53 protein-coding genes, 1 tRNA gene and 1 pseudogene (2 of these 55 cut by a window edge) are annotated in these 55,578 nt (G+C 71.7%); 19 read left to right on the top strand and 36 right to left on the bottom strand.

The features are described 5' to 3' along the window. A protein-coding gene (locus AB0J21_RS06055; protein ID WP_363144593.1) for an FtsX-like permease family protein crosses the window boundary here: on the bottom strand, positions 1-1,841 show its 5' portion. Its footprint begins 625 nt before the window's first position; 1,841 of the gene's 2,466 nt are visible here — the first part of the coding sequence; its start codon is at positions 1,839-1,841; its stop codon lies off the left edge, out of view. Next, on the bottom strand, positions 1,835-2,590 hold the full coding sequence (locus AB0J21_RS06050) for an ABC transporter ATP-binding protein (RefSeq protein ID WP_363144592.1): 756 nt from the start codon (positions 2,588-2,590) through the stop codon (positions 1,835-1,837). The genes AB0J21_RS06055 and AB0J21_RS06050 overlap by 7 nt, the downstream gene beginning before the upstream one ends. A gap of 207 nt (positions 2,591-2,797) precedes the next feature. Between AB0J21_RS06050 and AB0J21_RS06045 the strand changes: the two genes are divergently transcribed. Both AB0J21_RS06045 and AB0J21_RS06040 read left to right on the top strand, forming a co-directional pair. After that, positions 2,798-4,087: a sensor domain-containing protein gene (locus tag AB0J21_RS06045; RefSeq protein WP_363144591.1), complete on the top strand. Its 1,290-nt coding sequence runs from the start codon at positions 2,798-2,800 to the stop codon at positions 4,085-4,087. Next, complete coding sequence (locus AB0J21_RS06040; protein WP_363144716.1) at positions 4,087-4,719, top strand: response regulator transcription factor; 633 nt, start codon at positions 4,087-4,089, stop codon at positions 4,717-4,719. Before AB0J21_RS06045 ends, AB0J21_RS06040 begins: the two co-directional genes overlap by 1 nt. A 15-nt stretch (positions 4,720-4,734) precedes the next feature. Here the strand turns inward: AB0J21_RS06040 and AB0J21_RS06035 are convergent, their stop codons facing one another. Then, complete coding sequence (locus AB0J21_RS06035; protein ID WP_363144590.1) at positions 4,735-5,529, bottom strand: hypothetical protein; 795 nt, start codon at positions 5,527-5,529, stop codon at positions 4,735-4,737. Between the two features lie 199 nt (positions 5,530-5,728). Here AB0J21_RS06035 and AB0J21_RS06030 point away from each other — a divergent pair, with 199 nt between their 5' ends. Beyond that, a complete protein-coding gene (locus tag AB0J21_RS06030; protein WP_363144589.1) occupies positions 5,729-6,184 on the top strand; it encodes a hypothetical protein in 456 nt (151 codons plus the stop codon). Between the two features lie 502 nt (positions 6,185-6,686). Here AB0J21_RS06030 and AB0J21_RS06025 read toward each other — a convergent pair. Next, positions 6,687-8,075 carry a cystathionine beta-synthase gene (locus tag AB0J21_RS06025; protein WP_363144588.1) on the bottom strand — a complete coding sequence of 463 codons (1,389 nt, stop codon included), beginning with the start codon at positions 8,073-8,075 and terminating at the stop codon, positions 6,687-6,689. A 125-nt stretch (positions 8,076-8,200) separates the two neighbouring features. Here AB0J21_RS06025 and AB0J21_RS06020 point away from each other — a divergent pair, with 125 nt between their 5' ends. Continuing rightward, positions 8,201-9,316 (top strand): SGNH/GDSL hydrolase family protein, encoded by a 1,116-nt coding sequence (locus AB0J21_RS06020; RefSeq protein WP_363144587.1) that lies wholly within the window; start codon positions 8,201-8,203, stop codon positions 9,314-9,316. A gap of 104 nt (positions 9,317-9,420) precedes the next feature. Here the strand turns inward: AB0J21_RS06020 and AB0J21_RS06015 are convergent, their stop codons facing one another. Further along, positions 9,421-9,678: a hypothetical protein gene (locus tag AB0J21_RS06015; protein WP_363144586.1), complete on the bottom strand. Its 258-nt coding sequence runs from the start codon at positions 9,676-9,678 to the stop codon at positions 9,421-9,423. 73 nt (positions 9,679-9,751) lie between these two features. Further along, positions 9,752-14,011: a hypothetical protein gene (locus AB0J21_RS06010; protein ID WP_363144585.1), complete on the bottom strand. Its 4,260-nt coding sequence runs from the start codon at positions 14,009-14,011 to the stop codon at positions 9,752-9,754. Positions 14,012-15,667: 1,656 nt separating this feature from the next. Here AB0J21_RS06010 and AB0J21_RS06005 point away from each other — a divergent pair. Both AB0J21_RS06005 and AB0J21_RS06000 read left to right on the top strand, forming a co-directional pair. Then, a complete protein-coding gene (locus AB0J21_RS06005; protein ID WP_363144584.1) occupies positions 15,668-16,888 on the top strand; it encodes an acetyl-CoA C-acetyltransferase in 1,221 nt (406 codons plus the stop codon). Positions 16,889-17,173: 285 nt separating this feature from the next. Further along, a complete protein-coding gene (locus tag AB0J21_RS06000; protein WP_363144583.1) occupies positions 17,174-18,022 on the top strand; it encodes a hypothetical protein in 849 nt (282 codons plus the stop codon). Between the two features lie 54 nt (positions 18,023-18,076). Here AB0J21_RS06000 and AB0J21_RS05995 read toward each other — a convergent pair whose 3' ends face one another. The 12 genes from AB0J21_RS05995 to AB0J21_RS05940 form a co-directional block, all read right to left on the bottom strand. Further along, positions 18,077-18,994 carry a CoA ester lyase gene (locus AB0J21_RS05995; protein WP_363144715.1) on the bottom strand — a complete coding sequence of 306 codons (918 nt, stop codon included), beginning with the start codon at positions 18,992-18,994 and terminating at the stop codon, positions 18,077-18,079. Between the two features lie 41 nt (positions 18,995-19,035). After that, positions 19,036-20,310 (bottom strand): CoA transferase, encoded by a 1,275-nt coding sequence (locus tag AB0J21_RS05990; RefSeq protein WP_363144582.1) that lies wholly within the window; start codon positions 20,308-20,310, stop codon positions 19,036-19,038. Positions 20,311-20,372: 62 nt separating this feature from the next. After that, positions 20,373-21,320 (bottom strand): ribokinase, encoded by a 948-nt coding sequence (rbsK, locus tag AB0J21_RS05985; RefSeq protein WP_363144581.1) that lies wholly within the window; start codon positions 21,318-21,320, stop codon positions 20,373-20,375. Beyond that, positions 21,317-22,846: an ADP-ribosylglycohydrolase family protein gene (locus tag AB0J21_RS05980; protein WP_363144580.1), complete on the bottom strand. Its 1,530-nt coding sequence runs from the start codon at positions 22,844-22,846 to the stop codon at positions 21,317-21,319. Before AB0J21_RS05980 ends, rbsK begins: the two co-directional genes overlap by 4 nt. Next, on the bottom strand, positions 22,843-23,988 hold the full coding sequence (locus AB0J21_RS05975; RefSeq protein ID WP_363144579.1) for an ADP-ribosylglycohydrolase family protein: 1,146 nt from the start codon (positions 23,986-23,988) through the stop codon (positions 22,843-22,845). The genes AB0J21_RS05980 and AB0J21_RS05975 overlap by 4 nt, the downstream gene beginning before the upstream one ends. After that, positions 23,985-25,505 (bottom strand): ADP-ribosylglycohydrolase family protein, encoded by a 1,521-nt coding sequence (locus tag AB0J21_RS05970; RefSeq protein ID WP_363144578.1) that lies wholly within the window; start codon positions 25,503-25,505, stop codon positions 23,985-23,987. The genes AB0J21_RS05975 and AB0J21_RS05970 overlap by 4 nt, the downstream gene beginning before the upstream one ends. Continuing rightward, on the bottom strand, positions 25,502-26,728 hold the full coding sequence (locus tag AB0J21_RS05965) for an ADP-ribosylglycohydrolase family protein (RefSeq protein WP_363144577.1): 1,227 nt from the start codon (positions 26,726-26,728) through the stop codon (positions 25,502-25,504). Before AB0J21_RS05965 ends, AB0J21_RS05970 begins: the two co-directional genes overlap by 4 nt. 91 nt (positions 26,729-26,819) lie before the next feature. Then, entirely contained in the window at positions 26,820-28,130 is a 1,311-nt protein-coding gene (locus tag AB0J21_RS05960; protein WP_363144576.1) for a sugar ABC transporter substrate-binding protein, read from the bottom strand. Further along, the gene (locus AB0J21_RS05955; protein WP_363144714.1) at positions 28,130-28,927 is read right to left on the bottom strand and encodes a carbohydrate ABC transporter permease; all 798 of its coding nucleotides are present in this window, start codon (positions 28,925-28,927) and stop codon (positions 28,130-28,132) included. The genes AB0J21_RS05960 and AB0J21_RS05955 overlap by 1 nt, the downstream gene beginning before the upstream one ends. Positions 28,928-29,016: 89 nt before the next feature. Then, positions 29,017-29,982, bottom strand: coding sequence for a sugar ABC transporter permease (locus tag AB0J21_RS05950; RefSeq protein ID WP_363144575.1), 966 nt, complete (start codon positions 29,980-29,982; stop codon positions 29,017-29,019). Further along, complete coding sequence (locus AB0J21_RS05945; protein WP_363144574.1) at positions 29,979-31,019, bottom strand: LacI family DNA-binding transcriptional regulator; 1,041 nt, start codon at positions 31,017-31,019, stop codon at positions 29,979-29,981. The genes AB0J21_RS05950 and AB0J21_RS05945 overlap by 4 nt, the downstream gene beginning before the upstream one ends. A gap of 363 nt (positions 31,020-31,382) precedes the next feature. Continuing rightward, the gene (locus AB0J21_RS05940; protein WP_363144573.1) at positions 31,383-31,694 is read right to left on the bottom strand and encodes a hypothetical protein; all 312 of its coding nucleotides are present in this window, start codon (positions 31,692-31,694) and stop codon (positions 31,383-31,385) included. Positions 31,695-31,793: 99 nt separating this feature from the next. Here AB0J21_RS05940 and AB0J21_RS05935 point away from each other — a divergent pair, with 99 nt between their 5' ends. Then, on the top strand, positions 31,794-32,024 hold the full coding sequence (locus AB0J21_RS05935; RefSeq protein WP_363144572.1) for a DUF4287 domain-containing protein: 231 nt from the start codon (positions 31,794-31,796) through the stop codon (positions 32,022-32,024). A 126-nt stretch (positions 32,025-32,150) separates the two neighbouring features. Here the strand turns inward: AB0J21_RS05935 and AB0J21_RS05930 are convergent, their stop codons facing one another. Then, the gene (locus tag AB0J21_RS05930; RefSeq protein ID WP_363144571.1) at positions 32,151-33,059 is read right to left on the bottom strand and encodes a Bax inhibitor-1/YccA family protein; all 909 of its coding nucleotides are present in this window, start codon (positions 33,057-33,059) and stop codon (positions 32,151-32,153) included. Positions 33,060-33,344: 285 nt separating this feature from the next. Further along, positions 33,345-34,421 carry an amidohydrolase family protein gene (locus AB0J21_RS05925; protein WP_363144570.1) on the bottom strand — a complete coding sequence of 359 codons (1,077 nt, stop codon included), beginning with the start codon at positions 34,419-34,421 and terminating at the stop codon, positions 33,345-33,347. A 146-nt stretch (positions 34,422-34,567) separates the two neighbouring features. Here AB0J21_RS05925 and AB0J21_RS05920 point away from each other — a divergent pair, with 146 nt between their 5' ends. Continuing rightward, positions 34,568-35,272 (top strand): TetR/AcrR family transcriptional regulator, encoded by a 705-nt coding sequence (locus AB0J21_RS05920; protein WP_363144569.1) that lies wholly within the window; start codon positions 34,568-34,570, stop codon positions 35,270-35,272. Positions 35,273-35,877: 605 nt separating this feature from the next. Here the strand turns inward: AB0J21_RS05920 and AB0J21_RS05915 are convergent. After that, complete coding sequence (locus AB0J21_RS05915) at positions 35,878-36,114, bottom strand: hypothetical protein (RefSeq protein WP_363144568.1); 237 nt, start codon at positions 36,112-36,114, stop codon at positions 35,878-35,880. A gap of 298 nt (positions 36,115-36,412) precedes the next feature. Here AB0J21_RS05915 and AB0J21_RS05910 point away from each other — a divergent pair, with 298 nt between their 5' ends. Both AB0J21_RS05910 and AB0J21_RS05905 read left to right on the top strand, forming a co-directional pair. Further along, complete coding sequence (locus AB0J21_RS05910; protein ID WP_363144713.1) at positions 36,413-37,003, top strand: DUF6875 domain-containing protein; 591 nt, start codon at positions 36,413-36,415, stop codon at positions 37,001-37,003. After that, on the top strand, positions 36,919-37,797 hold the full coding sequence (locus tag AB0J21_RS05905) for a hypothetical protein (RefSeq protein ID WP_363144567.1): 879 nt from the start codon (positions 36,919-36,921) through the stop codon (positions 37,795-37,797). The genes AB0J21_RS05910 and AB0J21_RS05905 overlap by 85 nt, the downstream gene beginning before the upstream one ends. 300 nt (positions 37,798-38,097) lie before the next feature. On the opposite strand, the gene AB0J21_RS05900 is transcribed toward AB0J21_RS05905, so the two are convergent. From AB0J21_RS05900 to AB0J21_RS05865, 8 genes are all read right to left on the bottom strand, one after another. Continuing rightward, a complete protein-coding gene (locus AB0J21_RS05900) occupies positions 38,098-39,159 on the bottom strand; it encodes a hypothetical protein (RefSeq protein WP_363144566.1) in 1,062 nt (353 codons plus the stop codon). A 224-nt stretch (positions 39,160-39,383) separates the two neighbouring features. Further along, complete coding sequence (locus AB0J21_RS05895) at positions 39,384-39,707, bottom strand: DUF6087 family protein (protein ID WP_363144565.1); 324 nt, start codon at positions 39,705-39,707, stop codon at positions 39,384-39,386. Beyond that, on the bottom strand, positions 39,691-40,860 hold the full coding sequence (locus tag AB0J21_RS05890) for a methyltransferase domain-containing protein (protein ID WP_363144564.1): 1,170 nt from the start codon (positions 40,858-40,860) through the stop codon (positions 39,691-39,693). Before AB0J21_RS05890 ends, AB0J21_RS05895 begins: the two co-directional genes overlap by 17 nt. Next, positions 40,857-41,828 (bottom strand): ATP-grasp ribosomal peptide maturase, encoded by a 972-nt coding sequence (gene tgmB, locus AB0J21_RS05885; RefSeq protein WP_363144563.1) that lies wholly within the window; start codon positions 41,826-41,828, stop codon positions 40,857-40,859. The genes AB0J21_RS05890 and tgmB overlap by 4 nt, the downstream gene beginning before the upstream one ends. Next, positions 41,828-42,196 (bottom strand): putative ATP-grasp-modified RiPP, encoded by a 369-nt coding sequence (gene tgmA, locus AB0J21_RS05880; RefSeq protein ID WP_363144562.1) that lies wholly within the window; start codon positions 42,194-42,196, stop codon positions 41,828-41,830. Before tgmA ends, tgmB begins: the two co-directional genes overlap by 1 nt. Continuing rightward, positions 42,193-42,375 (bottom strand): hypothetical protein, encoded by a 183-nt coding sequence (locus AB0J21_RS05875; protein WP_363144561.1) that lies wholly within the window; start codon positions 42,373-42,375, stop codon positions 42,193-42,195. The genes tgmA and AB0J21_RS05875 overlap by 4 nt, the downstream gene beginning before the upstream one ends. Before the next feature lie 443 nt (positions 42,376-42,818). Next, positions 42,819-43,211: an ATP-binding protein gene (locus AB0J21_RS05870; protein WP_363144712.1), complete on the bottom strand. Its 393-nt coding sequence runs from the start codon at positions 43,209-43,211 to the stop codon at positions 42,819-42,821. A gap of 558 nt (positions 43,212-43,769) precedes the next feature. After that, on the bottom strand, positions 43,770-44,429 hold the full coding sequence (locus tag AB0J21_RS05865) for a transcriptional regulator (protein ID WP_363144560.1): 660 nt from the start codon (positions 44,427-44,429) through the stop codon (positions 43,770-43,772). A 541-nt stretch (positions 44,430-44,970) separates the two neighbouring features. Here AB0J21_RS05865 and AB0J21_RS05860 point away from each other — a divergent pair. Beyond that, positions 44,971-45,642: an HAD family hydrolase gene (locus tag AB0J21_RS05860; protein ID WP_363144559.1), complete on the top strand. Its 672-nt coding sequence runs from the start codon at positions 44,971-44,973 to the stop codon at positions 45,640-45,642. Between the two features lie 64 nt (positions 45,643-45,706). On the opposite strand, the gene AB0J21_RS05855 is transcribed toward AB0J21_RS05860, so the two are convergent. The 3 genes from AB0J21_RS05855 to AB0J21_RS05845 form a co-directional block, all read right to left on the bottom strand. Next, a tRNA-Leu gene (locus AB0J21_RS05855) sits at positions 45,707-45,789 on the bottom strand. 374 nt (positions 45,790-46,163) lie between these two features. Continuing rightward, entirely contained in the window at positions 46,164-47,462 is a 1,299-nt protein-coding gene (locus tag AB0J21_RS05850) for a cyclopropane-fatty-acyl-phospholipid synthase family protein (RefSeq protein ID WP_363144558.1), read from the bottom strand. Positions 47,463-47,870: 408 nt separating this feature from the next. Then, the gene (locus AB0J21_RS05845) at positions 47,871-49,304 is read right to left on the bottom strand and encodes an NAD(P)/FAD-dependent oxidoreductase (RefSeq protein ID WP_363144557.1); all 1,434 of its coding nucleotides are present in this window, start codon (positions 49,302-49,304) and stop codon (positions 47,871-47,873) included. Between the two features lie 436 nt (positions 49,305-49,740). Between AB0J21_RS05845 and cutA the strand changes: the two genes are divergently transcribed. Next, positions 49,741-50,061, top strand: a complete 321-nt coding sequence (gene cutA, locus AB0J21_RS05840) for a divalent-cation tolerance protein CutA (RefSeq protein WP_363144556.1) — start codon at positions 49,741-49,743, stop codon at positions 50,059-50,061. Positions 50,062-50,090: 29 nt separating this feature from the next. On the opposite strand, the gene AB0J21_RS05835 is transcribed toward cutA, so the two are convergent. Next, entirely contained in the window at positions 50,091-50,741 is a 651-nt protein-coding gene (locus AB0J21_RS05835; RefSeq protein WP_363144555.1) for a 2'-5' RNA ligase family protein, read from the bottom strand. 271 nt (positions 50,742-51,012) lie between these two features. Further along, entirely contained in the window at positions 51,013-51,213 is a 201-nt protein-coding gene (locus AB0J21_RS05830) for a DUF397 domain-containing protein (protein WP_363144554.1), read from the bottom strand. A 298-nt stretch (positions 51,214-51,511) separates the two neighbouring features. On the opposite strand from AB0J21_RS05830, the gene AB0J21_RS05825 reads away from it, so the two are divergent. The 5 genes from AB0J21_RS05825 (at position 51,512) to AB0J21_RS05805 (ending at position 54,678) form a co-directional block, all read left to right on the top strand. Beyond that, positions 51,512-52,741, top strand: a complete 1,230-nt coding sequence (locus AB0J21_RS05825; protein ID WP_363144553.1) for a helix-turn-helix transcriptional regulator — start codon at positions 51,512-51,514, stop codon at positions 52,739-52,741. Between the two features lie 169 nt (positions 52,742-52,910). Further along, positions 52,911-53,237, top strand: coding sequence for a hypothetical protein (locus AB0J21_RS05820; RefSeq protein WP_363144552.1), 327 nt, complete (start codon positions 52,911-52,913; stop codon positions 53,235-53,237). Continuing rightward, the gene (locus AB0J21_RS05815) at positions 53,234-53,572 is read left to right on the top strand and encodes a hypothetical protein (protein ID WP_363144551.1); all 339 of its coding nucleotides are present in this window, start codon (positions 53,234-53,236) and stop codon (positions 53,570-53,572) included. Before AB0J21_RS05820 ends, AB0J21_RS05815 begins: the two co-directional genes overlap by 4 nt. Then, positions 53,569-54,006: an ATP-binding protein gene (locus AB0J21_RS05810; protein ID WP_363144550.1), complete on the top strand. Its 438-nt coding sequence runs from the start codon at positions 53,569-53,571 to the stop codon at positions 54,004-54,006. The genes AB0J21_RS05815 and AB0J21_RS05810 overlap by 4 nt, the downstream gene beginning before the upstream one ends. Before the next feature lie 84 nt (positions 54,007-54,090). Then, positions 54,091-54,678: a hypothetical protein gene (locus AB0J21_RS05805; RefSeq protein WP_363144549.1), complete on the top strand. Its 588-nt coding sequence runs from the start codon at positions 54,091-54,093 to the stop codon at positions 54,676-54,678. On the opposite strand, the pseudogene AB0J21_RS05800 reads toward AB0J21_RS05805, so the two are convergent. Next, positions 54,659-54,820, bottom strand: a pseudogene (locus tag AB0J21_RS05800) (NADP oxidoreductase); the annotation flags it as partial. The gene AB0J21_RS05805 and the pseudogene AB0J21_RS05800 overlap by 20 nt on opposite strands. A gap of 56 nt (positions 54,821-54,876) precedes the next feature. On the opposite strand from AB0J21_RS05800, the gene AB0J21_RS05795 reads away from it, so the two are divergent. Both AB0J21_RS05795 and AB0J21_RS05790 read left to right on the top strand, forming a co-directional pair. After that, entirely contained in the window at positions 54,877-55,149 is a 273-nt protein-coding gene (locus tag AB0J21_RS05795) for a type II toxin-antitoxin system Phd/YefM family antitoxin (protein WP_200692811.1), read from the top strand. Further along, positions 55,146-55,415 carry a type II toxin-antitoxin system RelE/ParE family toxin gene (locus AB0J21_RS05790; RefSeq protein WP_363144548.1) on the top strand — a complete coding sequence of 90 codons (270 nt, stop codon included), beginning with the start codon at positions 55,146-55,148 and terminating at the stop codon, positions 55,413-55,415. The genes AB0J21_RS05795 and AB0J21_RS05790 overlap by 4 nt, the downstream gene beginning before the upstream one ends. Positions 55,416-55,465: 50 nt before the next feature. On the opposite strand, the gene AB0J21_RS05785 is transcribed toward AB0J21_RS05790, so the two are convergent. Then, a protein-coding gene (locus AB0J21_RS05785) for a Ppx/GppA phosphatase family protein (RefSeq protein WP_363144547.1) crosses the window boundary here: on the bottom strand, positions 55,466-55,578 show its final stretch. Its footprint extends 850 nt past the window's final position; 113 of the gene's 963 nt are visible here — the last part of the coding sequence; its start codon lies off the right edge, out of view; the stop codon is at positions 55,466-55,468.

Raw genomic sequence — 55,578 nt, 5'->3', positions numbered from 1 at the left:
CTGCGGGTCCCGTCGCCGAGCCACACCCGTACCCGCTGTCCGACGGTGTGCCGTCGCCACTCCTCGTTGACGACGATCGAGTCGTCGTCGAGGTCCTCGGCCCGTCCGGCGGCGAGCGGCAGCCGGGCGGTGGCGGCGAGCGGCCCGGGGGTGGCTGCCCGGGCCCCGGACTTCACGAGGGCGACGCCGTCCTCCAGGGCGTACACGGCGGTCGTCGCGCTCGCGGACACGCGGGCCACCCCCGTGACGGCGCGCAGTGTGCGGGCGACGTCCGCTTCGAGAGCCGCGCCGGGTGCTGCCGGTACGACGACGAGTGCGGCGCCGGTCCGGGCGCGGATCTCCTCGGTGCGGGCCGAGGCGAGCGTCGCGGTGGCGCCGAGGAGGGAGCCGGCGAGGGCGACGGTGACGAGGACGGGGGCGGCGGTCGCGGCGGTCCGCCGTACCGCTGCGGCGGCGCTCTCGCGCACCAGCACGCCGGTCGCCCCGGGGAGCCGGGACGGGAGCCAGGTGAGCAGCCGGGTCGCGGGGCGGACCAGGGCGGGGGTGAGCAGGGCGGCCGCGCAGATCAGCGGCATCGGCCGGGTCACGTACGACTTGCGGTGCAGCAGGCCGCCCGGGTCGTCCACGAGGGCGAGGGCGAGCAGAGTGCCGGCGGTCAGCAGGAGGGCGGCGCCGCACAGCAGCCGCCCCCGGGTCAGCGGGCTGCCCCGGTCGGCGGACGCCTCGCGCAGCACCTGCACGGGACCGGTGCGTCCGGCGCGCCACGAGGCGGCGAGCGCCCCGCACAGTGCGACGAGCAGGCCCGTCCAGAACGCCACGTGGCCGGGCCAGGCGTGGGGGTGCGTCGTGAACCAGCGGGGGGCGAGCCCGAGGGCGACGACGCGGGCGGTGAGCGGGGCCGCCCCGTACGCGCCGAGGACGCAGCCCGCGGCGGAGGCGAGGACCCCGACGAGGGCGGCCTCGGTGAGGACGAGGCGCCGTACCTGTCCCGGGGTGGCCCCGGCGGTGCGCAGCAGCCCGAACTCGCGGCGCCGCTGGGCGACGGTGAACGCGAAGGCCGAGGCGACGACGAACACCGACACGAAGGCGGTGACGCCGCCCGCGGTGCCGAACAGGGCAGTGAGCGCCGTCAGTTGCTCGGCCTCGCGGTCCGGGTCGGCATCGGCGAGACGGCGCGCGTTCCCGGTCAGGACGTGGACACCTACCGCGCCGGGAACGGAGCGCACCGCCGCGCGGACCGCCGAAGGGGCCGCGTCCACGACGAGTTGCGTGCTGGACGGGGCGAGGGCGGCTGCCTGCCGGTCGGTGAAGAACACGGCGTGTTCGAAGGGGTGCGCGGCGACGGTGCCGACGACGCGGACGGCGCCGTGCCCGGTGCGCAGCCGGGTCCCGGCGGGGGCCCAGTCGCCGCTGACGACGACCTCGTACGCGGTTTCCGGGGAGTGGCCGCTCGTCAGGGTGTACGGCGCGAAGCGGGCGGTGGACCAGGGGTGGCCGACGAGGTCGCCGGGCCCGCCGTCCGCCCGTACGGGGAAGGCCCGGTCCTCGGTGACGGTGCCGAGTGCGCGCAGCTTCGCGAGGGCGGCGGCGGGCACCGGGCGGGGGTGCGCGAGGCGCTGTTCCCGGTCGCCGATCGGGGTGCGCACCCGCAGGGTGTCGGCGCCCCGCACGAGGACCGGTGCGGCGGCGAACCGTTCGGGCCCCCGTGGCGGGGCGTCGAGCGAGGAGGCGAGGGCCAGTCCGGTGATGTGGAGCAGGGCGACGCCCAGGGCGAGCGCGACGAAGCTTCCGGCGAAGGAGACCCGGCGGGCGCGCAGAGTGTGCAGGGCGAGGTTCAGCACGGCGCGGCCTCCAGGCCGGTCATGCGGGCGGCGATGCGGTCGGCGCTCGCGGCGGTCAGTTCCTCGTGGACGCGGCCGTCGACGAGGAGGACGACGCGGTCGGCGTACGAGGCGGCCACCGGGTCGTGCGTGACCATGACGACGGTGGTGCCCTCGTGGTCGGTCATGTCCCGCAGCAGGGTGAGCACTTCGCGTGCGGTGCGGGTGTCGAGCGCCCCGGTCGGTTCGTCGGCGAAGAGGACCTCGGGGCGGGTGACGAGGGCGCGGGCGAGCGCGACACGCTGCTGCTGACCGCCGGACAACTGGCCGGGGCGGTGCCGGGCACGGCCGGCGAGCCCGACCCGGTCGAGCACCTCGCGGACCCGGGCCCGGGACGGCCGTCGTCCCGCGAGCCGCAGCGGCAGGCCGACGTTCTGCTCGGCGCTCAGTGCGGGCAGCAGGTTGAAGGACTGGAAGACGAAGCCGACGCGGTCCCGCCGCAGCCGGGTCAGCGCCCCTTCGCCGAGCCGGGTCAGCTCGGTGTCGCCGAGGGTCACGGAGCCCGAGGTGGGGCGGTCGAGTCCGGCGGCGCACTGGAGCAGCGTCGACTTCCCCGAGCCGGAGGGCCCCATGACGGCGGTGAAGCTGCCGCCCGGGAAGCCGAGCGACACCTCGTCCAGCGCTATGAAGGCGGTGTCCGGGGCTCCGCGCCGTGTGCTGACGCGGTACTCCTTGCTGACCTGGTGCAGTCGGACGGCGTCGACGGCCATGCGGGTCCCACCCGTTCGGTGTCGGGGCGGCCACTTCCGGGCGGGCCGCCGAGGTGCTCCAGACAACCGGCCGGGGGTGGCCGGGCGCACGGCGCCAGGACCGAGTTCCGGGGTAGGGCCAGGCATACCCCTGACCGGCCCACTGGGCCGATGGCGGCGAGCAGTTGACCGCTTCTACGGTGGCCGCATGACTCCTACGGTGACCGTATGACCGCCCGGAACGTGTGGCAGGCCCTGGCGCGGCCCGGTTACCTGCGCTCGTGGTGGCCGTGGCGGGCGGTCTGCCACCTGGCCGGGGGCGCCCTCGCCGGAGCGCTGTGCCTCGTCGTACTCCTCGTGACGGCGGCGGCCGGCCTGGCGCTCACGCCGGTCCTGGTGGGGCTGCCGCTGCTGCTCGCCCTGGCCCTCGCCGGGCTGCCGGTGGCGTGGCTGGAGCGGCACCGGCTGCGCCTGGTGGCGCCGGGTCTGCTGCCCGGACAGCACGTGGTGCCCGCGACGGGCGGGCTACGGGTATGGCTGCGGACCCGGCTGACGGAGCGGGCGACGTGGCGCGAACTCGGGTACACGGTGCTGTTCGCGCTGGTGCTGTGGCCGCTCGACGCGCTCGTCCTCACTCTCACGCTGCTGCTCCCGCTGTCGCTGCTCGCGGCCCCCCTGCTGTTCGCCACGGTCGGCGGCGGCCGGGAGACGAAGGTGCTCAAGCAGTGGACGCTCACCACGTGGCCCGCGGCGGGCGGGGTGGCGGTGCTCGGTCTTCTCCTGCTGGCCGCGGGCGGCTACGCGCTGGGCGCGGCGGCCGGGGCGCGGGCGGGCCTGACCCGCGCCCTGATCGCCCCGCGCGAGGCGGACCTCGGCGTACGGGTCGTCGAACTGGCCCGCTCCCGACTGCGGCTGGTCGACGCCTTCGAGGCGGAACGGCGGCGCATCGAACGCGATCTGCACGACGGCGCCCAGCAACGCCTGGTCGCCCTGACGATGACGCTCGGACTGGCCCGGCTCGACGCGCCGCCCGGACCGCTCGCGGAGCAGCTCGCCCAAGCCCACGAGGAGGCGGGCCACGCCCTCGCGGAACTGCGGGAACTCGTCCACGGCATCCATCCGAAGGTCCTCACGGACTACGGGCTCGCGGCGGCCGTCGCCGACGCCGCCGACCGCTCCCCCGTCCCCGTGGACGTCGAACTGGACCTGGCGGGGAGGCTGCCGCAGACCGTGGAGAGCGCCGCGTACTTCGTGGTCGGCGAGGCCCTCACCAACGTCGCCAGGCACAGCGGCGCGCACCGGGCCCAGGTCAGCGGCGGGCATGCGGCAGGCCGGCTGTGGATCGAGGTACGGGACGAGGGGCGGGGCGGCGCGCGGGCCGGGGCGGGCAGCGGACTGACCGGGCTCGGGGACCGCGTGGCGGCCCTCGATGGCAGACTCTCGCTGTCCAGCCCGCCGGGCGGACCGACCCTGCTGCGAGTGGAGTTCCCTTGCGAGTCGACCGTTCCCTGCGCGTAGTGCTCGCCGAGGACAGCGTGCTGCTGCGCGAGGGGCTCGTAAGTCTGCTCGCGCGCTGCGGCCACGAGGTGGTCGCCGCCGTCGGGGACGCGCCCGCGCTCCTGACCGCCGTCGAGGAGCACGCCCCCGACATCGTCGTGACCGACGTGCGGATGCCCCCGGACTTCCAGGACGAGGGCCTGCGCGCGGCGGTACGGCTGCGCGAGCACCGCCCCGGGCTGCCGGTCCTCGTCCTGAGCCAGTACGTGCAGCGCGCCTACGCCGGCGAACTGCTGGACTCCGGGGACGGCACCGGCGTCGGCTATCTCCTGAAGGACCGGGTCGGCCGGATCGAGGAGTTCGTGGACGCGCTCGGCTCCGTCGCGGACGGCGGCACCGTCGTCGACCAGGAGGTGGTACGGCAGCTGCTGCGCCGCCGCCGTGATCCGCTGGAACGGCTCAGTCCGCGCGAACGGCAGGTGCTGGCGCTGGTCGCCGAGGGCAGGTCGAACGGGGCCGTCGCCCGCGAACTCGTCGTGTCCGAGGCGGCCGTGGGCAAGCACATCGGCAACATCCTCACCAAACTGGACCTCCCCCCGGCCGCCGCGACCCACCGCCGCGTCCTCGCGGTCCTCGCCTACCTGCGCGCCTGACCGGTCGGGGGACGGTCACGGGCGCGGCGGGTTGACGGTGTCGGCGTCCAGGGTGGTGAGGTCCCCCGGCGAGGCGGGCCAGGCCTCCAGGCGCTCGTGTCCCAGCAGGGCCCGGGCCAGTCGCGCGGAGCCGCCCACGTACGTCGAGCTGAAGTCGATCTCGGAGGCCACGCACCACGCGCGGTCGGCGGGCCACCACAGGTTCGGGCCGCGACGGAACAGGCCGCCCCCGGTGGCGAGCCGGCTCGCTCGCTCGGCCTCCGTGACGGGTCCACGGAGGAACAGGTAGTCGCGGCCGGGTGTCGCGAGGGCGGGGAGCGCGGCGAACCGCCGGTTCCGCTCGCGCTCCTCGCGCCGGCGCCGGGCCACCCACAGGCGCGCACGGAGACCGGTGCGGTCCGTGAGATACGCCGTCCGCCCGCCGAAGTACCCGTCCCACACGCCGAACAGACAGTCCTCCGGGGTCGCGGTGTGCGCGGCGAGCACGGGAACGAGCGCGGCCAGGGTGCGCGCGTCCAACTCACCTTCCGGCGGGTCGTGTTCGCCCCGGTCGAGTGCGATCCGCTCCCACTGCGCGAGGGGGTGCGCGACCGTGCTGTTACGGACGGCGGCGGCCGCCCACGTCCCGTCTGCGTCTCCCCCGTCCCCTTCCGGGCCCTCGTCCACCGGGTGCGGGAGCCGCACGTACGCCTCGTAGCCGCCCGGCAGCACGCCACCGGCCACGGTGTCGCCGCCCTCGGCGAGCGCGTCCGCGACCCAGGCACAGGGCGTCAGGTCAGTGACGGGTGCGAGGCCGGGGGGCAGGGCCACGGTGGACTCCGGGACGGTCGTCGGGGCGGCGGGAACGGCTGCCCGGGCAGCGGGAGAGGGAGAACGTCCCGCCGACTGTAAGGCGGCGCCGTGCCGCGTCCCCTAAGGGACACGGCCGTCGGACCCTGAGAGAAGCGGGGGTTCGAAAGGGGGGTTAGCCCCCGTGTGCGAAAAAGCCCCGCTGCGTAGCGTTTCTGGCATGGAAGCCCATGACCAGGAGCTCAAGAAAGAGCTGAACGCGACTCTCCAGGCGCGCCGCGAGCTGGGCGAGGACTACGACTCCGCGCTCGTGGAATCGTTCCTGGAGAAGGTGGACCAGCGGATCGACGGGACCGTCGACCGGCGGGTGCGCAGGCAGCTGGCCGAACAGCAGATGGTCGTCGCGCGGGGCAGCACGCCCCGGCCGACGGGCCTGCCGGCGGGTGGCTGGTTCCACCGCTACGGTTTCGGCGCCGCCTCGCTCGTCCTGGCGATCCCGCTGTCCGCGATCGGTGCGGGCACCGCACACCTGCCGGGCCTGATCGTGGCCTGGGGCGGGATCGTCGGGGTCAATCTCGCGCACGCGGCGCACAACGCGCCGTGGTCCAGGCGCTCCGGCCGCGCGGGAAGCGAGCGATCCGGACGAACGGGGCAGGACTCCCCCTGGGAGGAATGAGAAAGCCGGGAGGCGGCAGCTCGCAGGCCCTAGAGGTGCGTGCGCACGGGAAGTGACCGATGCGCGGGGACCGCCGCACCCCCGTGGAACGGGGGGCGGGACGACGGCGGTCCCCGCGAGGGACGCGGGCCGGGTCAGGGCCGGGCCGCACGTCCTAGGCGTCCTTGGAGGTCCGGGAGCCGCTCCGGAGGTTCCATGGCGCCGTTTCGGTCGCCGGCCTGAAGGGGAGCCGCTCCCTTCCTGCCGACACCCACTAATGTGCCGGACGCTTGTTAACCGGGTGCTGCGTGGACGTGACGCCCTCGTACCACTTACGCGAGATGTTCGAACGTACGGACGAACGAAGAGTCAACGCGCGGTGAACGCGCAGGACGATCACCGCGTACGGGGATATTCCGCGCGTACCGCGCCGCGCCGCGCCTCGCGGAGCCGGGAGGCCGGGAGGCCAGGGCCGCCGCAGCCGCCCCGGCCCGCCGCAGCGCGCCGCTGCCCCGGCTCAGGGCTACTTTCCGGCCTCGCGGGCGAGGAAGGCGAGGAGGTCCTGCCGGCTGACGACCCCGGTCGGCTTGCCCTCGACGAGGACGATCGCCGCGTCGGCGGTACCGAGCACCGCCATCAGGTCGGAGACGGGCTCCCCGGAGCCGACCTGTGGCAGCGGGGAGGACATGTGCCGCTCCAGCGCGTCGTCCAGGGTGGCGCGGCGGGCGAAGAGCGCGTCGAGCAGTTCGCGTTCCACGACGGAGCCCACGACCTCGGCCGCCATGACGTCCGGGTGCCCGGCGCCGGGCTTGACGATGGGCATCTGTGAGACGCCGTACTCGCGCAGCACCTCGATGGCCTCACCGACCGTCTCCTCGGGGTGCATGTGCACGAGGGACGGCATCGGGCCCGCCTTGTACTTGAGCACGTCACCGACGAGCGGCTCACCGCCTGCGTGCTCCAGGAAGCCGTAGTCGTTCATCCACTCGTCGTTGAAGATCTTGCTGAGGTAGCCGCGGCCGCTGTCCGGGAGCAGGACCACGACGACGTCCTCGGGGCCCAGGCCCCGCGCGACCTCCAGGGCCGCCACGACGGCCATCCCGCAGGAGCCGCCGACGAGCAGGCCCTCCTCCTTGGCGAGCCGGCGCGTCATCTGGAAGGAGTCCTTGTCGGACACCGCGACGATGCCGTCCGCGACGGTCCGGTCGTAGGCGGTGGGCCAGAAGTCCTCACCGACGCCCTCGACGAGGTACGGGCGCCCGGAACCGCCCGAGTAGACGGAGCCCTCCGGGTCGGCGCCGATCACCTTGACCGCGCCGTCGGACACCTCCTTGAGGTAGCGACCGGTGCCGGAGATCGTCCCGCCGGTGCCCACCCCTGCCACAAAATGGGTGATTCTGCCCTCGGTCTGCTTCCACAGCTCGGGGCCCGTGGAGTGGTAGTGGGAGAGCGGGTTGTTCACGTTGGAGTACTGGTCCGGCTTCCAGGCGCCGGGCGTCTCCCGCACGAGCCGGTCGGAGACGTTGTAGTACGAGTCGGGGTGCTCGGGGTCGACGGCGGTCGGGCAGACGACGACCTCCGCGCCGTAGGCCCGCAGCACGTTGATCTTGTCGGTGGAGACCTTGTCGGGGCACACGAAGATGCACTTGTACCCCTTCTGCTGGGCCACGATGGCGAGCCCGACCCCGGTGTTTCCGCTGGTCGGCTCGACGATGGTGCCGCCGGGGCGCAGCTCCCCGCTCTCCTCGGCCGCCTCGATCATGCGCAGCGCGATGCGGTCCTTCACGGAACCGCCGGGGTTGAAGTACTCGACCTTGGCCAGGACCGTGGCCTGGATTCCCGCGGTCACCTGGTTGAGCTTCACCAGCGGGGTGTTGCCGACGAGGCTGATCATCGAGTCGTGGAATTGCACCGTTGTCTCCGGGCTCCGAGTAAGGGCTCGCTATGGGTGCCGCCAGCCTAGAGGGACCACCCACTGTTCACGGTCCGTCCGCCCGGACCGCGATTGGCGCACCGCCCTCACGGGGCATGGAGTGAATGTACGGCTACGAGGAGGTGCTGCGTCGCATGTCGTCCAGGGCGAGGGTGGCACGGCGGATCGCCGCGGGAGCGGCGTACGGCGGTGGCGGGATCGGGCTGCTGTCGGCAGCCGGGGTCGGGCTGGTCCTGGCCGAGGTCCAGTTGGCGAAACGGACGGTGGGCACCGGGGAGATGGTGGTGCCGCCGCACGCGGACGGGCGGTACGGCAGGACCATGTCGGCGTTCGCGCTGAACGGCGTGGCGGAGGAGGGCCCGGGCACCGGTCCGGGCGCCGCGGCGAGCGCGGGCACGGACGAACCGCTGCGGTTCGCGATGCTCGGGGACTCGCTCGCGGCCGGACAGGGCGTGTACCGGGCCCGGCAGACCCCGGCGGCGCTGCTCGCCTCGGGGCTCGCCGCGGTCGCGGAGCGCCCGGTGGACCTGCGGAACGTCGCGCTGCCGGGGGCCCGCTCGGACGACCTGGACCGGCAGGTCTCGCTGATCGTGTCCGATCCGGACGGGGTGCCCGACGTGTGCGTCCTCATGATCGGCGCGAACGACGTGACGCACCGGATGCCGGCGACCCAGTCCGTTCAGCTGCTGAGCGCGGCGGTGCGCAGGCTGCGTACGGCGGGCGCGGAGGTCGTGGTCGGCACCTGCCCCGACCTGGGCACGGTCGAGCCCGTGTACCAGCCGCTGCGCTGGCTCGCCCGGCGCGTGTCCCGGCAGCTCGCCGCGGCGCAGACCATCGGCGTCGTCGAGCAGGGCGGCCGCACCGTCTCCCTGAGCGACCTGCTGGGCCCCGAGTTCGAGGCGAACCCGAGAGCCATGTTCGGCCCCGACAACTACCACCCCTCGGCCGAGGGCTACGCGACGGCGGCGATGGCGGTCCTGCCGACCCTGTGCGCGGCGCTGGGCCTGTGGCCCGAGGAGGAGCACCCGGACGTCACCCGCCACGAGGGCTTCCTCCCGGTGGCGAAGGCGGCGGCGGAAGCGGCCTCCGAGGGCGGCACCGAGGTCACCGCGGTACCCCCCTCCCCGGGCCGTGGCCCCCTGGCCCTCCTCAAACGCCGCCGCAGAGACCGCATCCACCCACAGGACCAGCAGAAACCGGAGAGCCGGTCGAGAGTGTGAACGGGCGCTTCGCCAGGAGCCGTTTCCGGGCCCTTGAGGCAGGGCCGCTGGTGCGGGTTCCCCGGACTGCTGCCTCCTGAAGAGACGGTGACCGCCTGCCGGCGTCAGCGCCGCGTCTTTTTCTCAGGAAATGCCAGCTTCAGAAGGAGGAAAAAGATGGAGAGTGCCGCGCCCGGGCCCAGGATTCCCACCATTGACACACCCAGGCGGGTTGCCAGGTAGGTAGCGACCACGGCGATCGCGCTGACTGCCGCGTGTATGCCCAGGAGGAGAGTCGCATAGCGATCACTCCGCATTCCCAGGAAGGGAATCATCGCCCAGATCACTATGATGAGAAAATACATGACAGGAATGAGGATCATGTGAAACTTTCCGCTGTTTCGGGGCGGGGCCGATAACCCCGCCCCGAACACAGAGACGAACATTCACTTGCTGCTAGCTGCTGTACTCCGGCGACGGATCTGTACTCGGCCAAGAACAGAACTTGCCTGAGGGGTTGGTCCCGGGACTGTCAAGCCCCGCGTCTATACCCCAGGGATTTCCACTCTGCCCACTGAGCGGCCCACACCTTCCGTACGGCATTCCCTCACCGTCCAAGTCCACGACCGAACTGAAGGCGCTGAAGTTCCCCTTGATCAAGGGGGCCGCACTGTTGGTGTGCGCACCCTTCTGATCGATGGCCGTGCCGTCTAGATAGAGGTACTGGCTCGGCATGTGGCTCGCGCGCAGGATCGGGTCCTCGTCGTACGGCTTGACCGTACCGTCGGCGCAGACCTGGAAGCTCAACTCCTCCCAGATCGGAGGCGCCTGGTTCTGCAAGGATCCCGTCACGCCGGGCTTGAAATACGCGTTGTAGATCTCACCAGCGAGTTTCGCTATGGGATCGCCGATTACGCTGGAATCCTCGATCTTTTTCTTCCAGTTTTCGACCGAACTTGTCACACCACTGTTCGAAAGCATGGGGCGGTATCCAATGGAACCGCCTGAGGTGTTCAATGCCCGGACGCACGTTCCGTCGGCCACGACTGTGGGCTTCAGGCCCATCGCCGCGTAAGCCCTGCCGGGGAATATCCCGTTGGAGTTCGTGTTGGTGGTGGTTTCCAGTCCGTTGTGCTCATTCAGGTCCGTCGTCGTGTAGTTCAGATTCGGCGCATCGATGTGATAATCCTTTTCGATGGCGGCGAACGTCTCCATGATGAAATCTGGCACGTGCGTGTCAGCGGTTCTGTCGTCGTACTCGACGTACTCACTGCCGCTGATCACTTTCCCCGAATCGTCTTTCACGAAGGAGACCGTGGCCTGGTTGCGGATCTTGAAGGCGCTGTCGTCGGTGTCGAACCTTGCCGGCTTCGATGCACTCGTGGGCCGGTCCGTGTAAGGATTGGAATAGTGGAGCCAGTTGGTCATCCCCTTTCCGTCAGGGTGGTCCGAGGGGTCGACCCCCGCTTCCTTCACGGCCTTGTTCCACCGCTCCATGGCCGCCCTGGTTTCAACCCCGGCACATCCAGGAGCGGGGAGGTCGATGCACCCCGGCAGGGAGGTGACGTCACCAGACGTCTTGACACCCCAGTCATAGATGTCCTGCCGGGACTTGAACGGCGTGTTGATCGGACCGGTGCTCAAAGAGTCCGCATCGAGGTTCTGGTCTTCGTCGAAGAAACCGACAGCCTCGACTGTGTGCTCTACGTACGTTCCCTTGATGGGGGCGACGGCCACCGCATCGTAGGCGATGTCCTGATCGCCGGTGCCGTCCTGCGTGATGTTCTTGAGTGTGATCTTCGGCTTGCCCTTGAACATAAAGGCCCCGATATTGACCCAGCGGTTCCCGCTACCGGGCTGCGAAACTACCCTGGTCCGGACCCCGAGACCGGTATCGATCACGTATTTGGCCTGCTTTGTCTGCGCCCCGTGGTCGGGTAGATGCACCAGGACCTTCGCTGGACCGTTCAACGCGTCGTTGAACGACCACGCCCCGGTCACCATCAACCGGTTACCCTTGGCATCGTTTTTTCGCGTGTGTGCGAAGTAAAAGTGTCCGCCGAACCCGGCGCCCAGTTGATGCAAGTCAACCTTCGAGGGATAGACAGCTTCAGCTCCGTTGTTGGAGAAGCTGAAGGTGAACTTCCCCGAGTTCTTCCAGTCATTGCTGCAACCGGGACGCATGACAGGGGTCCCGTCCGGCACGTCATCGACGATGAGAGCTCCGGAGGGCAGTCCCGAAGTGGTACAGACCGGCGGGTACGCGGTGCCGTCCGGCTCTTCCGGATAGTCGTTCTCGTTGAATCGGATGAACTCGTACCCGCAGGTGGTGGAGCAGTCGTCCTTCCAGGTAACGGACTTGCTCCACCAGCAATGGAAATCCTCCCGCCCGCAAGGCCCAGTAGATCCGTCATCATTGGAGGCGCCGTCGGATATCTTGCCTGGGTTGCAGAAGTTGGACGAGTCACAGAAGGCATCCTCTGGGGCCTTCACGTGCGCACGGTTGTAGAGCGCACTTCCCTTCATATCGACTCCTGCGCTGTTGCCGTTCCAGGTGGCGGGACGGAAAGCAGGAACCATGTTCCCCGGGGACTCCAGGAAGGAGGGCGGGTGAGCCGCGAAGCCGAGGACCTTCTCCTGGTAGGGCCAGTTCTGCGGGTGGGCTGCGGCGGTCGCGTCCTCGCCGCCGCCGGCGTTCTCCATGAAGGGCAGGCGTGATGCGTCCCATTCGGGATTGGCGGGGTTGTTGGCCCACCCCAGGCCCCACGGCGTGCCGTCACCGGTCTTCGCATGGAACCCGGAGTTGTAGGCCCACAATGCGTAGTACCAGTTCTCGGGCCGAAGGGAGCTGCCGTGGTTGACCGTCATACCAGCGGACCTGGTCTCGTTCCACTTCTGGACGAGGATTTGCAGGCCTGCCGCAATGTTGGCGGTGTAGTCGAGAGCAACAGCACGTTGCTTCTGGTAATCCCAGGCGGCTCCCCCGTGCCCGTCCTCGCGGCCGGCCAGACGCATGTGGTCGGTTACTTGGCTGATCCCGTAACCGCAGTCGGCCTCAGCGAAGTCGACGTCCCAGTCGTTGCTGGTGTCACCGTCGTAGAGATCGATGCCGTAGTAGTTGCCGATCAGCGGATTGGCCGTAACGCCAGGGACGGCCTCGCGACCTGCCTGCCACATATTCGACTCCTGAGTGGTGACGCCGAGCATGACCTGGGCCATGGTGCGGTCACCGCCCTCGACCACCGGGTTGAGGAAGAGGGTCTGCGGCGAGTACGCCGGCATGCCCAAATTCTTCCAGTTGGCCGGTCGAGATATCCAGGTGTTCAGGTAACCCTTCACAGCCTGGTCCACGGCCCATTCCACCTGCCGGGGCTTGGGCTGCATGGCCTGGTTGCGGGGATCATTGCGGGGCACCGCACAAGTGCGCTCATCCTCAATGGGTTCCGTGGGCGAAGAGGCGACCGTCGCCCTCTTGCCGGCGCGGGTTCCCTTGCCCGACGTGGCTGATGCCCCGCCCGTAAGACCGGGGGACTGCGCGGTCCCCTGGGCAGCAAAGCCGGCCTTGCGGGTATCCGGGTCGAAGACGAACGGTATCTCAGCGTCCGTGGGCTGCAGCACAGCCGTCATCTTGACCTTGCGCGCACCATCAGTCTCACCGGGAAGCAGGAGCGCCCCCTTGCCGTCCGCCCAGCGCGGAGCAGTGACAGTTGCCGCGCCCGTAGTGGAAATCGTCACGGTCTTCGGGGCCCCGGGCAGCCGTCGCGCCCACTTCGGCAGACTGCTGGTCCCAGCTTTCGTGGGCCCCGTCACGTAGACACGGCTGCCGCTTCGGACCAGCCCGGTCTCAGTCGTCGCGCCCTGTGCGAGGACTCGTGGCGCTGTCTTGTCGATGCCCTTCCGGGCCACATGCGCAGCAGAGATCCATTTCACCTTTGCCGTACTTTTGTGCTTGTCGAGGAAGACGATTCCCCCTTCACCATCCGGGGCAAGCCGGTAAGGCACCGAGTCCGTCCGTGCGAGGGGAGTGGTGCTGCCGGACGGGCTCACCTCTGCCACAGCGTTTCCCACTGCCGCAGCTATACCGTGGTCTCCGAATGGGACAGCGGACGTCACCTGTCCCTTGGTCTTGATCGGGGGCTGAACCTTGCCGGTGACGGTGTCGAGCCGTATCAGCCGCGTTCCCGGCAGGTCGTCGCCGCCCGACTGGGTGAGCACGGCTTCCTCGCCGTCACCACACCCCGGGTTGTAGTAGGAGAGCGAGGCAAGCGTCGCCAGCTTCCTCACTTCACCACTGTTCAGATCGACCACGGCGGTGAAAGCCCCGCGGGCCATCAGTTGCGGTTTGTTGGTGAAGGTTCGAGGCGCGTACGTGACTACGGCACGCTTCCCTGAAGCGGTGATGCAGGCGTTCCCGATCCAGGCATCCGTGTCGAACCCGGGTTCCGCAAGGGTAGCCGTCGTTTGCCACGTATAGCCGTCCTGCTCGCGCGCCGTCAGGACATGGAAACCTTGAGCATCACCCGTGGTCGTCCAAGCGACATCCGCGGATTTCTTCCATTCGGCACCCAGCACGTCATCCCGGGCAGCCGCAGGGACGGCATCGGCTGCCGTGCTGCTTTTACTATCCGCAGGTGCTTTACTCGCGTCCGGCTCACTCGACCATGCGGGAGTCTGCATCAGACTTCCGACCAGGGTCCCCGCGACCATGGCGGCCAAACATGCGATTTTTTTAGGTCTTAGGCGCTGCAACATGCGTGTTCGTTTCCTGCTTTCCTGTCGCTGTGAATTGGGAGAAGACGATAACGTCGTGGCACTAGAGATCGCGTGAAGCTGCACTCAGCCCATCACCATCGGCCTGGAGACAGCGCGTGAACACAGCGAGGAAGCCAGGAAAAGGGCCGAGAAATGCCGGAGTCACTTCATCCCCGCTGCGGCTGCGCGCATCCCGGAAGACGCGAAAGTGCTGGCAGAAAGGTAAGAGGAGGCAGCTTCACGACGGGGCTGCCAGCCCCCTCCCCTGACGTTCACTCATGATCGACCGCGTACGAGTCCTCGCCGCGACCAAGTCGACGGTCGCGGCGACGAGTCCGGAGCAGCTGCACAGAGCCCGACTAGGGGGCCGTTCAACCTCGCGATTTTGGCGGTGCCTTCGCTGGGCGCTGCGGACCAAGCGCAGGCAGACGGAGGCGCGGGGCATGGCCAGGATCACCACCGGCCGCTCCGCCAATCCACTTCCCCGCCAGATGCAGTCCGCAGCTCAGCCGGGCCAACAGGAGGCAGTGCGCCGGAGATCTCTCCAGTCGTGACCACCTGTGCCAGCGGGGCCTGCCAGTGCCGTGTCAAACAGCTACAATGCAATGGCATATCAGCGTCCACTGGCGTCGGCCATGGACCGCACGGGATTAAGGCGCCGGCCGCACAGGATTCAATGGACTACCTCGCCTGGGCCTCCTCATTGACCCTGACACCCTTGATATCCCTTAACTCGACCTGCCCGCTGCCCCACTGACCGGGCTGAGCCACCGCAGACGCGGTAGGTGCAACCATCATGAAACACGTCAGGGCGGCGCAAGCCCCCTGTACCAGTTGCTTTCTTCATATTTCCCCCGGTGGTAGCAGCACGGCGAGCTTGCGGAGCAGAGAGTATCGCGTCGAACCCACAGGTGACCCGGGATCGCTGATGTTTTTGTCCGCTAAGGCGCCAATCATCCGCGCTTCGCTGAGCGGTCAATTTTTCGCCACCTTGGCCGCGTTGACCGATCCCGGGGCGGAGGGTGCGGGCTTGTTGTACGAAGGTGGGCTGATCTGCATCTTCGCGTGCGAATGGAGTTGCCCGTTGGAGAGGGTTGCGCGACAACAGGCCGGTTCTGTACGGCCAGAACCGATCGACAGGCCGCTCCTCCCCGGACCCTCCGCACAGGCTCTGTAGAGGACCGGCAGCACGGCGTCCGTTCATCACGGTGATGCGGGTGCATCATGCTGAACCAGACAGGTGCGTTCCGGGGGGCAGTGCCATGGAAGACCGTCGATAAGGCGGGACGAGGTCGGTGACCGGGCAGCCCATCGTCGGCGATGGTCGTGGTCGTGCCGACGGCGGCCTCGCGCCGGATGCCTCCCATGCCTTGCAGCCGTTTGCCTTGCAGTCGTTCCGGTTGCCGGGCAGGGCTCGGCCGCCAGTGGCAGCCTGCGGCTGAGTGGGCAAGCAGCTTCCGAACCGGGGCCCGGGGGGACCGCCGCGACCGGTCCTGCGGCTCCGCAGACCTGAGCGACCGCTTAGAAATGCGTGACGCGTCACAACCCGCACCTGGTGACCCCCGGCCGACCGACCGGTAACTTCACGAGGGCCCGACTGTTTCTCCGACAGGAGCCGTGATGCCCGAAGCCGTGATCGTCTCTGCTGCCCGATCCCCCATCGGCCGCGCCTTCAAGGGTTCCCTCAAGGATCTGCGCCCGGACGACCTGACCGCGACCATCATCCAGGCCGCGCTCGACAAGGTGCCGGGGCTGGACCCGCACGACATCGACGACCTGATGCTCGGCTGCGGCCTGCCGGGCGGCGAGCAGGGCTTCAACCTGGGCCGCGTCGTGGCCGTACGGATGGGCATGGACCACCTGCCGGGCTGTACGGTCACGCGCTACTGCTCGTCCTCGCTCCAGACCTCCCGCATGGCCTTCCACGCGATCAAGGCGGGCGAGGGCGACGTCTTCATCTCGGCGGGCGTGGAGATGGTGTCCCGCTTCACGAAGGGGAACTCCGACAGCCTGCCGGACACGCAGAACCCGGTGTTCGCGGAGGCGGAGGCCCGGACCGCGAAGGTCGCCGAGGAGGGCGCCGACAGCTGGCACGACCCCCGCGAGGACGGCCTGGTCCCCGACCCGTACATCGCGATGGGCCAGACGGCGGAGAACCTGGCACGGCTCAAGGGGGTGACGCGCCGGGACATGGACGAGTTCGGGGTGCGTTCGCAGAACCTCGCCGAGCAGGCCATCGCGAAGGGCTTCTGGGAGCGCGAGATCACGCCGGTCACGACGCCGGACGGCACGGTCGTCAGCAAGGACGACGGTCCGCGCGCGGGGGTCACGCTGGAGGGCGTCGAGGCCCTGAAGCCGGTGTTCCGCCCGGACGGCTACGTCACGGCAGGCAACTGCTGCCCGCTGAACGACGGGGCGGCCGCGCTCGTCGTCATGAGCGACACGAAGGCGCGCGAGCTGGGGCTGACGCCGCTGGCCCGCATCGTGTCGACGGGTGTCTCGGGGCTGTCCCCGGAGATCATGGGCCTCGGCCCGGTCGAGGCGTCGAAGCAGGCGCTGAGCCGCGCGGGCCTGGGTGTCGGCGACATCGACCTGGTCGAGATCAACGAGGCGTTCGCGGCGCAGGTCATCCCGTCGTACCGCGACCTCGGTATCGACCTGGACCGCCTGAACGTCAACGGCGGCGCGATCGCGGTCGGCCACCCCTTCGGCATGACGGGCGCGCGGATCACCGGCACCCTGATCAACAGCCTCCAGTTCCACGACAAGCAGTTCGGCCTGGAGACGATGTGCGTGGGCGGCGGCCAGGGCATGGCCATGGTCATCGAGCGGCTGAGCTGAGGTGGAGCGGAAGGTAGGGGGCACCTGTCCCCGGAGGCCCCTTTCACCACGCAGCGTGAGCGTCGCACCACCTAACGCCGCCTGATCAATTCGTGACCCGATCTCCCCCGGGATGTGATCTAAATCCCGGGGGAGTTTCGTTTGCCCAGGTCAGCGAGATTGAAGGGTCAACATCCCGCCGGAAAAAACCTCCCAAATGGTGACGTTACGCACTGACAGGTCGGGCGTTCAGGGCTCAAGCTGTTGTAGAAGTCGGGGATCTCGTCGGAATCAGGAGTAACGACAGTGAGCGCCTTGCCTCTTGCCCTGTTGATCGTCACGGCCGCCGCCGTCGCGGTCGGAGTCGTCGCCCTCCGCGTCGCGCACGCCCTCCGTGGTGAGATCGCCGCCCTGCGGTCCGAACTGGCCGCGTACGGACGGCCCGTCGCCCGCCTCGCGGTGCCCGCGGCCCGTACCGACACCGATGCCATACGCGCGGCGGTCGCCGACGCCCTCGCCGAGGAGCGGGAGCGCGAACTCGCCGAGGCGCGCGCCTTCTGGGCCGCGCAGGAAGCGCGGGACGCCTCCGACGCGCCGTCCCTGCTGGGCGGCATGGCCGGGTTCGGCGAGGAGCTGTTCGGGCCGCGCGCGGGCGAGGCGGCCGGGGTGGAGATCGTTTTCGGCGAGCCGGGCGAGGCGCCCTTCGCCTACGACCACGACCTCGCGGACCCCGACCCGGTGTCCGGGAGCGAGGCCCGGGAACGCGAGTTCCCCGCCGACTCCCCGGAGCTGGCGGCGGCCCGCAGGCGGCACCCCTCGCACCCGGACTTCGTCCCCTCGCAGCCCTCGCCGATCGGCGACCACGACCTGACGATCGCGCGGCTGGAGCAGCTGGCCGCCGACCGCACCGAGCTGGCCGACGTGCGACCGGGTCCGCTCGGCACCCTCGACGTGTACGTCTTCGAGGACGGCACGACGCTGTGCACCACCCCCGGGCACCGGGAGACGGCCGAGCTGCTCGCGGAGGCGGTGCGCGAGGGGCGGGCGCCCTGTCTGCTGGGCGGCTCCGGGGTGTCCGGCGCCTTCGCGCTGACCTTCGGCTGCGGCGAGGAGAACGTCTACCTGCTCGCCGACCGCGTCATCGCCTCCGTCTGAGCCTCCGTCCGACCATCCGTCCGGCCCCCCGCCCCCTCAGGGGCGCCCGGCGTCTCACCCGTGCCGGGGGGAGCGGGCGCGTTCCGCGAGCGTGAGGGTGCGGCGGGCGCCCGCGACCACCGCCGCGTCCACGAAACGACCGTCGGCCAGCGCCAGCGCCCCGGCGTCCCGCCCGGCGGCGGCCAGGGTCTCCCGGGCCGCCTCGACCTCCCGGGACGTCGGCAGGTAGGACCGCTCGATCACCGGCAGTTGACGCGGGTGGATCGCGGTCCGGCCGAGGAACCCGAGCGACCGCCCCCGCAGGCACGAGGCCGCGAGCCCCTCGACGTCGCGCACGTGCGGGTACACCGACTGCGCGGGCGGCGCGAGCCCCGCCGCGCGGGCCGCCACGACGGCGCGGGCCCTCGGCCAGGTCAGCGCGGCCTCGTCCCGCATCCCGAGGTCGGCCCGCAGATCGGCCTCGCCGAGCGCGATCCCCCGCACCGCCGGATCGGCGCTCGCCACGGCGAAGGCGTTCTCGATGCCGAGCGCCGACTCCAGCAGCGGATACAGCCCGGGCACCGCCCCGGCACCGGCCGCCTCGCCCCGCTTCTCCCGCTTCTGCGGCTCTCCTCGCTCTCCTCGCTCCCCCCACTCCCCGAGCACCCGTACGACGTCCAGGACCTCGCGCGGCGACTCGATCTTCGGCAGGCGCAGGCCGGCGAGGCCGGGAAGCCCGGACAGCGCCTCCAGGTCCGCGCGGGCGAACGGTCCGGACAGCGCGTTGACGCGTACGTGCACGGCGGCCGGGCCCGGCTGCGGGGCGGACAGCAGCTCGGCGGTCGCGGTACGCGCGTACTCCTTGCGGCCGGGGGCGACGGCGTCCTCCAGGTCGATCAGGACGACGTCGGCGCCCGAGCGCAGCGCCTTCGCGACCACCTCGGGCCGGTCCCCTGGCGCGTACAGCCAGGTCAGGACGGGCTCCTCCGCGATGCCGGTGGAGGCGGGCGGCGGGCTGGTCACGGAGCCGGTGCTCACAGCGCGCCGCCTTCCCGCAGGGCGGTGATCTCGGCCTCGTCCAGGCCGAGTTCGCCGAGGATCCGCTCGGTGTCGGCGCCGTGCGGACGGCCCGCCCAGCGGACGGCGCCGGGTGTCCCGGAGAGCCGGAAGAGGACGTTCTGCATGCGGATCGGCCCCAGTTCCTCGTCCTCGACGGTCGTGATGGTGTTCAGCGCGCGGTACTGCGGATCGGTCACGACGTCCCGGACGTCGTACACGGGGGCGACCGCCGCCTGCGCCTGCTCGAAGGCGGCGACGACCTCGGCCCGGTCGTGGCGGGCGATCCAGCCGCCCACGGCCTCGTCGAGGGCGTCGGCGTGCTGGGCGCGGCCCGCGCCCGTCGCGAACCAGGGCTCCTCGGCGAACTCGGGCCGGCCCACGAGCCGCACCACCCGCTCGGCCACCGACTGCGCGGAGGTCGAGACCGCGAGCCACTTGCCGTCGGCGGTGCGGTACGTGTTGCGCGGCGCGTTGTTGGTCGAGCGGTTGCCGGTCCTGGGCTGGACGTAGCCGAGCTGGTCGTACCAGATCGTCTGCGGGCCGAGCACCGCGAGCATCGGCTCGATGATGGCCATGTCGACGACCTGTCCGTGCCCGGTGCGGTCCCGTCCGGCGAGCGCCGTCATCACCGCGTACGCCGTGGCCAGCGCGGCGACCGAGTCGGCGAGGCCGAACGGCGGGAGGGTCGGCGGGCCGTCCGGCTCCCCGGTGGTCGCGGCGAAACCGCTCATCGCCTCGGCGAGCGTCCCGAAGCCGGGGCGCGAGGCGTAGGGCCCGAACTGGCCGAAGCCGGTGACGCGGGCCAGGACCAGCCGCGGGTTGACCGCCGACAGCTCCTCCCAGCCCAGGCCCCACTTCTCCAGCGTGCCGGGGCGGAAGTTCTCGATGACGACGTCGGCGCGGGCGACGAGCCGCAGCAGCACCTCGCGACCGCCCTCGGTGGACAGGTTCAGCGTCAGGTTGCGCTTGTTGCGGCCGAGGTGCTTCCACCACAGGCCCACGCCGTCCTTGCTGGGGCCGTGGCCGCGTGAGGGGTCCGGCTTCGTCGGGTGCTCGACCTTCGTGACCTCGGCGCCGAAGTCGCCGAGCATGGTGGCCGCGAGCGGCCCGGCGAAGAGCGTCGCGAGGTCCAGGACGCGCAGCCCGTCGAGCGGTCCTGGCCCCGGCGCCGTCGCTGTCCGCCGCGTGCCGGGGCCGGGGTCGGGTTCCCGCGTGCCGGGGTCGGGTTCCTGCGTACGGGGGTCATGCATGGGCGGTCCTCCAAAGCCTCTGAACTGGTGCCCGGTGGTGGGGCGACGGGCGGCCGGGGCGGTCAGCCGGACGCGGCGACCAGCGCGTCGATGTCAGCGCGTACGGGCATGGACGAGGAGGCCCCGGCGCTCCGCACGGACAGCGCGGAGGCGGCCTGCGCCCAGGAGAGCGCGCGCCGCGTCGGGACGCCCTCGCCGAGCGCGACCGCGAGGGCGCCGACGAAGGTGTCCCCGGCCGCCGTCGTGTCGACCGCACGGGTCGGGTAGGCGGGGACGAGTACGGGTTCGGCGCCGCGCCGGGCGTGCAGGCAGCCCCGGGAGCCGAGGGTGACGACCACCTCGGGCACGGCGTCGAGCAGGGCGAGCGCCGCCGCGTGCGCGTCGGGACGGCCGGTGAGCGTCGCCGCCTCGTGCTCGTTGGGCACCAACAGGTCGATGACGTCCAGCAGTTCGTCGGGCAGCGGCTGGGCGGGCGCCGGGGTGAGGACGGTGCGCACGCCGTTCCTGCGGCCGGCCCGCGCCCCGTCCAGGACGGCCGCGCAGGGCAGTTCGAGCTGGAGCAGGAGCGCCCCGGACGCGGCGATCGTCTCCTCGTCACCGTCGACGAGGGAGGTGACGGTGCCGTTCGCGCCGGGCACGACGACGATCGAGTTCTCCCCCGCGTCGTCCACGACGATGTGCGCGGTGCCGCTGGGCCCCCGAACCGTCCGCAGCCGTTCGGTGGCCACGCCCGACTCGGCCAGTACGGCGCGCAGTCCGCCGCCGAAGTCGTCCTCGCCGACCGCGCCGATCAGCGACACCGCGCCGCCCGCGCGGGCCGCCGCGACCGCCTGGTTGGCGCCCTTTCCGCCGGGGACGGTACGGAAGGTGTGGCCCGTCACCGTCTCCCCGCGCTCCGGGGCGACCGGCGCGTACGCCACGAGGTCCATGTTGGTGCTGCCGAGCACCGTGATCCGGGCGGTACGCGGGTGAGCCGCGTCCGCCTGCGTCGAGTTGTCGGCCGGGTTCATGAGGTACCGCCCTTTCCTGTGCCGGCCGGGGTCCCGGTCACCGCGAGGGCTGCGGTGCGGGCGGCCAGTGTGTCGAAACCGATGCCGTCGAGCCCGGCCACGGTCGTGGCGAGGCGGTTGCGCAGCGGGGCGGTCCACCGCTCGGGGAGCGCCCCGGGGCTGCCCGCGAGCAGACCGGCGACGGACCCGGCGGTGGCCCCGTTGGAGTCGGTGTCCCAGCCGCCGGACACGACCCGGCACACGGAGGCGTCGAAGTCCCCGTCGGCGTGCGTGAGTCCGGCGGCGAGCAGCGCCGCGTTGGGCAGGACGTGCACCCAGTGGTGGTCGCCGTACTCGGCGTGCAGCCGGTCCACGACGGACGCGAAGCCCTCGGCGGTGCCGGTGGGTTCGGCGCGGGCCGCCTCGATGCCGAAGCGCACCGCGCGCGCCAGCCGCGAGCGCCCGGGCACGACGGACAGCCCCGCCGCGAGCGCCCCGTGGACGTCGCCGCGCCCGCCGGCCGCCTCGGCGACCGTCGCGGCGGCGAACATCGCGCCGTACACGCCGTTGGCGGTGTGGCTGAGGACCGCGTCGCGCCACGCCTGACCCGCCGCGGCGTACGGGTCGCCGGGGCGGGTCCAGCCGAAGACGTCGGCGCGGATGAGGGCGCCGATCCACTCGCGGAACGGGTTGCGCAGCGCGCCCGTCGCCGGGGGCTCCACCCCGTCCAGGAGGTTGCGGTACGCGACCCGTTCCGCGGTGAAGGTACGGCCCGCGGGGAGTTCGTCCAGCCACAGCCGCGCGACGTCGGCGGTGGTGAAGTCGTGGCCGTGCCGCTCCAGCAGGAGCAGGCCGAGCAGCGGGTAGTTGAGGTCGTCGTCCTCGGGCGCCCCGTCGATGTTCTCGGCGAGGGACGTGGGGCGGCTGCGGCGGTTCCACGGCCAGCGCGCCGCGGTCGCCGCGTCCAGCCCGATCTCCGTGAACCAGGTGCGCAGCGGCCAGTTTCCGGTCGCGGCGGCGATCTCCCTGATCCCGGCGAGCGGCAGCTTCTCGACCGGTTTGCCGAGCACACAGCCCACCGCGCGGCCCAGCCAGGCCGCCTCCAGACGGGCGGTGAGCCCGTCGGCGACCCCGGGCGGCGGACCGTCCGGACGCGGCAGGGCGCGCGCGGCGGCGCGGACGTCCGCGAGGCCGGTCGGCTCCCCGGCCTCGGCCGGCCCGTCGAACGCGTCGAGTTCGTCGAGTTCGTCGAGGAGGGTGAGCGCGAGGGCGCGCAGCGCGGGGTCGGCGGGGCCGGTCGAGGCACCCGCGCGTTGTGGCGCGAGATGGCCCCCGGCGGCGAGCCAGCGCTGTTCGACGCGGGCGACGGCCTCCGGGTCCCGTCCGTCCTGCGCGGCCTGCCGCAGCTCGTGCCCGAGCAGGTCCTCGGGCTGGACCCAGGTCACCCGCAGGGCGGGGCCGGGGTGCGGCTGCGTGGCCGGGCCGGGGTGCGGCCGGGGCTCCGGGGCGGTCCCAGCGTCCGCCCGTCCCCCGGTCCTCGTCGTCATCGCTGCCCCGCCAGCTCGGTGAAGGCCGTCTCGTGGGCGCGCCTGCGGGCCAGGTCCCGGTCGAAGACCTCGCGGGTGACGGCGGCGAGTTCGGCGGCGGGCGCGAGGAGGTCGAGCCTGCTGGCCCGCGCCACCTCCTCGCTCCACTCGGCGGGGATGCCCGCAGTGCCGTGCAGCACCCCGGCCAGCGCGCCGCTCATCGTCGCGATCGAGTCGCAGTCCCGGCCGTAGTTGACGGAGCCGAGCGCGCTGCGCCGGAAGTCGCCGCCGCCCACGAGCAGCATGCCGAGCGCGACGGGCAGTTCCTCGATGGCGTGCAGCCGCGAGGGCCTGCGCGCGCCGAGCGAGGGCTGCCGGTACTGCGGACCGACCGTGTCGAAGGGCGCGACGGCCTCCCGCAGCGGGACGAGGGCCTCCTCGAAGTCCTCGTACCGGGAGGCCACTTCGCACACCGCCTCTATCGCGGCGCGCGTGCCGTCCTTCGCGAGGGCCAGGGCCGCGCCGACGACGGAGTCCGGGGTGGCGCCCGGGCGGAAGGCGGCGGCCACGGCGGCGGCGAACACCCCGGCCGCCTCCCGCCCGTACGAGGACTGGTGCGGGGCGGCGACCTCCAGCGCCTCCGTGTAGGCGGCGGCCGGATGGCCCGCGTTGACGACACCGACGGGGGCCATGTACATCGCGGCCCCGCAGTTGACGATGTTGCCGACGCCCGCCTCGCGCGGGTCGACGTGCCCGTAGTGCAGCCGCGCCACGATCCACTTCTCCGCGAGGAACACGCGCTGGAGCGGCAGCGCCTCCGCCTCCAGCTCGGGAATCCAGCGCGGGGTGCCGATGAGGTCGGGCACCAGGTGGTCGGCGACGCTGTAGGCGTCGAGGTGGTCGCGGACCTTCGCGTAGACCCGTACCAGGGCGTGCGTCATGAGGGTGTCGTCGGTGACGTGCCCGTCGCCCTTGTGGTACGGCGCGATGGGCCGCGCGGTGCGCCAGTCCTCGTAGAAGGGGCCGACGATGCCCTGGACCCGGCCGCCGTGGCGTTCCGCGATCTGCTCGGGGGTCCAGCCCTCCACGGGGCCGCCGAGCGCGTCGCCCACAGCGGCGCCGACCAGGCAGCCGGCGACGCGGTCCTCCAGCGTGAGCTTCATGAGAGGTGGGGTCCTTCCGTGACGGTTTCGCTGACGTGTTCGGTGAGGTCTTCGGTGACGTGTTCGGCGAGGTCTTCGGCGGCGTTCCCGGGGGCGGCCTCCGGGCTCGGGCCGGTCGCCGCGAGCGCGCTCGCGAGGGCGACGAGGTCGGTCCCGGTCTGCCGGGGCAGGGCGCAGCCCGCGAGGGTGCGGCACGCGTCCCGCCAGGCGCGCGGCAGGGACTCGGCGCCGCTGAGCGCCCCGGCCAGCGCCCCGGCCAGCGCGGGCGCGGAGTCCGCCACCCGGGACAGGCACGCGGCGGCCGGGACGGCCTCGCCCGGCGCCCCGCCCGCGGCGAGGACCAGGGCGAGGGCGACGGGCACCGTCTCGGCGGCGGCGATGCCGTAGCTGTAGACGTGGTCGATGATCTGGTGCTCCAGCACGGGCACGAGCCCGAAGGCGTGGCCGGTCCCGTCCGGATCCCGCGTCGTCGCGGTGCGGGCGAGGGTGACGGCGTGCCGGGCGTTGCGGCCGATCTCGGAGCTCTCGGGCAGCTCCCGCAGCGCGGCCTCGACGCACACGGCGGCGGGGTGACCGGCGAGGGCCAGGGACACTGCGGCGGCCATCGCGCGCGCGCCCAGCACCCCGTCGCCGTCCTGCGTGTAGCGCGCGTCGTACTCGGCGAGGTCGGCGGCGGCGGCCGGGTCCCCGGGGTGGACGACGGCGAGCACGCAGGCCCGGGTGCAGGCCGCGTCGTCGAAGTAGTGCGGGTTGTCGTGCCCGGTGGCCGGCGGGCGCAGCCCCGCCGCGAGGTTGCCGAGCCCGGCGCGTACCGAGATCCGGGCGCGCAGCGGCATCACGGCCGACTCGACCTCGGGGGCGCGGGCCGCGGCGGCGGAGATCTCCGCCGCGAGGGAGATCCACGACAGGTCGACGGCCGCGCGCACCCGGCGGTCCTTGCTCAGGTCGCTCAGCAGCGTCGCGTGCGAGGCGAGGATCGAGTCGGCGGTGAACGCGGCCCACTCGGCGTCGTCGGAGGGGCCCAGCCGCAGCGGCTCCGGCGGCTGGTTGAGGGCGATGGGCACGGGCAGGGTCGTCGTCGCGTTCTGCTCGGCGAAGGTGTCGAGTTCCCGGGTGAGCCTGCGGGTCCACTCCGGCATCCGCGCGGCCCGGTGCCTGGCGGCGGGCCACCCGGCGGCGTCCCCGGCCGCGAGCCCGAGCAACAGGCCCTCGACGCGGCGCAGTTCGAGCCCGGACGGGCCGGTGGTCCCGGCGTCTCCGGTGGCTCCGGTGGCTCCGGTGGCTCCGGTGGCTCCCGTGCTCCCGGCGTCTTCGCGCGGGCCGCGCTGCCGGGTGACGCGGGTGCCGGGCGCGGACGGGTGGCCCCCGGCCGACGCGGCGTGCGGCACGGTGCCGCGTCCGGGGGCGGCCTGTTCGGACACGGCCCCGTCCGGGGCGTGGGCCCGCTCCCCGGAGGGGGCGGGGCGCGGTTCCCCGGCGGCGGCGGGGGTGCGGGCGGAGGTGGTGCGGATCGTCATGACGCGGCCCGTCCTTCTTCCTCGATGGTGCGGGCTTCCCGGGGGGCGGCTTCGGGGCGCCGGGGGCGCGGGGGCCCGGCCGGGGGTCCCGCGGCGCGCAGCCGGGCCCGTTCCAGGGTCTCGACGCGGTCGCGGTCGGCGCGGTCCCCGTCCCCGTCGGGTACGAGGAGGTCGGCGATGTCGCGTACGTGGTAGCCGGCCATGGCGGGCAGGCAACTGCCGCGCACCGGCTTGATCGCCCGGGTCCAGGCGCCGGGGATCGCGGCGTACCCGGCGAGGGCGCCCGCGAGGGCCCCGGCCAGGGCTGCGGTGGTGTCGGCGTCGCGGCCCATGTTGACGGCCGTCAGGACGGAGCCGCTGAAGTCGCCGTCCGCGAGGGCGAAGGCACCGAAGGCGAGGCCGATCGCCTCGGGCGCGAGGTCGGTCCACGGGTAGCCGCCGATGACGACGGCGGAGCGCACGGCGCGTTCCCGCTCCAGCCGGCTCAACGACGTGTCGAGCCGGGCGCGGCCCGCCGTGGTGACGGCGCGGCGCAGGGAGCGGGCCGTCCAGGAGTCCTCGGGGATGACGGAGAGCGCGGCGGTCACGACGGCCGCGCTGCCGCCGCCCACCATGGCCGCCGCGACCCCGGCGGCGGCGGCCTGACCTCCGTAGATGCCCTCGCCGTCGTGGCTGACGGTGCCGTCGATGGCGACGAGCCGCGCGGCCTCGGCGGGCCGTCCGGCGGCGAACACGCCGAAGGGAGCGGCGCGCATCGCGAGCCCGTCGCTCCAGGCGTGCCGGTGCTGCGCGGTGATCGGCGCGGCCAGTCCGCGCCGCAGGTTCTCCAGGGTGCCGCGCTCGCTGAACCCGGCGCCCCGGAAGGGCCCTTCGTCGCGGTCCGCGATCCAGTGGTGCCACGCGGCCTCGACGTGGGCGGTGGTGAGCGCCGCCCCGTACTCGGCGAGCAGCAGCCCGGAGAGGATCGCGTACTCGGTGTCGTCGGTGCCGGCCGGGTCGTCGGTGACGAAGTCCTCGATGCGGCCCCAGCGCTGGCGGATCTGGGAGGGCTTCATGTTCTCGGCGGGGGCGCCGAGGGCGTCGCCGACGGCGAGGCCGGTGAGCGCGCCGCGCGCGAAGTCGCGGGGGCTGCCCGGGGCCGGGGCGGGCCGGCCCGTGCCGCCCGGTGGCGGGGGGCCGGGCCGGTGGCCGGGCGGAGGGGGTGAGGCGGTCGGTGCGCTCATGCTGTGCCGTTTCCTGGTGCGTGGTGCGGGTGGTGCGGTGGGTCAGGGGGTGGCGGGGAGCGGGTGCCCGTGCCTGACCAACGGGCGGCGGTCATCGGTGGTAGCGGTCGAAGATGCGATTGCCGTCGCGGACGAGCTTGGTGCGCAGTTCGTCCAGGCCGATCGCGCCGCTGTAGTACTGCTGGAGGGCGGGGGTGGCGATCTTGTCCATCCACTCGGGGTAGCCGCGTACGCCGAGCGCGGGTGAGGCGGTCAGGTGCTCGGCGACCTTGACGCCGGTGCTCCAGCCGTCCTTCGCGGTGCTCAGGCGCGGGTCGCGCAGGGCGGCGGTGCCGGTCGGCAGGAGCCAGTCTCCGCGCGCGAGGCGGGCGAGTTCCTTCGTCCGGGTGAGGAAGGCGATGAACTCGACGGCCGCCTCCTTGTGGGCGCAGGACTGGGCGACGGACAGGGTCTGCGGGCTGACGCCCTGGGCCCGGCCGCCGTCGGGCGCGCCGCGTCCCACGGGCAGCGGCAGCGTCACCCAGTCGAAGCCGTCGGGGGCCTGCTGCCCGACCTGCTGGCGGTAGGAGAAGCCGAGCGGGAGCATCGCGTAGCGACCGGCGAAGAAGCCGGGCAGGGTGTCGCCGCCGCCCATGCCGAGCCCGCTGGAGGGGGCGGTGCGGTCGGTGCGCACCTGTCGTCTGATGAGTTCGGCGACGGCGGAGTCGGCGGCCTCGAAGCGGACCTCGGTGCGGTCGCCGTCCCGGTGGATGATCCTCCCGCCGGTGCTGAGCGCCATGTTGAGGGTCTGGTTGACGGGTTCCTTCATCGCCCAGGCCACCCCGTAGCGGCTGCCGGTGCCGGAGCGCCGGCGGGTCAGCTCCTTCGCGACGTCCTCGAAGTCCTGCCAGGTCCAGGGGTGTTCGACGGTGGGCAGGCGGATTCCGGCCTTCTCCAGCAGCGGCCGGTTGGCGATCAGCACGCGCGGCTCCTGGAGGAAGGGCACGCCGTAGATCCCGCCGTCGAAGCGCGCGGTGTCCCAGGAGGCCGCGGGTATGCGGCGCCGCAGGTCCTCGGGCAGCAGAGCGGTGAGGTCGGCGAGGTCGCCGCCGGAACCGAAGTCGGTGAGGTCGTTGGCCTCGTCGTGGATGATGTCGGGCGCCGCCCCGCCCTCGAAGGAGGTGAGGAGCTGGTCGTGGACGTTGGTCCAGGAGCCCTGCACGTAGCGGACCCGGACGGCGGGCCGCCCCCGGTTCCACTGGTCGACGAGCGCCTTGTTGGCGGCGACCGACTCCTTCTGCCAGGCCAGGGAGAGGAAGTCCAGCGTGGGCGGACCGTCGTCCCCGCCGGAGCCGCAGGCGGTGAGCAGGGACGAGGAAGCGGCGGTGGCGGCCGCCGCGCCGAGGAAGGTGCGCCGGCGCATCAGCCCTTCACCGCCCCGTTCATCATGCCGCCCACCAGACGGCGCTGGAGGAAGGCGAAGAACAGCAGGCTGGGCAGGGTCGCGAGGACGGAGGCGGCGGCGAGCGGGCCGAGGTCGGCGGCGCCCTCCGCCCCGAGGAAGTGGGTGAGGATCACGGACATCGTCTGCTTCTCGGGTGACTTGAGCAGGACCAGGGCGAAGAAGAACTCGTTCCACGCGGTCACGAAGGAGAACATGAGCGTCGCCACCAGGCCGGGCGTCAGCAGCGGCAGCACGACGCTGCGCAGGGTGCGCAGCCGGCCGGCGCCGTCCATCGCCGCGGCCTCCTCCAGGGAGGCGGGCACCGCCTTGACGTAGCCCTGGAGCATCCAGAGCGCGAAGGGCAGGTTCCACACCACGTAAACGACGATCAGGCCGGGCAGCGAGTCGATCAGCCGCACGTTCTTCAGTACGAGGAACAACGGAATGATGATGAGGACGAACGGGAACATCTGGCTGACCAGGACCCAGCCGGTGCCGACGCGGCCGATCAGGGACCGGTAGCGCACCATGACGTAGGCGGCGGGCACCGCCACCGTCACCGAGATCAGGGCCGCGACGCCCGCCACGATCAGGCTGTTGAGCGCCGAACGCACGAGCGGCTGCTGGTCGAGCGCCGCCCGGAAGTTGTCGAGCGTGGGGTGCCGGGGCAGCCACGTCGGGTCCACCGAGCCGAGTTCCTGCGGGGACTTGAACGCCGTGGACAGCAGCCACAGCAGCGGGAACCCGAGGAACACGAGGTAGCAGACGAGGGCCAGGTACTGCCCCGAACGGCCCGCGAGGCGCCGTGCGGAGGGCCGGCCGCCCGGGCCCCGCCCGGAACGGGCTTGCGCTTGCTGGGAGTCGCTCACTGGTCGTCCCCCTTCAGTCGGTTGCGCAGGAAGACGGTGAGGATGACGGCGACGACCGCGACCATCACGAGGCCCATGGCCGCCGCGTAGCCGAACTGGCCGTAGCGGAACGCCTCGTCGTAGGCGAAGAGCATGGGCAGCCGGGTGGCGCCGCCGGGCCCGCCGCCGGTCAGGACGTAGACCAGCCCGAAGGAGTTGAAGTTCCAGATGAAGTTGAGCGCGGTGATCGACAGCACGACCGGTTTCAGGGCCGGCCAGGTCACCGTGCGGAAGCGGCGCCACAGCCCCGCCCCGTCCAGCGCCGCCGCCTCGTGCAGCTCCAGCGGCACGTTCTGCAACCCGGCGAGCAGGACGACGGTGGTCTGCGGCATGCCCGCCCACACCCCGACGGCGACGACGGCGGGCAGCGCGAGCGACAGGTCGGAGAGCCAGTCGACGTTGGCGGAGATCAGGTGCAGATCGCGCAGCGTGCTGTTGAGGATGCCCGCGTCCGGGTTGTAGACGAGCCGCCACATGATGCCGATGACGACCTCCGGCATCGCCCAGGGCACGAGCGCGAGGGTCCGCGCCAGCCAGCGCAGCCGCAGGTTCTGGTTGAGCAGCAGGGCGAGCCCCAGCGACATCAGGAACTGGAGCACCGTCACGCTCACCGCCCAGACCAGCCCGATCCGGAAGGAGTCCCAGAACAGCGAGTCCAGCCGCAGGTCCGCGAAGTTGTCCAGCCCCGTCAGCGAGGTCCCGCGCGCGCTGCCGGACTGCGCGTCGGTGAACGCGAGCGCCACCCCGTACAGCAGCGGTCCCACGCTCAGCACGAGGATCGGTATGAGCGCGGGCAGCAGCAGGAACCAGCCGTCCCGGTCCAGGCCGAGCACGCGCCGCCGCGCGGCGGGCGTCCGGGGCGGCGCGAGCCCCGCGCCGGTGCCGGTGCGGCGCGCGGGCCGCAGTGCGGTGCGCGCGCTCACGCCGTGCCCCCCGCGGCGGGCGCCGAGGAGCCCCGTACGACCAGCCGGGGCGCCACCGTCTCGCAGCGCACCGGGCCGCCCGGCGGGGCGCCTGCGCCCTCCAGCCGGGACACGAGCATCCCGGCGGCGATCCGGCCGCGCTCGGCGGACCCCAGGTCGACGCTGGTCAGCAGCGGCCAGCTCGCCCGCGCCAGCTCGCTGTCGTCCATGCCGACCACCGCGAGGTCACCGGGGATGTCGAGCCCCCGGTCGTGCGCCGCGTGGGCGACACCCAGGGCGAGCTGGTCGTTGGCGCAGAAGATCGCGTCGATCGACGGGTCGGCGGCCAGCAGCCGGTGGGCGGCGGCCGTCCCCGCCTCGATGCCGAACTCGGTCGTCTCGACGAGGGCGGGCTCCGGCTCGCGTCCCGCCTCGGCGAGCGCCTTGCGGTAGCCGAGCAGCCGGCTGGCTCCGGGCACGGTGTCGGCGGGCCCGTTGACGAAGGCGATACGGCGCCGCCCGCCCGCCAGCAGATGGCGCACGCCGAGCACCGCGCCGGACACCGAGTCGGCGCGCACGCTGTCCACGGTGGCGTCCTCGGGCAGCGAACCGATCACGACGATCGGGCGGGCCGCCTCACGCAGCGCGGCCAGATGCTCCTCGGTGACCCGGATCGGGCACAGGATCAGCCCGTCGCTGGTCCGGTCGGCGAGGCTGCGCACGACGCTCAGCTCGTCCTCGGCGACCGCGTCCGTGGAGTGCAGCAGCAGCCGGTAGCCGAGCGGCTTCGTGACCGCCTGGATCTCCCGGACCATCGAGACGTACGCCGGGTTGCCGATGTCCTGCATCGCGAAGGTGAGCTGCCGGGTGCGGCCGCCCTTGAGCGAGCGGGCCACCGCGTTGGGCACGTAGCCGAGTTCGGCGGCCGCGCGCTCCACCCGCCGCACGGTGTCGGGCCGCGCCCCGAGCCCGTTCAGGACCCGGGAGACCGAGGCGATCGACACACCCGCCCGCCGGGCGATCGTCTCCACGGTCGGCGGACTGGTTGATGCCGTCATCGTCGCCCCTTTGCTGACATGACACCCAACTGAAAACGTTTACAGTTCGCGCCCGGAGCGACCCGGACGGAAGGTTTGTTTCGGCAATGTTGCGGACGTCGACGCCTGAACGTCAACCAATTGTGGCCCGCGTCACTCGCGGAGGGGTCGGTTCAGGTGGGTGTGCGGGGAGCGCGAGGTGCGCGTGCGGAGGCGCGCGAGATGCGTGAGGCCAGGGGGCCGTATACGGGGTGCGCGGGGCGTACGGGGTGCGGGGCGCACGAGTGCGCGGAGCCGGGGTCAAGGTCGGGGTCAAGGTCGGGGCCGGGGCCGAGGTCGGGGCCGGGGCCGAGGTCGGGGCCGGGGCCGACGGGCCGCCCGGCGTCAGACCCCGGCGCGCTGCTGTGCTTCCTCCACGAGGGCGGCGGCCTCGACGACCTCGGCGGGCTGGCGCAGTACCTCGGCGAGATCGTGCGCGGCGACGACGAGCTGGTCGGCGACGGCGAACATCCCCGCGTCCGGCATGACCCGGACCTCGGCCCCCGGGTCCTCCAGGTGCTGGGCGCGGGCGGACAGCGCGCGGGCCAGTTCGAGCGCCTCGGCGGCGGCCCCGCGCTGGAGCCGGCTCTGCGGGGCGGCGCGCAGCCGGTCGGCGAAACGGTCCGCGGCGGAGGTGAACGGTGTCGTATCAAGCACCCCGCGACCCTACGCGCCGCTCCGGGACTGTTGCCAACGCCGCGAGCGTGCGGCACCGTGCTGGGAAGGCCCGGCCCCGTCGACCTTCCGGAGGCGCCGATGTCGCAACTGTTTTCCGAGGAAACCCACCGCAACCTGCTCGCCCGCATCCCCGAGTGCACCGGCCGCGAGGTGGCCGACTGGCTGCGGGCCGTGGACGAGGGGCCGTCACTGCGACGGTTCGAGGAGAAGGTGAGCTGGCTGCGCGGCGAGCACGATCTCGCGTACGGCCACGCGAAGGCCATCGTCCACGAGTACGACCTGCGCAGAGCGGCCCGCAAACTGGGCTGAGCCGGGGCCGGACGGCGAAAGCCGCGCCCCCGGACACACGGGAGGGCCCGCGGACCACCGGAACGTACAAGGTGGTCCGCGGGCCCTCCCGCGTACGGCCCGGCGCTGACGCCGCACCGCCGTGGGTCAGTCGTTGCCCTGGAGGATCGCGATGAGCCGCAGGAACTCCATGTAGATCCAGACCAGGGTCAGGGTCAGGCCGAAGGCCGCGAGCCAGGACTCCTGACGCGGGGCGCCGTAGCGGATGCCGTCCTCGACCTGCTTGAAGTCGAGGGCGAGGAAGCAGGCGCCGAGCAGGATGCCGATGACCCCGAACATGATGCCGAGGCCACCGCTGCGGAAGCCGAGACCGTCGCCGCCGCCGAACACGGCGAACAGCAGGTTGACCGCCATCAGCAGGACGAAGCCCATGGCGGCGGCCATGACGAAGCCGTAGAACCGGCGGTTGACCCGGATCAGGCCCGTCTTGTAGGCGACGAGCACCCCGATGAACACGGCCATCGTGCCGAGCACCGCCTGCATGGCGGCGCCGTCGGCGATGCGGGTGTCGACGACGTTGCTCACCACGCCGAGGAAGACACCCTCAAGGGCGGCGTAGGTGAGGATGAGGGCGGGCGCGGCCTTGCGCTTGAAGGACTGCACGAGGCCGAGGACCATCGCGACGAGCCCGAAGCCGATGGCGATGCCGTAGGACCTGTTGAGATGGGCGTCGTCCACCGGAAGCAGCGCCCAGGCGAGGGCGGCCGTGACGATGAGCGTGCCGAGGGTGCCGGCGGTACGGACGACGACGTCGTCCATGGTCATGCGGTCGGCGGTGGGCGGCGCCTGCGGGACGCCGTGCTGCACGTCCGCCTGGGCGTAGGGGTTGTTCGCGTACGGGTTGGCGGGCGCGTCCGCATAAGGGGTGCCGCCCGCGTACGGACCTGTCGCGGTCCCCACGGCGGGTCCCCCGGCCTGCGGCGCCGCGTTGAACCCCGCGTGGCCGTTGTCGCGGCTGAACCCCCGTCGCGAGAAGACCGGGTTACTGCTCCTCATCTCACTCCTCCATGGCCACCCTGTGTGGCCTTGCGCCCAGAGTAATGCGTAGGCAAAAGAAACACCCTAGTACTCGGGGAGGATCTTTCCCCCACCCTGCCCGGAGAACGTCCGGGACACCCTCCGTGTTCCCGCCACTGCGGGCGGCAGCCCGGGAACATCGGCGGGGGCCGTGCGGGGTTGCCCGTACGGCCCGCCCGCCACCGCCCACCCGACTGGCCGTCCCCCGGTGATGACACACGGCGGGGGACGGTATCGCGCGCCCGTTCCGCCGGCGATCCCGGCTCAGGCGGCGGGCTGGACCTCGGCGCCCGCGCACCAGACGCGGCGGATGTTCCGCGTGGCGGAGATGTCCCGCAGGGGGTCTCCGTCGATCAGGAGCAGGTCGGCCCGCAGTCCGGGGGTGAGCGCGCCACGGTCGGTGAGGCCGAAGGACCGCGCGGCGAGGGAGCCGGCCGCCCGCAGCACGAGGTCCTCACCGAGCCCGGCGCCGACGAGGAGGGCGAGTTCGTGGTGGAGGCCGGCCCCGTGCGTGACGGGGGCGGGGATGGGCGCCTTGCCGGAGAAGGCGTCGGTGCCGGCCACGATCGGCACGCCCGCGGCGTGCAGGACGCTCACGGAGTCCCGGCTGAACGAGTAGCGCTGCCCCGGGGGGCGCGCTCCGGTGATGACGGCCTCCATCATCGCGAGCGTGGGCACGGCGACCTGCCCCTGCCCGGCCATCCGGTCCGCCGTCTCCCGGTCGAGGACACCGTCGCGGGGCACGTGGGTGACGATGTCGGCCCCCGCGTGGACGGCCCGCCGGTAGGCGTCCACCGACGAGGCGTGGGCCACGGTGAGCTTGCCGTGCGCCTTGCCCGCGGCGACGACGGCGTCGATGGTCGCCTGCGGGAGCAGATCACCCTCGATGACGACCTTGATGTAGTCGGACCCCTCCGACACGCGCCTGGCGACGAACGCCTCCGCCTGGGAGGCGTCGGTGAGGACCGCCTCCTGCGGCATGCCCGGCATACGGGCGTGATTGCCTCCGGGGCCGATCGCGGGCACCCCGGCGCTGCGGATGTCGGGCACCTGGTGACGGAAGGAGTCGACGCGCTCGCGCGGCCAGCAGGCCATGTCCAGCGCGGTGGTGATGCCGTGGCCCGCGAGCCGGGTCAGGTCCTCCGGGAAGTTGAGGTGGACGTGCGCGTCGAAGAGCCCCGGCAGCAGCGTGCCCCCGCAACCGTCGAGGGTCTCGACGTGATCGGCCGGAGCGTCGACGGCCACGAGGACGCCCCCGGCGAAGGCCAGCTCGGTGGGCCCGGTCAGCCGGGCACCGTCGAACACACGGACATTGGTCAGAACCGTCTTACTGGTGGGCATGTGCACTCCGGTCGTACGGGAGGGGCTGGGCTGGGCTGGGCTGGGCGGAGTTTAGAGAACCAATCGGTTCACTAAAACGACTGTACCCCCACCCCTCCCCGGCCTCCGGTTCGACGGGCCCCGGGTGGATGGCTATAACCGGTGGAGTGACAGCAGCGGACCGGAAGACCGGCCAGGACCCCGACCAGGACGTACACCCGCGCGCACGGCCGGGCCGTCCCACCCGTCGCCGCGGCACGGACCTCACGCAGGCGATCTACCGCGCCACGCTGGAGGAACTGGCCGACACGAGCTTCGAGGAGTTGCGCTTCGACCGGATCGCGCTGCGCGCCGGCACGGGGAAGGCGGCGCTGTACCGCCGCTGGAGCACCACCGCCGAACTGGTGCTGGCCGCGTTGTCCGACCCGGTGGGCGGCTTCCCCTCGCGGCCGACGCCCCCGGGGACCGGCTCCTTGCGCGAGGACCTGACCACCGTGCTGACCACCTTCGCCCAAGAGCTGGAGGAGCTCCGCGGACGCGCGCTGCGCCCCCTGCTGACCCAGCGCCCACGCCACCCGGAGTTGTTCGACGAGATCCTCCGCACCCTGATCGTGCCGCACCAGAAGATCCTGCTCGCCATCGTCGAGCAGGCCGCCGCCCGCGGCGAGGCGCACCCCGGCGCCGTCACCCAGCGGATCGCCTCGGTGGGCCCGCGCCTGGTCATCACGGAATCGCTCCTGAGCGGCGCGGTGTCCGGGGCCGAGGTACGCGACCTGGTGGACGAGGTGCTGCTGCCGCTGATGGGCTCCCGCCCCCGGGACCACCGTCCCGCGCGACAGCCCCGGCCCGGGGGCGCGGAGGGACGGCACTGACAGGCCCGGCCGGACGCGAAGCGCTGCCGGAGCGACGTCTGCGACGAGGAGAAAGGGGCACGGCCCGCCCCCTTGATCACATGCACGCGCACACGCACTCGGCCGCGACCCCTGCACGGACGGCTCGTCACGACAGCGCAACCGACCGGTCGTCACAAGCCGGTCGCCCCCGGGTGGACCGCGCCAGGACAGCGCCGGGGTCCGGCGGGTGCACGAAGCGTCGCCGCACAGCCCGACGCGCCGCCCCGGGTGGGGACGACAGCGGCGTGGAGGGTCGCCGGGCCGCCCCTTCACGCACACGAGCGGCGGTCCGGCCCCCCTTTGTCGGGTGGCCGGACCGCCGCTCGGATCTGCGCTGCCGGGACGTCAGGGACGGGCTTTCCAGGGCGCGAAGAGCGACCCCCGTGATACGCGCGCCCATCTGCCGGATCGACCGGACGGCGACCTCAGCGCCTGGCGCCCGGAGGTCGTCGGTGCGGCGCGTGCCCCCGCCAGGTTCGGCAGACCAGTACCACGCACGATCCGGATCGGCCGGTCACACCGGCCGGCGGCGAAGCGGCCACCGGCGCGCGCGGACGGCTACCGCGTCAGTGACGTCGACCGCCTCAGTACAGCGCCCAGAGGGTGATCTCGCCGTTGACGTCGGTGCAGCTCGCGTCCTTGTAGTGCTGCTTCGCCTCGGGGATGTCCGCCTTGCATTCGGCCAGGCTGGAATAGACCGCGGGACCGCCCGCGATGTCGTGCCACATGGCGGCGGAGGCAGAGCCGGCCGTCAGCGGGATCGCGACCGCGGCGACAGCCGCGGCGAGACCACAGGTCATTCGCTTGTTCCACGTCTTCACACGTTTCTCCTTGCGTCAAGGGGCCGACCCCTCACCGGGGCCGACCACACAAGATCAACTCGTGCCCGAAGCCCCGTCACATAATCTTCAGTTCACCAAATGGGCACATCCGCCCCGGAGTCACCAGGGCCTCCGGAGAAACGCCCGGCCGGCGAGCCGGACACCCACACCCTCACCTGGCCCCGCGACGGACTGATCACGAGGCCCACGCCGCTGTGGACGCCCGCTACCGGTGCTCCTCATCGAGGCCGGCACCCCCACACCGGCAGCGGTGAACGTCGGCGCGTACGCGCGGCAGATGGCGACCCTCTGCCCCTACCTCGCGCCCTCGCTGCACAGGGGCCTGACGACGTGGACGGTCTACGAGATCGCGAGCAGCGACGCGGCAGCCGTCGAGGCCGGGTTGTTCCACGCCGGGGCACAGGCCGCGGAATGGCTTCGGCCGCTGCTGACTCGGCCCGGCGGAGCCCTGCGCTGCGAGAACGTCGTCGTACTCGGTGAAGTGCCCGGGACGACGCACCGCGCCCTGATGGGCTGGCCGCACTGGGCCCTGAAGAACCTCTACGGTCCGGTCGGCGTCATGTTCGGGAAGTTCTACGCCGGCGAGGAGGAGCGCACCCGAGCGGGTGCCCGCGTCCCCGCCGCACCCGCCTCCTTCCTTCCGGTACGGGCCGCCATCCGCCGCCGCGACCCACGGTTCCTGGAGGACGCCACCCCCGTTCTGGCGGCGGCGCTCGCCACAGCCGAGGACGATGGCCGGGACCTACTCGCCGACATCGGCGCCGACTGGAAAGAGGTACGCGCATGGGCCAGGACCCTGCTCCCCCCGCTGAAGCCCTCAGCCTCCTCGCCGGCCGGCTCGGCGAACGCGTCGACGCACGGCTGCTGAGCGACCGGCGCGGCTCCCGAACCTGGAAGGTCACCGGTCCCGGGGGCGCGGCAGCCGTGAAGGCGAACGTCCCCGGGAACGACGGCGCCCGGGACAAGGCCGCCGAGATGGTCCAGGAGGACGACCACCTCGTCCGGCTGGCGGACGCCGGCGCGATCAGCCCCGGCTACCGGATGGGCGCGGGCGCCTGGGAGGGCGGCCGGTGGCTCGCGGTGCACTGGATCGACGGCCCGCTGCTGTGGCACGCGCTCGCCCCGGCCAGGGACGCCGACGGAGACAGGTCCGACATCCGCGCGCGGCTGATGCGCATCACCCGGACGTGGTCTGCCCGGCTGGCCCGGCTGCACGCCGTCGACTGGACGCACGCCGACGTCCAGCCCACCAACACCTTGGTCGCAGACGGACGGGCGGAACTCATCGACTACGCGCTCGCCTGCGGCCCGAACCCGGCGGCCCCCCGCCTGCCGTACCGGGGAGCCCTCACCCACACCACCGCTCCCGAGACCGCCGCCGCCCTCCTCGGCACACCGCCCGACACCCACATCCAGGCCGAACCGCCCTCCGACATCTGGAGCCTCGGCGCCAGCCTGTACTGGTGCTGGACGGGGCAGCGCCCGGTCATCTACTCCCCCGAGGCCGACCGCGAGGACATGCTCCGCCTCATCGCGCAGGGCCGCACCGCCGACCTCGCAATCACGCGCCCTTGGCCCTTCCCGGAGTTCGAGGAGATCATCGCAGCGTGCCTGGCCGGAGATCCGGCCGTCAGGCCGACCGCCCAGTCCATGGCGGCCTGATGCTGAGCCTCCGCACCCTGTGGCTGGAGGACGCGGAGGCACTGAGCCACGTCTACAGCGGGGCATCCGTTCTCCACACCACGGGCCGCCACCTCACACTCGCCGAGGCCCGCACCAAGGTCGCCGCCGACCTGGCGGCCGCCGCCGAAGCCCCCCGTAGGCGATGGGCCTGCGCTTTCACGTGCCGTGCAGGAAGGCCGGCGGCTGAGTCAGTCGCGCTCTGCGGCCGATCATCCAACTTGCCCGGAAACCGCCTGCCGCCGGTGCGCTCTCGCGGCGGCGGGTGTACTGAACGCCGGGTCAGCGCTGATCGCTGAGGAAAACGCGGGCGCGCTCATCCAGCTCGGAAGCGCAGCGCAGACCGCGCGCACGGAACCGCGACAGATCACGGCGCATGGCTCCCACCGCCTTGCGGGTCCTGCTTGACTGCACCCCGTCCATATGGTCGATCGCCCGGCCCCAGGTGGCACACGCCTGCTCGATGCTCCCGCCGGCCGCCTGCATCTCGGCCTGCGCGACCAGGTCCAGAGCGACGATGCGCGCGTAGGTGCCCGGCGGCCGGCTCTTCGCCGCCGCCCCGTACATCGCCGCGGCACGGCGCCGGTCACCCAGCGTCTCGAAGACCTTCGCGGTCCGGCTGTGCACCGTGCCGGCGGGCGGTCCCCACGACAGGGCCCAGAACGGCACGTCGTCGCCCGTCGCCGAGCCCAGGGCGGTGCGGGCCCGCTCGACCTCCCGCACGGCCTCCTGTCGCTGGTTCGCCTTGGCGAGAGCATGTGCGTGGGTGACAGCGAACAGCGCCTCGGTCTGCGCATCCACCCGGCCACGCACCTTGTCGACAGCCGACGCGGCCAAGGCCAAACAGTGCTCGGGGCGATGCAGCTTCATGCCCTGCTGGGACATCGTCCTCATGACGAATGCGGAGTGCCCGGTGATCCCCGACTCGTGGGCGAGGGCGTACGACTGGAGGTAATACCTCTGCGCGAGGCCCTGTTCCCCGCCGTCGTACGCCCGCCAGCCGGCCTGGTGAACACCGACCGCGGCGACCGAGAGCATGTGCCGGTGGTCGTCTTCGGAACTGAACCGCCCTCGGCAGAGGGTCGCCACGTCGGACATCAGGTACTGCACCAGTGCGGATCGGCCGTGCTGGCCGCCGTGGCGCTCGTCCATCACCGCGAACATCGCCACCATGTCGCGCACAGCGGCGACATCCGCGTGCCCGACCCGGGCACCGGTGCGGGCCTTGGCCGCGCGGGAGGCGATGTCGGCGACGTGCTCCAGCGGCAGCACGGCAGCCGCCGCTGAGTACGCGGCGCCGGACAGAAAGCGTCGGCGGTCCAGGTCACCTCTCCAGATGGGCATCAGGGCCTCCAGCGGGTCGTCTCCGATGGACAGACCGATGCTGTCATTGCCCCAGCCGCCCGGGGACGGCCGCCCCGCCCCCTCCGCGTACGTCCCCACCCTGGCCCCCACCGATAAAGGCTGGGACCTGCGACTCTCCGCCTGACTCTGTCGAACAGGTCCCAGCGGATGCACGAAGGACGGCTGTCCCGTCGCCAGAGGCTGGTGCCGGGACAGCCGTCTGTCTAGGGGTTCTGACGGTAGAAGCGCTCTGTGGGCCGCCAGGGGGCCGAGCGCGGGGGCAGCTTACTGAAGGAGGGCAACGGGACACGTTCGGCGCGCGCCGCTGCGTCCGCCCCCGCTTCTTCAGCGGCAGCCTGGTGGTCCTCGGCGACCCCTACCGGGACCCACTGGTACCCGTCCCACTCCTGCACGCCGCGCGGGACGTCGGGGTCGACGTGGAGGCCGTGCTCCGGCTGATCGGCACGGAGCGGCTTCGACTGGCGCTCACCTACCTGGGGCCTGCGTCGCTCACGCTCAGCGGCCCACTCCTCAAGCGGGTCGTCCATCGTCGTCTCCTCCTTCGAGTGTCAACGTCCACGGTGCTCGGGACAGCGTGGTCTCCCCATCCGGCGTGACGGTGACTCGCGCACCACCGAGGGGGAGGTGCCCGTCCCTTATCCAGCGCCACCGGATCTTGTCCAGCAGGTCGTACAGACGGCGGGGACCGCCCTGGTGAACGGTCGTCACGCTCGTGACTCGGGTGGTGTGCGCACGAGCCCACGACCCGTCTGCATGCAGCATCCAGGCCATGGAGCCGCCGTCGTCGCCGACTCCCGTACGGTGCTCGATACCGGGCGCGGTCAAGGAGAGCATCGACCAGATCTCCCACGACGCCATGACGTCAATCACAGGGAAGGACGACCGGGTGACGAACTCGCCTTCCCCGCCCGCCGTCTCGAACAGGTCATCCAGACCGGACGGGTAGTCGGGTCCGGTGCGCGCGGCCATGAACGCGGCCTGGTCCGGCTCGACACGCCCCTGCGCCCCGCCGTCCGGGGTCTTGTCGGCGGTGATGATCAGGCTGGTATCGGCCAGCGTCGTGACCAGCCGGCCCCCCGGGGCGAGGGCGTGCAGCCACGACGTAGGGATCTTGGGGACGGACACCATGGACACGATGCGGTCGAAGGCCCCGTCCCCGCCGGGCAGGGGCCCGGTGGCGTCGCCGGTGACCACGGTCGGAGCGTGGCCGATCCGGTCGAGGCGCTCGGTCGCCGCCTCCCCGAGGTACGGGTCCACGTCCAGGGTGGTCACCTGCCGGCTCCCGAGACGCCTGCACGTCAGGGCGGTGGAGTACCCGGTCCCCGTCCCCACGATCAGCACCCGGGTCCCCGGATGGAGCCGGCCGTGCCGGAGCATCGTCAGGACGAGGCTCGGGAGGGTCGAGGACGAGGTTGGATGGCCCGTAACGGTCTGCCCCGGTTCCGCGTGGTCGGCGTGCAACGGGCCTACACGCGTCACGAGCGTGACATCCCTGTACGGGGCCCGCGCCCACGCCCTCCGCTCGGCCCCACTCTCAACGACCGTCCAGCCCTTCGGGCCGGCGATGAAGTAGCGCGGCACGAGGACGTGCCGTGGGGTCTCCACGACGGGCAGCCACCAGCCCGACCCAGGATGCGTGATCTCCTCGGCCAGGCTCGCGGAACGCTCTCTCCACATCATCGGGCACCACCTTCCAGCTCGTCGGCGATCGCCTGCACGATGCCTACCCCGGTCGCACCCTCGATCCAGTCCCACTGACCGGCCGGGTTGATCTCCAGGAAGACCCACTTCCCGTCCGGCCGGACAACGAAGTCCAATGCTCCATACCGCAGTTGCATCCGGCGCATGAGCCGCAGGGTGCCCGTGGACACATCGTCCGGGACGGTGGTGACGGTGTAGGTCAGCGCCCCGTAGTCGCTGCGCCAGTCCTCGTACGCGGCCTTGCTGCCGGCGTGGATCTCGACCGCGAACATGCGCTCCCCGACCACGGTGAGCCGTACCTCGTGCGCCTTCTCCACCCACTCCTGGAACAAGTGCGCAGTCGTGCCGATGCCCTGCAAATCTCGCAGGTCGTCGGCGGCAACCCGGCGGGTGTACACCGTTTTGAGCTGACCCCCCTCGATCAGCACCGGCGACGCGATGGCCTTGCACACGACCGGGCCGCCCAAGTGCTCGGCGAAGGCCCGGACATCGTCAGCCCGGTTCGTGACAATGGTGGCCGGGATACGCAGTCCGGCGGCCCGCGCGACCGCGAGTTGGGCTGGCTTGTACTCGGCGCGCGCCATCCAGGTCGGGTGGTTCACCCATCGGCAGTCGAGCGCGGCCAGGACACCGCCCAGGCCCGCGCGGGCTTGGGCGGCGGCGAAACGCCGTTCGGGGCCAGACATGCCTTCGGGTAGGAGGAACTGTCCCGGCGTGCGGTAGAAGACGGCGCCGATCCGGGCCAGGTCTACGGTCCGGTGCTCGGTAACGAGCACGCCCGACCATGCGCTGGCCTCGTCGATCCGGCCGGTTAGCGCAAGACTCTGGGGGAAGTCGGCGGTGTCCATGCGGAACACCTCGACGCCGCGGGTCGCAAGTTCGGCGACCACCCGGTCGGTGGGCCAGTCGTCGGGCGAGGTGATGACCAGAACTGGGCTGGCGGCCATCAGTCCTTCGGCCCTTCGTCCAGCGGTGGCGGGTTCGTAGTCGACCCGTCAGGCACGGTGGGACTGTGCGTACCCGCCATGCAGGTCAGCAAGCCCCCGCCGGCCTCCACATTCACCTGCTGGCCGTGGTCGTAGAAGTGTGCGGGGACGGGGGCCGCGCTGGAGTTCGGCACTCGGGCACCCCGCAGCGCCCACGGACGGGTCTGCGGCGACGAGGGCGGCTCTGAACTGAAGGGCGTGCGGCCTCCCTCAGGCGTGAGAGGAAAAGCTTCACGATGTGCTGATACCACGATGTTCTCCTTCGGTTGATCACTGATTCCGGCGGAAGAGCGGCCCCTCACGGAGTGCCTCCCCCGCCGCGCCGTCATATCGCCAAGGCCACCAGCACCGGCAGCACGCCGAGTGCGAGGAGGCAGGCAGGTACGGCCCACGCCACGGCCGGGTACTCCCGGCGGACCGCGGCCCACGCTGCCCAGCCCGTACGGTCCTCGGACTGCACGTGCACGCCGGTGGCGGCCACCGAGACGGGCTCATCGCTGTCGATCACCTGTCTCCGTCCCCCGGAGCGCGGCCTGCGCGTCGTGTCGTCGAGGGGCATCCGCCCCTGCACAGCACCACGGTGGCCCGCGCTGCCGAGATCGAATCGGGCACTACCAGCTCCTGGTCGCGTGGCTCCAGTAGCCGCCCGCAGTGCGCACAGCGCTCCACTCGACTCTCCTCTCGTCCGGCACCGATGCCGTCCGGCACCGTTGGTCGAAGGGCTCCGGCCGCTGCCCTCGGGGGCGGGCAGCGGCCGGAGCGGGGCCCACCGCGACTCCGCGACGTCCGGATCGGAGTCGCAGCTTCCCCGCCGCGGCGGGAGGCTCGTGTGGTCAGCAGGGAGCTACGCGGCTCCTCTGTTTCGTCACCTGCTGTCCGCGATGCCGATACCGAGCGCCAGGAGCATCGCGGCCAAGAGCACGAGGTAGAGGGCCTGTCGGGCGCGCTCGCTCATCGCACCTCCGCCCACGTTTGCTTCCCCCACGGCTTCGCTTCGGTCCCCCACCTCGTCGCGACTGCGTCGACGAGAAGAAGTCCACGGCCGTTGACCGCGTTCAGGTCGGCTGCCCGTCGCACCGGTCGTGCCTTCGACCTGTCCGTGACGGCGATCTTCGCGCCACCGTCTTCGAGCCTGGAGATCGTGACGCGGATCGAGTCCCCGCGCGCGTGATGCGCGGCGTTGGCCACCAGCTCGGTGACGACCAGGCTGGCATCGTCCACGAGCTCGTCGAGGGCCCAGGCGCCGAGGGCGTGCTGCACCAGACGCCGAGCGGCTTTCGCCGATTCCCCTGCGCGCGGCAGGACCTGGGCGTACGCAGGTCGCCCCGTAGCCGCCGGTTCCATCAGTGCCAGACTCCAACGTCGCCCGCTCACCGTGCACTTCCTGGGCTTTGCCCCCGGCGCGGCCGGCAGCATGGCCTACTCATGGCAGCCTCCCGGGGGCCCAGCAGCTCCCCCAGCGACTCGCGCAGGAGGCAGGGATCGGTAAACCGAATTCCCAGCCCCGGAGGGACCAGCCAGTAAGTCCCGGGTGGCGTCCTTCTCCGCTTCGGCGGGAGCCGGAAATCTGTCACGATACCGAACCGGTCAGCGTGCGGCGTCAGCCAAGCGGCGGCGCTACCAGCCGGGACGAAGAAGTAGAGGGAGGGTCCAGCCGGGTTGTCCGGATCCACTGCGACGGTGCCGGGAGCGGAGAACCGGGTGAGAGCCTGAAGGCCGTAGTAGCGACCAATTCTGACGGCGTCCCAGGGACGTACTACGGTTCGGGCCTGCGGCTTGAGCTGTGGGGGGGGTCAGAATCACCTGCGCCTCGTCTCATCGGGGGGGGTGATGAGGAAGGACGCTAAACGCGATTCACGCTGACAACCCGAACTGAGAGTTCGGGGGAACTCAGAGTTCGGGTCACGCGATGCCCAGACGCTCCGCGAGATCGGAGACCTGACGCCGATATGTGGGACGCACCCGGTGAAGGAGAGACACCACCATGTCTACGGCGGGGCCGCTGCGCACCATGTCCTCGGCACTCAGTGCCTCCAGGCTGAGGAGATGGACGAGCACCGCGGCGTCGTCGCGGCGAAGGTCATAGCAACGCGTCAGCTCCAGAGTGAACGTGAACCGCCGTTCTGTGCTGGGCAGACTTGAGATGTCGACCTCGTCGGCGAGTCGGAGCCCATCCGTGCTCTGGCCTGCGAGCATCTCCACGCTAAGCGCGTGTAGGTCCACGTTCACCGGGCCAAAGACGGTCCACGCGACGTTGGAGTTGCCGACGCGGGCCCCGAGCGGCGCGGCCTGCCGAGTGAGGCGGTGCCGCGCTTCCCACCACTTGTGGCGCTGAGCTTCGGACACCACGCAGACGAGTTCCAGTGCACCGCGCATCGCCGCGTTCTCGTCGCTGTCCGGCGTCCTCTCCAGTTCCTCGATAGCGAGACGCGCGACGCCTTCCGCCTCATGGGCACTGCCCTCCTGCGAAAGGAGGCAGTGCCCAAAATTCCAGTGAGCGGCTGCGATCCGGATCGGGTCGTCGGCATCCTCAGCCGCGCGCCGGGCCCGATCCGCGACCATGAGCGCCAGGTCGAGACGTCCGGATCGCCGGCAATAGGACCGTAGGAGGCCGTAGAGGTCCGCAGCCGCGCGAAGGACGTCACGGCGGGCGGTTGGGTCTGACGCGGTCTGGTGTGAGCGCACCGAGCGCTCGGTCGGTGATCACGGCCGGGAGCGTGGGTTCGATCTCGGTGAACCGCGCTTCGCTCGACTGCCAGGTGCGCCACGCGGCCTCTACGCGCTCACGCAGTTCTCCAGGGCCTGCCACGTCAGTCCGCCCCGTGGAGCCGTAACTCATGAGGGCGCGGGCGATGTCCGGCGCGGCGGTGAGGGATGGGGAGGACGGGGCGGGCGCTTCGTCGATGGCCAACTCCGCTACGGACACGCCGAGTACAGCCGCTATCCGCCCGAGTACCTGATCCGCTTCCCCATGGGCAACGTGGATGCTTCAGCCATGCGCCCTCCCGTATTCAGCCAGCGTAGGACTGGGCCGCCAGGCCCGGGTACCGTCCACAACAACCGGGGGAAGGAAGACCGCTGCACATTCCTGGGAGGAAGCCACATGTCTCGGCTACTGCTGTGGGACATCGACCACACGCTCATCGCATCGCGAGGAGTGGGCCGTGAACTCTCTGCTGCGGCGTTTGAGCAGGTGACAGGCCAGCCGATGAGGGAGCAGGCCACCATCGACGGCATCACGGAGGCCGTCATTTTCCGGGAGACCGCGAAGCTCCACGGGCTCGACCCCACACGAGCCGACTTCGAGGAGTTCGCGCACGTCCTTTCGCAGGAGCACGTACGTCACGCTGTTGAACTCCGGGAGCGCGGCGCCGCGCTCCCCGGCGCCGCCTCCGCCCTTGAGGCCCTCCACACCGCCGACGTTCTACAGACCGTGGTCACGGGGAACGTCAGGGGCGTCGCGGAAACCAAGCTCAAGGTCTTCGGCCTGGACTCACACATGGACTGGAACGTCGGCGCCTACGGCGAGGACGCAGACCTCCGCCCCGCACTCGTAGCCCTCGCTCTCACTCGTTCCGCCGTTCCCCCCGCTGACGCGATCCTGATCGGCGACACCCCCGCCGATGTGGACGGCGCGCGAGCGAACGGTGTCCGCGTCGTCGCTGTCGCGACCGGGCGCAGCTCGACAGCTGAGCTGCGGGAGGCGGGCGCCGATCTCGTCCTGGAGGATCTGACGGACACGGCACGTCTCGTCGGCTTCGTCACCGGCCAGTAGCGCCCGGGCGAATCAGACGGGTTGACACCCCTTTGACACTTTCGGCGAGAAGTGCGACGGGAAGTGCCCGGAACCGGACTTGAACCGGTACGCCCGCGAGGGGCAGCGAGGTTTAAGCTCGCCGTGTCTGCATTCCACCATCCGGGCAGGCCATGGGCCCCGCTACTGGCGTAGAGCCTATCGGCAGAGGCGCCCCCGGCATGGGGCCGATGGGCCGATCTTGTCTTATTTTATTGGTGCCTGATGGTTCGTCAGGTCGTGGGGTGGTGCATCGTGCGTCGCCGGGAGCCTTTCGCGCGGGAGCGTCTCCCGGACGGGAATGACGGGATTTCACTGTCGGGCGGTTCCCACTCGGCAGGGGGACACGCCGCACAGACGTCCACCGCGCCTCCATGCCTCCTCCATCGCGTCCCCCGGCCGGGACCACGGGGCGGGTTCGGGTCCGTCGTACGGCGCGGGGCCCGGTCGGCACCGCCGTACTGCGGCAGGCGACCGGGCCCCGCGCGTTGTGCGTCGTCCCGTCAGTTGTGCCAGGTGCGCGGGCGCAGCGGCAGTCCCGAGGTGCCCGGGTCGGGGGTGCGGACGGCCACTATCTGGTTGACGCCGATGCGGTTGCGTTCGAAGGCGAGGGCGGAGGCCGCCATGTAGAGGAGCCAGACGCGGGCGCGGCCGGGGGAGGTCAGGCGGGCCGCCTCGGCCCAGTTCCGCTCCAGGTTGGCGACCCAGGCGCGCAGGGTCAGCGCGTAGTGCTCGCGCAGGGACTCGACGTCTCGGATCTCGAAGCCCGCGTTCTCCAGGAGCGAGACGGTCGTGCCGACGGGGGCGAGTTCGCCGTCGGGGAAGACGTAGGCGTCGATGAACTCGTCGACGTCGTAGGCGTCCTCGTTCCTGAGGGGGCGGCGCGCGATCTGGTGGTTGAGGAGCCGGCCGCCGGGCTTGAGGAGGGCGTACAGGTCGTGCGCGTACTCCTGGTAGCGGGCGGCTCCGACGTGCTCGGCCATGCCGATGGAGGAGATCGCGTCGAAGGGGCCGTCGTGGACGTCCCGGTAGTCCTGGACGCGGATCTCGACCCGGTCGGTCAGCCCTTCCTCGGCGACGCGCTTACGGGCGTACGCGGCCTGTTCGGTGGACAGGGTGACGCCGACGACGTTCACCCCGTACTCCTTCGCCGCGTGGATCGCCATGGAGCCCCAGCCGCAGCCGACGTCCAGGAGCCGCTGTCCCGGCCGGAGGTCCAGCTTCGTGGCGATGAGGCCGAGCTTGTCGTACTGCGCGCCCTCCAGGGTGCCGCCGGGCTCCCAGTAGGCGCAGGAGTAGACCATGGAGGGGCCGAGGACGAGTTCGTAGAAGGTGTTGCCGACGTCGTAGTGGTGGCTGATGGCCTGCCGGTCGCTGCCCTTGGTGTGGAGGTGGGCGCGGGCGCCTCTGCGGCGTTCCTCGGCGGGCGGCGCGGGCGGCAGGAGGACGGGCCCGGCGAGCGCGAGAAGGCCGCGGACGGCGCCGCGTACGCGGGGTTCCCTGAGGGCCTGGAGGACGGTCGTGGCGTCCTCGCCGCGGTCCCAGATCAGTTCGGAGAGCAGGCCGAGCGCCTCGAAGAGGTCGCCCTCCACCTGGAGGTCGCCGGAGACCCAGCCCCGGGCGAGGCCCAGCTCCCCGGGCTTCCACAGGAGACGGCGCAGGGCGCGGCGGTTGCGTACGACGAGGGTGGGCGCCTGCGGCGGACCGGCTTCGCTGCCGTCCCAGGCCCGGATGCGGACGGGGAGCGGAGCCCCGAGCAGTTCTTCGGCGAGGTCGGTGAGCCGCGACGCGGCATCTTGCATGGCGCACACCTCCGGTGGGAGTCCCGTCTCAGCGGGAACGATTTTCCACACCACGTCAACACCGCGAGGGTGCCCACGCAGTCCCGTTACCCCGTAAGGGAACAGCAAAATAGGTGGTGCCGCCATACATTCCGGCGGCCGGTCGGGCCGGTCTCGCGGGACGCGCGGACGGCGACGGCGCCCTGGCGCCGGAGGCCGGACCGGCGCCCGGTGCGCGGCGCCCGGTGCGTGGGCACACGAAAGGGACGTTCGCCCCACGGATGGCGAACGTCCCTTGCGTGATGGTGTGCTGACGGTGCCGAGGTGGCCGGCGGTACCGGTGGCCGTCCGGTCGGCCCGGGTCACGTGGACCCCGGCCGTCCCGGTCGTCGTACGGTGCCGGCCGTCCCGGCGGAGCGCGTCGGGTGGTCAGCCGGCCTTGGCGGGCTCGGCCGTCTCGCCCTTCGCCCCGGTGGCCGGTGCGTCCGCCTTCTGCGGGGCGGGCTGCTCGGCCGCTGCGGGCTTCGGGGCGGGCTTGGCGGCCTCGTAGAACTCCTCGCGCGGGGTCTCCATGGCGCCCAGGGAGACGATCTCGCGCTTGAGGAACATCCCGAGGGTCCAGTCGGCGAAGACCCGGATCTTGCGGTTGAAGGTCGGCATGGCCATGCCGTGGTACGCGCGGTGCATGTACCAGGCGAGGCGGCCCTTGAGCTTGATCTTCATCTTGCCCATGACGATCATCGCGACGCCCTTGTGGAGGCCGAGGCCCGCCACCGCACCCTTGTTGGCGTGCTTGTAGGACTTCTGCGGGAAGCCGCGCATCCCGGAGACGACGTTGTCGCCCAGGACCTTGGCCTGCCGCAGCGCGTGCTGCGCGTTGGGCGGGCACCAGGCGTTCGGGTTGCCGTTCTCACGGCCGACGAGGTCGGGCACCTGGGCGTTGTCGCCGGCGGCCCAGATGTAGTCGGTGCCGGTGGCCTGGAGGTCGGCGCCGACGTCGACGTGACCGCGCGGGCCGAGGGGCAGACCGAAACGGGTCAGGGCCGGGTTCGGCTTGACGCCGGCCGTCCACACGATCGTGTTCGAGTCGACCTCAAGGCCGTTGTTGAGCTGGACGTGGCCGTCGACGCAGGAGTCCATGCCGGTCTTGAGGTAGACCTCGACCCCGCGGCTCTCCAGGTGCTTCTTGCCGTACTCGCCGAGCTTCGGGCCGACCTCGGGGAGGATCTTGTCCGCGACGTCCACGAGGAGGAAGCGCATGTCCTCACGGGAGACGTTGGGGTACTCCTTGGCGGCGTCCCGCGCCATGTCCTCGACCTCGCCCACCGTCTCGGCACCGGCGAAGCCGCCGCCGACGAAGACGAAGGTGAGCGCCTTGCGGCGGATCTCCTCGTCGTGGGTGGAGTCGGCCTTGTCGAGCTGCTCCAGGACGTGGTTGCGCAGGCCGATGGACTCCTCGATGCCCTTCATGCCGATGCCCTGCTCCGCGAGCCCGGGGATCGGGAAGGTACGGGAGACCGCGCCCATCGCGATGACCAGGTAGTCGAAGGGCAGCTCGTACGCCTCGCCCACGAGGGGAGCGATCGTGGCTACCTTGCGGTCCTGGTCGATGGAGGACACGCGGCCGGTGAGGACCTCGGCCTTCGGCAGGACGCGCCGCAGGGGGACGACGACGTGCCGGGGCGAGATGTTGCCGGCGGCGGCTTCGGGGAGGAAGGGCTGGTACGTCATGTACGAGCGCGGGTCGACGACCGTCACGGTCGCCTCGCCATAGCGCATCTTCTTGAGGATGCGCCGAGCTGCGTACAGTCCTACGTACCCACCACCCACTACGAGGATTCGGGGACGCTCCGTGGTGCTCATGGGATCGAGTATCCACCCGCCCCCAGGGGTGGGCTCGTGCGCCCCTTCACAAGGTTCGCAACCACCTCTGCTACACTGCGCCGCCCACGTGACGCAGGTCATGTCCCGGCAGGGGAACCAGTGGCCCCGCCCACACGTTGCGCACCCCTCGTGAACAGCACCGGAGCAGACCTCCCCGAGGTGGACCACTGCCCTTCGACACGGGTACGCAACACCCCTGAAACCCTCATCTGAAGGGGCCGACGCCCCCTTGAGTGGGGTCCACGACACACCGAGGGCACCAACCTCGCCCAAGAGGACCGTTTTCCTTGTGAAGAACTTCACGAACTTTCCTGCGGCCATGTCGTGAAGCAGGGCCGAACGCCCCTTTTCAGCGCTCTCCGGAAGCCTCCCCGAGCGGTACGGTGACGGCCCGCCGCAGCCGTAAGGAGCCCCCGTGGCCGACCATCTCGCCGTCCTCACGACCACCGGAACACAGGAGAAGGCGCGCCGCCTCGCGACCTCGGCGGTCGAGGCCCGCCTCGCCGCCTGCGCCCAGATCGACGGCCCCGTCACCAGCGTCTACCGCTGGGAGGACCGCGTGGAGACGGACACCGAGTGGCGCGTCCTCTACAAGACGACGGCAGCCGCCTTCGACGCGCTGTCCGCCCACATCACGGCGGAACACGACTACGACGTCCCCGAGATCATCGCGACCCCGATCACGGCGGGCGGCGACGCGTACCTGGCGTGGGTGGGGCGGGAGGTGCGGGGGTAGGGGCTGGCCCTCCCCCTTTCCCCGCGTCGTTATGACGCCAACGGAAGGCTCCGGTAGGTGTCCCACTCGTACATCCGCTGGTCGCGCCCGAGGACGATGAGTTCGGCCGAGACGACGCGCGTGGACGCCGTGGCGTCGCCGAGCCGCGCGAGCGCGTCGGCCACCGGGCCGGCCGCCCCGGTCCCGGCGGAGTAGGCGACGGAGACGTGCGGCCGGAAGCCGTCGGCGCTCTCCGGAACTTCGGGGAGCACATCCCGGATCGCGTTGCGAATCGCGGTCCTCACCGTGCCCACGGGCTCGGCCGGCTGTGCGGCCAGCAGGACGGCTTCCGGGTAGAGGACGGCGGGGCCCAGCGTGATGTCGAAGGCGGGCAGGCGGCCTAGCCGTACGCGGGCCGCTTCCACGATCCGGTCGACGGTGCCCCGGTCGACCTCGTCCACGAAGCCGATGCCCTGCATGGTCAGATGCAGCCACCGGTCAGGGACGAGGACGAGGTCCGGGACGTCGGCGAGGGCAGCCCGGTACCGTGCGGCCAGCCGCCGCACCTCGGCGGCGTCGGCGAACGTCAGGTGCCAGGTGTAGAAACGGCGCCCGACACTCCACCCCGGGCGCCACCACCAGTGGTCCGCCATGTTGGACAGCGGCTCCCCGGGCTGCCCCGAACCCTGCTGAACAGTCATCAGAAGAGGCTGTCACCCACGGCCGTTCATGGCGAGAGGGGAAGGCAGCGCGCACGAACCTTCGATGCCTGCACGGAGGCTCCCGCCTGCGCGCGTACGGACTTTCACTCCCTCTTCTCGGACGCGCGCCGCCTGCGCGGCCGGACGTCATGCGGCGGGCCGGCTTCGTGTTCGGTGAGCGGGCCTCGGACCAGCCCGCCGGGGTGCGGGACGGGCCGACGCGGGAGACGCCGACGGCGGTCCAGACGCCCGCGCCTCCCGGCCGTAACGCCTACAGCGCCGAGGTGAACGCGTTCATGGCCCGGTAGGAGAGCAGCAGGGCCGGGCCGCTCGGGTCCTTGCTGTCGCGGACGGCCAGGACCCGGGCGGCCGGATCGACGATGCCGCACTCGACGCACTGGGCCGCCGAGTCGGACCGGGACGACTTCCACCAGAGGACCGGGAGGACGGAGGCGTCAGCGATGAGGTGCATGCATACTCCCTTGTTCGCACGCGCGGGTTTCGGCCCGGTGGGTGACGGGCGCCGGGCCGCTCCCCCACTGTCTCGCGTGGGATGCCCGCTCGCCGGGCCCGTAAAGCGGCATCCCGGGTGCTGCGCACAGGCACCGGCGCGATCCGGCCTGATCTCCAGGCATCAGCAGTCCCGCCCACGCACCGCCCGCCCTCTGTACCGTCGTGCCCAGAAGCCCGACGGAGCCGACGCAGGGAGCGCGGATGCCTCTCCAGACACGCCCAAGTCGCCGACGCCTCACCGCAAGGGGGGCGCGCTGATGCTGGAGGAAGCCGAGGAGATCGGCCGCCGGGCCCGTCGCGCGCGGCTGCGCCTCGGGATGCCGCAGGCCGATCTCGCCTCCGCCCTGGGGAAGTCACAGGGGTGGGTGTCGAAGATGGAACGCGGCCTGATCGAGCTCGACCGGGTCGGTCTGCTCAACCAGCTCGCCGCCGAGTTGCACGTCCATCCCAACGACCTGATCGGCCGGCCGTACAACAGCTCGCCGGACGAGAACCAGTGGCAGGTGGCCGCGTCGTCCATTCTGCGCGAACTGCGCCGCTACGACCTCGCTCCGGTCTTCGAGGGCACGCCCCGCTCCGCCCACCAGCTGTGGCAGGAGGCGAGCCGGCTGCACCGTCTGCGTGACGCGGCGGCGAACGTGGCGATCGTGCAGGTGCTGCCCGACCTGTTCCGGGAGGCGCGTGCCCTCGCCGAGGTGGCCACGGGACACGAGCGCGAGGAGGCGTTCGCGGTCTACGCGGTGTGCTGCAAGTTCGCGCACACCGCGGGGCACGCCCTGGGCCACCCCGAACTGGTCGCCATGTCCTGCGAACGTGCCGCGTGGTCGGCCCAGCTCTCCGGTGACACCGTCATGTCAGCCGTGGCCGACTGGATGCGGGTGTGGGACATGTGGGCGACCGCCGACTGGGAGGACTCCATCGACCTTTCGGACCGGGCCATCGCCCGCGTCCAGGAGGACTACGAGCGAGGGCAGCCGCTCGCCGTGCGCGCTTGGGGAACGCTCCAGCTCCGGGCGGCGGTGTCCGCGGCACGGGGCGGGCGCCCGGCAGAGGCCGAGGACCGCATCGCGTACGCCAGGACCGCCGCCGATCGGCTGGGGCAGTACGCGGGCCCCCCGGTCCACGACCGCCACTCGCTCACGTTCTCGCCGGGCAACGTCCAGATCCACGCGATCAGCGTCGCGCTGGAGATGCACCAGCAACGACAGGCCCTGGCCATAAACCGGCGCACCCCGCGAGAACTGGTCGCCGCACTCCCCAACTCCCGCCAGGGACACCACCATATGGACCTCGCGCGCGCCTGGCTGTGGGACGGAAACCGGGACCGGGCCTTGGCGGAGCTGGAGACGGCCGAACGTATCGCACCGCAACTCGTCCGCAACCATCCCATCGCCAGGTCAACCCTGCGCAGCATCGTCTACGCCGAACGAGCGACCACGCGCGAGAAGCTGCGCCGCATGTCGGACCGCTTCCATCTCGACGGATAAGGGCGGTATTCCTCCGATTCATATTCGGCCCACGGCTCCGTCATAGCTTCGGAGCATGGGAGAACCCCGATCAGAGCAACTTCGTAACACTCCAGCGCAGTTACGTCACGGCGCCCCCTTCCGCCCTCGTCTGGGCGATCTGGCTCACGACCTGGCTCAGGACGGGCAGGTGGGGGTCGTGGTCGGCCTGCCCGGCGAGAGCGCGGCCTCCTACCACCTCCGCCTGCCCGGGGGCGGTGGGGACTGGCGTGCGACATCCGACGGGAGCACTCTGCGGCCCGTGGCGGTCCCCGTCACGCACGTAACCCCGCACCGGTGGGAAGCGCTCCCCGACTGGCACGAACGGCAGACCGCCCTGCCCGTCACCGTGCACCACGAGGACGGAGGCACCTCCGAGTCGCTGCTGCTCCTGACCCCTTCGCAGGTGAAGCTGTGCCAACTGCGACTCGGACAGCCCTCTAGGCGGCGGGAGTTGGAAGGTGAGGGCACGCCGTGAACGCATCACGCCTCGACGAGAGACTCCGCACGGCGGCGTTCCCCACCACCGGGTTCAGCTTCCTGGGGTACACCTGCGCACACCGCGTCGTCGTCGGCTCCGTCGTCTGCCGGGACGGCGAGTGGCGAGAGATCACGCATGTCGCGGGCGTCCGGCTGGCCGCCGGCCTCCCTGCCCTCACTCTCCGCACGGGCCGCACCGCCGTACAGGTCAGCCCCCGCGCCCGTCTGCTGATCTGCGCCACGAAGGAACCCGTCCCGTGCGCGAAGCACAACACCCCTGCCCCACTCCCCGGACTGCCCGCCGCGACACCGCCCCTGGAGGCCGAGAAGTGACCGGAACGATGACCGAGGAGCAGCCCGGCGAAACCGCTGTGGCCCCATCCGCACAGTCCACTTTCCGCGCGGTCGAGGAGTCCGTCAGCGAGGCCCGGTCCTTTGCCAGGGCGCACCTGAGGGCCACGGCGACCACCGCCGGGCGCGAAGCGGCGGATCGCCTCGAAGACGTCGTGCTCGTCGTCTCCGAGTTGGTGACCAATGCCGTCCGGTACGGAAGCGAGCCGGGCGACTCCTTCCGCCTCGTCCTCGAAACGGCCCCCGGCCGGGTCCTGGTCGAGGTGCACGACACGTGCCGTCGTGCCCCGCGCCGGAAATCCGAGTCGGCCGAACGTCAGCGGGGGCGGGGGCTGTTCATCGTGGACGCGCTCGCGACGTGGGGCGTTCGCGACCGGCCGTTCGGGAAGATCGTGTGGGCGGTGGTCGAGTGGTGAGTTCTCACTGACCCGCTGACCCGCTGCCCCGCTGCCCCGCCGAACCCGGCCGCGATGTCCGAGCCACCTCCTACGGTGTCCCCCATGACGCACTGGACAGATCGCCCGCTCGCCCATCACGAGGAGACCAACGTCGTCTTCTTCCGGGGGATTTCGCTGGACTCGCTCACCCGGGGGCTTCTTGACGCGCGGCGCGTGCCGCTCGCCTACGGCAAGGGGGAGGAGTGGGGGGTGATCATGCACGACATGCTCGGGTGGGACGACGGGGACTACGAGCCCACCGCTTACGGGCCGTTGTGCGCGGACGGCGGTGAGCTCGTCGTCTTCGTCACCGAGCCGTGCATAGCGAAAGCCCACGGTCCCTGGTTCGCGTACTACCGGGACGGGCGGCTGATCACCTTCCTCACCTTCGAGTCCCCGAGCGACGGAGGGGGCGCGGAACCTGATCTGCTGCTGCCCGCGCTCACGGCGGCGCGCCTGGCCGGCCCGCACGCGGACCTTGAAGGCGACGACGTCGAGGAGAGGATCGCGTGCGCCGTCGCCGGCTTCTTCGGGCTCCCCGAACTCGAAATGCCCGAGGAAGCCGCCCGGGCCGAAGGCGAGACCCAGGGGGACGGGGCCCGTCGCCGGGGCAGGTCTGCGAGCGCTTCGCTCAGGCGGGAAGTCCGGTGACGCCGAGGGCGAAGTCCAGGTTCCCCACGCCGTGGCCGGCGAGGCCCACCGTGACCACGCCCGCCCCTTCCAGCCAGTGCGCCATCACCAGGCCACCGACGTCCAGCGGGCGCAGCCCGAGGCTTTCGACGAACGCCTCCAAAGCGTCACTCACTCCCGAGGCGTGTGCGTGTACACGATCGTGCGTACACTTTCTTTATGGCCGAGAGCACTGTGACTGTACGGGAAGCCCGCGCACACCTGGCGGACCACATCAATCGTGCCGAGGAGGGCACACCTACGGTGATCACCCGCAACGGCGAGCCCGTCGCGGCCGTGGTGCCGATCGCGGACTTCAACGCACTGGAGGAAGCAGCCGACGTGTTGCTGGCCCGGGAGGCGGAAGCGGTCCTGGCCCAGGGCGGCCCGACGGTGCCTATGGCTGAGCTGCTGGCAGACCTGTTCGCCGAGCGCACCGACGACGCGGCGTGAAGTACGGGTTCCGGTTCACCACAGCCGCACAGCGTCAACTTCGGGCCATTGACCGGCCTGCCGCCATGCGCATCCTGGCGGCGTTGACCGCGCTCGGCGACGATCCGTACCGTGAGGACGCCGACATCAGGAAACTCACCGGCCCGTCGGGCCTCTATCGGCTGCGGGTCGGCAGCTACCGGGTCGCCTATCAGGTCGAAGACGGCGAGCTCATCGTCCTCGTCGTCAAGATCGGCGACCGGCGCGGCGTCTACCGCGACATCTGAGATCAGGCGGCCCGGAGCCCTGAGACTCCGGGCCGCCTCACATCAGAGGGTCACTCGTCGTCGAGTGCGGCATGCCAAGCGATGCCGTCCAGGATGTCGTGTTCGCTGACCACGACCTCCTTCGCTCCGACGCGGCGCATGAGGGCGCGCAGGATCAGGGCGC

It is taken from the genome of Streptomyces sp. NPDC049954, assembly GCF_040656295.1.
Classification (GTDB): Bacteria; Actinomycetota; Actinomycetes; order Streptomycetales; family Streptomycetaceae; genus Streptomyces.
Note: the sequence above shows the minus strand (reverse complement) of the source record. Positions and strands in the feature narration are given on the sequence as shown.

Coding starts and splice junctions, on each gene's coding strand:
- AB0J21_RS06050 (WP_363144592.1), bottom strand. CDS start 2,590: ATGGCCGTCGACGCCGTCCGACTGCACCAGGTCAGCAAGGAGTACCGC.
- AB0J21_RS06045 (WP_363144591.1), top strand. CDS start 2,798: ATGACCGCCCGGAACGTGTGGCAGGCCCTGGCGCGGCCCGGTTACCTG.
- AB0J21_RS06030 (WP_363144589.1), top strand. CDS start 5,729: ATGGAAGCCCATGACCAGGAGCTCAAGAAAGAGCTGAACGCGACTCTC.
- AB0J21_RS06020 (WP_363144587.1), top strand. CDS start 8,201: ATGTACGGCTACGAGGAGGTGCTGCGTCGCATGTCGTCCAGGGCGAGG.
- AB0J21_RS06015 (WP_363144586.1), bottom strand. CDS start 9,678: ATGATCCTCATTCCTGTCATGTATTTTCTCATCATAGTGATCTGGGCG.
- AB0J21_RS06005 (WP_363144584.1), top strand. CDS start 15,668: ATGCCCGAAGCCGTGATCGTCTCTGCTGCCCGATCCCCCATCGGCCGC.
- AB0J21_RS05990 (WP_363144582.1), bottom strand. CDS start 20,310: ATGCATGACCCCCGTACGCAGGAACCCGACCCCGGCACGCGGGAACCC.
- rbsK (WP_363144581.1), bottom strand. CDS start 21,320: ATGAACCCGGCCGACAACTCGACGCAGGCGGACGCGGCTCACCCGCGT.
- AB0J21_RS05980 (WP_363144580.1), bottom strand. CDS start 22,846: ATGACGACGAGGACCGGGGGACGGGCGGACGCTGGGACCGCCCCGGAG.
- AB0J21_RS05975 (WP_363144579.1), bottom strand. CDS start 23,988: ATGAAGCTCACGCTGGAGGACCGCGTCGCCGGCTGCCTGGTCGGCGCC.
- AB0J21_RS05970 (WP_363144578.1), bottom strand. CDS start 25,505: ATGACGATCCGCACCACCTCCGCCCGCACCCCCGCCGCCGCCGGGGAA.
- AB0J21_RS05965 (WP_363144577.1), bottom strand. CDS start 26,728: ATGAGCGCACCGACCGCCTCACCCCCTCCGCCCGGCCACCGGCCCGGC.
- AB0J21_RS05960 (WP_363144576.1), bottom strand. CDS start 28,130: ATGCGCCGGCGCACCTTCCTCGGCGCGGCGGCCGCCACCGCCGCTTCC.
- AB0J21_RS05945 (WP_363144574.1), bottom strand. CDS start 31,019: ATGACGGCATCAACCAGTCCGCCGACCGTGGAGACGATCGCCCGGCGG.
- AB0J21_RS05935 (WP_363144572.1), top strand. CDS start 31,794: ATGTCGCAACTGTTTTCCGAGGAAACCCACCGCAACCTGCTCGCCCGC.
- AB0J21_RS05930 (WP_363144571.1), bottom strand. CDS start 33,059: ATGAGGAGCAGTAACCCGGTCTTCTCGCGACGGGGGTTCAGCCGCGAC.
- AB0J21_RS05925 (WP_363144570.1), bottom strand. CDS start 34,421: ATGCCCACCAGTAAGACGGTTCTGACCAATGTCCGTGTGTTCGACGGT.
- AB0J21_RS05910 (WP_363144713.1), top strand. CDS start 36,413: ATGGCGACCCTCTGCCCCTACCTCGCGCCCTCGCTGCACAGGGGCCTG.
- AB0J21_RS05905 (WP_363144567.1), top strand. CDS start 36,919: ATGGGCCAGGACCCTGCTCCCCCCGCTGAAGCCCTCAGCCTCCTCGCC.
- AB0J21_RS05900 (WP_363144566.1), bottom strand. CDS start 39,159: ATGCCCATCTGGAGAGGTGACCTGGACCGCCGACGCTTTCTGTCCGGC.
- AB0J21_RS05895 (WP_363144565.1), bottom strand. CDS start 39,707: ATGGACGACCCGCTTGAGGAGTGGGCCGCTGAGCGTGAGCGACGCAGG.
- AB0J21_RS05890 (WP_363144564.1), bottom strand. CDS start 40,860: ATGATGTGGAGAGAGCGTTCCGCGAGCCTGGCCGAGGAGATCACGCAT.
- tgmB (WP_363144563.1), bottom strand. CDS start 41,828: ATGGCCGCCAGCCCAGTTCTGGTCATCACCTCGCCCGACGACTGGCCC.
- tgmA (WP_363144562.1), bottom strand. CDS start 42,196: ATGACGGCGCGGCGGGGGAGGCACTCCGTGAGGGGCCGCTCTTCCGCC.
- AB0J21_RS05870 (WP_363144712.1), bottom strand. CDS start 43,211: ATGGAACCGGCGGCTACGGGGCGACCTGCGTACGCCCAGGTCCTGCCG.
- AB0J21_RS05865 (WP_363144560.1), bottom strand. CDS start 44,429: ATGGTCGCGGATCGGGCCCGGCGCGCGGCTGAGGATGCCGACGACCCG.
- AB0J21_RS05860 (WP_363144559.1), top strand. CDS start 44,971: ATGTCTCGGCTACTGCTGTGGGACATCGACCACACGCTCATCGCATCG.
- AB0J21_RS05850 (WP_363144558.1), bottom strand. CDS start 47,462: ATGCAAGATGCCGCGTCGCGGCTCACCGACCTCGCCGAAGAACTGCTC.
- AB0J21_RS05845 (WP_363144557.1), bottom strand. CDS start 49,304: ATGAGCACCACGGAGCGTCCCCGAATCCTCGTAGTGGGTGGTGGGTAC.
- AB0J21_RS05835 (WP_363144555.1), bottom strand. CDS start 50,741: ATGACTGTTCAGCAGGGTTCGGGGCAGCCCGGGGAGCCGCTGTCCAAC.
- AB0J21_RS05830 (WP_363144554.1), bottom strand. CDS start 51,213: ATGCACCTCATCGCTGACGCCTCCGTCCTCCCGGTCCTCTGGTGGAAG.
- AB0J21_RS05825 (WP_363144553.1), top strand. CDS start 51,512: ATGCTGGAGGAAGCCGAGGAGATCGGCCGCCGGGCCCGTCGCGCGCGG.
- AB0J21_RS05805 (WP_363144549.1), top strand. CDS start 54,091: ATGACGCACTGGACAGATCGCCCGCTCGCCCATCACGAGGAGACCAAC.
- AB0J21_RS05795 (WP_200692811.1), top strand. CDS start 54,877: ATGGCCGAGAGCACTGTGACTGTACGGGAAGCCCGCGCACACCTGGCG.